General features: G+C 57.9%; 42 protein-coding genes and 1 tRNA gene. 20 read left to right on the top strand and 23 right to left on the bottom strand.

Annotated elements, in window-relative coordinates:
- Window positions 1-163: 163 nt before the first annotated feature.
- Complete coding sequence (cysK, locus tag ACVWZJ_RS10435) at window positions 164-1120, bottom strand: cysteine synthase A (protein ID WP_011433569.1); 957 nt, start codon at window positions 1118-1120, stop codon at window positions 164-166.
- A 244-nt stretch (window positions 1121-1364) separates the two neighbouring features.
- Here cysK and dxs point away from each other — a divergent pair, with 244 nt between their 5' ends.
- Entirely contained in the window at window positions 1365-3311 is a 1947-nt protein-coding gene (gene dxs, locus ACVWZJ_RS10430) for a 1-deoxy-D-xylulose-5-phosphate synthase (protein ID WP_011433570.1), read from the top strand.
- A gap of 13 nt (window positions 3312-3324) precedes the next feature.
- Here the strand turns inward: dxs and ACVWZJ_RS10425 are convergent, their stop codons facing one another.
- The 3 genes from ACVWZJ_RS10425 to fbp all read right to left on the bottom strand — a co-directional run bounded on the left by ACVWZJ_RS10425 (window position 3325) and on the right by fbp (window position 7019).
- Entirely contained in the window at window positions 3325-4236 is a 912-nt protein-coding gene (locus ACVWZJ_RS10425; RefSeq protein WP_041436622.1) for a tetratricopeptide repeat protein, read from the bottom strand.
- 193 nt (window positions 4237-4429) lie between these two features.
- Window positions 4430-5983 (bottom strand): glucose-6-phosphate dehydrogenase, encoded by a 1554-nt coding sequence (gene zwf / locus ACVWZJ_RS10420; RefSeq protein ID WP_011433572.1) that lies wholly within the window; start codon window positions 5981-5983, stop codon window positions 4430-4432.
- Window positions 5984-6020: 37 nt separating this feature from the next.
- On the bottom strand, window positions 6021-7019 hold the full coding sequence (gene fbp, locus ACVWZJ_RS10415; protein WP_011433573.1) for a class 1 fructose-bisphosphatase: 999 nt from the start codon (window positions 7017-7019) through the stop codon (window positions 6021-6023).
- 373 nt (window positions 7020-7392) lie between these two features.
- Here fbp and ilvD point away from each other — a divergent pair, with 373 nt between their 5' ends.
- Window positions 7393-9090 carry a dihydroxy-acid dehydratase gene (gene ilvD / locus ACVWZJ_RS10410; RefSeq protein WP_011433574.1) on the top strand — a complete coding sequence of 566 codons (1698 nt, stop codon included), beginning with the start codon at window positions 7393-7395 and terminating at the stop codon, window positions 9088-9090.
- Window positions 9091-9256: 166 nt separating this feature from the next.
- Here the strand turns inward: ilvD and ACVWZJ_RS10405 are convergent, their stop codons facing one another.
- From ACVWZJ_RS10405 to ACVWZJ_RS10395, 3 genes are all read right to left on the bottom strand, one after another.
- Entirely contained in the window at window positions 9257-11257 is a 2001-nt protein-coding gene (locus ACVWZJ_RS10405) for a PhoX family protein (RefSeq protein WP_238376747.1), read from the bottom strand.
- 349 nt (window positions 11258-11606) lie between these two features.
- Window positions 11607-13055, bottom strand: coding sequence for a DUF2079 domain-containing protein (locus ACVWZJ_RS10400; RefSeq protein WP_011433576.1), 1449 nt, complete (start codon window positions 13053-13055; stop codon window positions 11607-11609).
- 181 nt (window positions 13056-13236) lie between these two features.
- Window positions 13237-14388, bottom strand: coding sequence for an anhydro-N-acetylmuramic acid kinase (locus tag ACVWZJ_RS10395; protein WP_238376748.1), 1152 nt, complete (start codon window positions 14386-14388; stop codon window positions 13237-13239).
- A gap of 93 nt (window positions 14389-14481) precedes the next feature.
- Between ACVWZJ_RS10395 and ACVWZJ_RS10390 the strand changes: the two genes are divergently transcribed.
- From ACVWZJ_RS10390 to fmt, 3 genes are all read left to right on the top strand, one after another.
- Entirely contained in the window at window positions 14482-16206 is a 1725-nt protein-coding gene (locus ACVWZJ_RS10390) for a 4Fe-4S dicluster domain-containing protein (protein WP_011433578.1), read from the top strand.
- Between the two features lie 165 nt (window positions 16207-16371).
- A complete protein-coding gene (locus ACVWZJ_RS10385; RefSeq protein ID WP_011433579.1) occupies window positions 16372-17100 on the top strand; it encodes a hypothetical protein in 729 nt (242 codons plus the stop codon).
- A gap of 80 nt (window positions 17101-17180) precedes the next feature.
- On the top strand, window positions 17181-18149 hold the full coding sequence (fmt, locus tag ACVWZJ_RS10380) for a methionyl-tRNA formyltransferase (protein WP_011433580.1): 969 nt from the start codon (window positions 17181-17183) through the stop codon (window positions 18147-18149).
- Window positions 18150-18256: 107 nt separating this feature from the next.
- Here fmt and radC read toward each other — a convergent pair whose 3' ends face one another.
- Genes radC through ACVWZJ_RS10360 form a run of 4 tightly spaced genes read right to left on the bottom strand, consistent with a single transcriptional unit; the run spans window position 18257 to window position 23093 of the window.
- A complete protein-coding gene (gene radC, locus ACVWZJ_RS10375) occupies window positions 18257-18988 on the bottom strand; it encodes a RadC family protein (protein WP_041436627.1) in 732 nt (243 codons plus the stop codon).
- Window positions 18989-18995: 7 nt separating this feature from the next.
- Window positions 18996-20723, bottom strand: a complete 1728-nt coding sequence (locus tag ACVWZJ_RS10370; RefSeq protein WP_011433582.1) for an ArnT family glycosyltransferase — start codon at window positions 20721-20723, stop codon at window positions 18996-18998.
- Window positions 20716-21777 carry a CIA30 family protein gene (locus ACVWZJ_RS10365; protein ID WP_011433583.1) on the bottom strand — a complete coding sequence of 354 codons (1062 nt, stop codon included), beginning with the start codon at window positions 21775-21777 and terminating at the stop codon, window positions 20716-20718. Before ACVWZJ_RS10365 ends, ACVWZJ_RS10370 begins: the two co-directional genes overlap by 8 nt.
- A gap of 38 nt (window positions 21778-21815) precedes the next feature.
- Complete coding sequence (locus tag ACVWZJ_RS10360) at window positions 21816-23093, bottom strand: cysteine desulfurase (RefSeq protein ID WP_011433584.1); 1278 nt, start codon at window positions 23091-23093, stop codon at window positions 21816-21818.
- A gap of 184 nt (window positions 23094-23277) precedes the next feature.
- Between ACVWZJ_RS10360 and ACVWZJ_RS10355 the strand changes: the two genes are divergently transcribed.
- Both ACVWZJ_RS10355 and psb35 read left to right on the top strand, forming a co-directional pair.
- Window positions 23278-23496, top strand: coding sequence for a hypothetical protein (locus ACVWZJ_RS10355; protein ID WP_011433585.1), 219 nt, complete (start codon window positions 23278-23280; stop codon window positions 23494-23496).
- A 137-nt stretch (window positions 23497-23633) separates the two neighbouring features.
- Window positions 23634-23942, top strand: coding sequence for a photosystem II assembly protein Psb35 (gene psb35 / locus ACVWZJ_RS10350; RefSeq protein WP_414331646.1), 309 nt, complete (start codon window positions 23634-23636; stop codon window positions 23940-23942).
- Window positions 23943-24114: 172 nt separating this feature from the next.
- Here the strand turns inward: psb35 and ACVWZJ_RS10345 are convergent, their stop codons facing one another.
- A complete protein-coding gene (locus tag ACVWZJ_RS10345) occupies window positions 24115-25059 on the bottom strand; it encodes a hypothetical protein (RefSeq protein ID WP_457395985.1) in 945 nt (314 codons plus the stop codon).
- A gap of 88 nt (window positions 25060-25147) precedes the next feature.
- Window positions 25148-25822: a response regulator transcription factor gene (locus tag ACVWZJ_RS10340; RefSeq protein ID WP_011433588.1), complete on the bottom strand. Its 675-nt coding sequence runs from the start codon at window positions 25820-25822 to the stop codon at window positions 25148-25150.
- Window positions 25823-26029: 207 nt separating this feature from the next.
- Between ACVWZJ_RS10340 and ACVWZJ_RS10335 the strand changes: the two genes are divergently transcribed.
- Window positions 26030-26776, top strand: a complete 747-nt coding sequence (locus ACVWZJ_RS10335; RefSeq protein WP_457395984.1) for a rhomboid family intramembrane serine protease — start codon at window positions 26030-26032, stop codon at window positions 26774-26776.
- A gap of 65 nt (window positions 26777-26841) precedes the next feature.
- Window positions 26842-27438 carry a Uma2 family endonuclease gene (locus ACVWZJ_RS10330; protein WP_457395983.1) on the top strand — a complete coding sequence of 199 codons (597 nt, stop codon included), beginning with the start codon at window positions 26842-26844 and terminating at the stop codon, window positions 27436-27438.
- 51 nt (window positions 27439-27489) lie between these two features.
- On the opposite strand, the gene ACVWZJ_RS10325 is transcribed toward ACVWZJ_RS10330, so the two are convergent.
- Window positions 27490-29094 carry an NAD(P)H-quinone oxidoreductase subunit 4 gene (locus tag ACVWZJ_RS10325; RefSeq protein WP_414331642.1) on the bottom strand — a complete coding sequence of 535 codons (1605 nt, stop codon included), beginning with the start codon at window positions 29092-29094 and terminating at the stop codon, window positions 27490-27492.
- A 235-nt stretch (window positions 29095-29329) separates the two neighbouring features.
- On the opposite strand from ACVWZJ_RS10325, the gene ACVWZJ_RS10320 reads away from it, so the two are divergent.
- From ACVWZJ_RS10320 to ACVWZJ_RS10310, 3 genes are all read left to right on the top strand, one after another.
- Window positions 29330-30208 carry an isoaspartyl peptidase/L-asparaginase gene (locus tag ACVWZJ_RS10320; protein WP_457395982.1) on the top strand — a complete coding sequence of 293 codons (879 nt, stop codon included), beginning with the start codon at window positions 29330-29332 and terminating at the stop codon, window positions 30206-30208.
- A 127-nt stretch (window positions 30209-30335) separates the two neighbouring features.
- Window positions 30336-31370 carry an amidohydrolase family protein gene (locus ACVWZJ_RS10315; RefSeq protein ID WP_011433593.1) on the top strand — a complete coding sequence of 345 codons (1035 nt, stop codon included), beginning with the start codon at window positions 30336-30338 and terminating at the stop codon, window positions 31368-31370.
- 192 nt (window positions 31371-31562) lie between these two features.
- Complete coding sequence (locus ACVWZJ_RS10310) at window positions 31563-32366, top strand: M55 family metallopeptidase (RefSeq protein WP_011433595.1); 804 nt, start codon at window positions 31563-31565, stop codon at window positions 32364-32366.
- Here the strand turns inward: ACVWZJ_RS10310 and mnmH are convergent.
- Together mnmH and urtE are read right to left on the bottom strand one after the other, a co-directional pair.
- Entirely contained in the window at window positions 32359-33423 is a 1065-nt protein-coding gene (gene mnmH, locus ACVWZJ_RS10305) for a tRNA 2-selenouridine(34) synthase MnmH (RefSeq protein WP_457395981.1), read from the bottom strand. The genes ACVWZJ_RS10310 and mnmH overlap by 8 nt on opposite strands.
- A gap of 219 nt (window positions 33424-33642) precedes the next feature.
- Entirely contained in the window at window positions 33643-34398 is a 756-nt protein-coding gene (gene urtE, locus ACVWZJ_RS10300) for an urea ABC transporter ATP-binding subunit UrtE (RefSeq protein WP_414390224.1), read from the bottom strand.
- Between the two features lie 442 nt (window positions 34399-34840).
- Here urtE and ACVWZJ_RS10295 point away from each other — a divergent pair, with 442 nt between their 5' ends.
- Window positions 34841-36769, top strand: a complete 1929-nt coding sequence (locus ACVWZJ_RS10295) for a S9 family peptidase (RefSeq protein ID WP_457395980.1) — start codon at window positions 34841-34843, stop codon at window positions 36767-36769.
- A 177-nt stretch (window positions 36770-36946) separates the two neighbouring features.
- Window positions 36947-37651 carry a Uma2 family endonuclease gene (locus ACVWZJ_RS10290; protein WP_041436634.1) on the top strand — a complete coding sequence of 235 codons (705 nt, stop codon included), beginning with the start codon at window positions 36947-36949 and terminating at the stop codon, window positions 37649-37651.
- A 43-nt stretch (window positions 37652-37694) separates the two neighbouring features.
- Here the strand turns inward: ACVWZJ_RS10290 and ACVWZJ_RS10285 are convergent, their stop codons facing one another.
- Both ACVWZJ_RS10285 and ACVWZJ_RS10280 read right to left on the bottom strand, forming a co-directional pair.
- Window positions 37695-38171 (bottom strand): urease accessory protein UreE, encoded by a 477-nt coding sequence (locus ACVWZJ_RS10285; RefSeq protein ID WP_011433605.1) that lies wholly within the window; start codon window positions 38169-38171, stop codon window positions 37695-37697.
- Window positions 38168-38506 carry a hypothetical protein gene (locus ACVWZJ_RS10280; protein ID WP_011433606.1) on the bottom strand — a complete coding sequence of 113 codons (339 nt, stop codon included), beginning with the start codon at window positions 38504-38506 and terminating at the stop codon, window positions 38168-38170. Before ACVWZJ_RS10280 ends, ACVWZJ_RS10285 begins: the two co-directional genes overlap by 4 nt.
- Before the next feature lie 42 nt (window positions 38507-38548).
- Between ACVWZJ_RS10280 and ACVWZJ_RS10275 the strand changes: the two genes are divergently transcribed.
- The 3 genes from ACVWZJ_RS10275 (at window position 38549) to ACVWZJ_RS10265 (ending at window position 40637) form a co-directional block, all read left to right on the top strand.
- Window positions 38549-38875 carry a phasin family protein gene (locus ACVWZJ_RS10275; protein WP_011433607.1) on the top strand — a complete coding sequence of 109 codons (327 nt, stop codon included), beginning with the start codon at window positions 38549-38551 and terminating at the stop codon, window positions 38873-38875.
- Between the two features lie 107 nt (window positions 38876-38982).
- Window positions 38983-39585, top strand: coding sequence for a 3-isopropylmalate dehydratase small subunit (gene leuD, locus ACVWZJ_RS10270; protein ID WP_011433608.1), 603 nt, complete (start codon window positions 38983-38985; stop codon window positions 39583-39585).
- A complete protein-coding gene (locus ACVWZJ_RS10265) occupies window positions 39582-40637 on the top strand; it encodes an SAM-dependent methyltransferase (RefSeq protein WP_457395979.1) in 1056 nt (351 codons plus the stop codon). The genes leuD and ACVWZJ_RS10265 overlap by 4 nt, the downstream gene beginning before the upstream one ends.
- Here ACVWZJ_RS10265 and ACVWZJ_RS10260 read toward each other — a convergent pair.
- Window positions 40634-40828, bottom strand: coding sequence for a hypothetical protein (locus ACVWZJ_RS10260; protein ID WP_011433610.1), 195 nt, complete (start codon window positions 40826-40828; stop codon window positions 40634-40636). The two genes, ACVWZJ_RS10265 and ACVWZJ_RS10260, sit on opposite strands and share 4 nt — an antisense overlap.
- Before the next feature lie 139 nt (window positions 40829-40967).
- Here ACVWZJ_RS10260 and ACVWZJ_RS10255 point away from each other — a divergent pair, with 139 nt between their 5' ends.
- Entirely contained in the window at window positions 40968-41207 is a 240-nt protein-coding gene (locus ACVWZJ_RS10255; protein ID WP_011433611.1) for a hypothetical protein, read from the top strand.
- Between the two features lie 90 nt (window positions 41208-41297).
- A complete protein-coding gene (locus tag ACVWZJ_RS10250) occupies window positions 41298-41711 on the top strand; it encodes an NfeD family protein (RefSeq protein ID WP_011433612.1) in 414 nt (137 codons plus the stop codon).
- Window position 41712: 1 nt separating this feature from the next.
- Here the strand turns inward: ACVWZJ_RS10250 and ACVWZJ_RS10245 are convergent, their stop codons facing one another.
- Window positions 41713-42906, bottom strand: a complete 1194-nt coding sequence (locus ACVWZJ_RS10245) for an RNA-guided endonuclease InsQ/TnpB family protein (protein WP_011433613.1) — start codon at window positions 42904-42906, stop codon at window positions 41713-41715.
- 233 nt (window positions 42907-43139) lie between these two features.
- Between ACVWZJ_RS10245 and ACVWZJ_RS10240 the strand changes: the two genes are divergently transcribed.
- A tRNA-Pro gene (locus ACVWZJ_RS10240) sits at window positions 43140-43213 on the top strand.
- A gap of 169 nt (window positions 43214-43382) precedes the next feature.
- On the opposite strand, the gene ACVWZJ_RS10235 is transcribed toward ACVWZJ_RS10240, so the two are convergent.
- From ACVWZJ_RS10235 to ACVWZJ_RS10225, 3 genes are all read right to left on the bottom strand, one after another.
- A complete protein-coding gene (locus tag ACVWZJ_RS10235) occupies window positions 43383-43616 on the bottom strand; it encodes a hypothetical protein (RefSeq protein WP_041436636.1) in 234 nt (77 codons plus the stop codon).
- A gap of 130 nt (window positions 43617-43746) precedes the next feature.
- Window positions 43747-45372 carry a TM0106 family RecB-like putative nuclease gene (locus ACVWZJ_RS10230; RefSeq protein ID WP_457395978.1) on the bottom strand — a complete coding sequence of 542 codons (1626 nt, stop codon included), beginning with the start codon at window positions 45370-45372 and terminating at the stop codon, window positions 43747-43749.
- A gap of 76 nt (window positions 45373-45448) precedes the next feature.
- On the bottom strand, window positions 45449-45712 hold the full coding sequence (locus ACVWZJ_RS10225; RefSeq protein ID WP_457395977.1) for a hypothetical protein: 264 nt from the start codon (window positions 45710-45712) through the stop codon (window positions 45449-45451).
- Between the last annotated feature and the right edge of the window lie 117 nt (window positions 45713-45829).

Here is a 45829-nt window from a genome sequence, read left to right as displayed (position 1 = left end):
GAAGTAGGGGATTCTCATGCGGACGAAGGGACTTGAACCCTTACGCCTTGCGGCACTAGATCCTAAGTCTAGCGCGTCTGCCGTTCCGCCACGTCACTCTCACCCATGCTAGCTCGCCCTCTGGGCCAGGGCGACCTGTAGGGCAGCAGTCTCAGCATCATCGTCATCTCGAATCGGAATCCCGCTCCAAGTCGCGAAAAAGAGGTGTGCTCAGGTAGCGTTCCCCAAAACTAGGCTGGATCATTACAATCCGCTTGCCAGCGTTTTCCGGTCGCCGCCCCACCTGGATGGCTCCCGCCAAGGCAGCCCCAGTGGAAATGCCGGAGAGGATCCCTTCTTCTTTGGCCAGGCGCCGGCTGTAGACCATGCTCTCTTCATCTTCCACTGGGATCACCTCATCCAGCAGGTCGCGCCGCAGCACATCAGGCACGAATCCCGCTCCGATCCCTTCAATGCGATGAAAGCCGGGCCGTCCACCACTCAAGACGGCACTGGCCTTGGGTTCAACGGCCACCAGTCGAATGGCTGGGTTTTTCCCCTTCAAAAACTCGCCCGCCCCCGTGATGGTGCCGCCGGTACCTACCCCTGCCACCAGGATATCCACTTGACCATCGGTATCTTCCCAAATTTCCGGGCCGGTGGTTCTGGCATGGATCCGGGGGTTGGCGGGATTGGTGAACTGGCCCAACATGTAAGCGTTGGGAGTGCGGCGGACGATCTCTTCAGCCTTCCAGATGGCTTCCCCCATGCCGCCGGCGCTACTGGCCAGGTGCACCTCTGCTCCGTAGGCTTTCAACAGCAGTCGCCGCTCCAGGCTCATGCTCTCAGGCATGACGATGATGAGCCGGTAACCCTTGGCAGCAGCGGCCATGGCCAGGCCAATGCCGGTATTGCCAGAGGTGGGCTCCACCAAGATGGTCTTGCCGGGGGTGATCAAACCGGCCTGTTCGGCAGCCTCGATCATGCTGACGGCAATGCGGTCTTTCACCGAAGCGGCAGGGTTAAAGCTCTCCAATTTCACCACGATCTCGGCCAGGCACCCCTCCGATTGCGGGATCCGATTCAACCGCACTAGCGGGGTGCGACCGATGAGCTGGGTGATGTTGGCGGCGATTTTCATGGCTAACAAAAAGGAAGAAACCATCGCGGCAGTGGGCCCTAGCCCTTAACTCCGGAGCAACCGAGGGCCTTACGCGAGGCTAACCCTTGAATAAGCTCCTTGGCGTGCCCCTTTCAAGATCTCACTGCCCTTGGCCCAGCATTAAGGGGGATCCCTGCATTCCTTGAAGTTTTGAGAGGGAGGGCTACAAAACCCCTCCTGAAAATGAATTAGAGTGAGATCACACCGGAAGGACGAGTCCATTATGCACCTGAGTGACATCACTCATCCCAACCAGCTCCGAAACCTGAACCTGAGCCAGTTGCGCAGCCTAGCCCGCCAGATTCGCGACAAACATCTGCAGACGGCTGCCAATTCCCCGGTCGGCTGTCATCTGGGGCCAGGGCTGGGGGTGGTGGAGCTGACCTTGGCCCTCTACAAGACCCTCGATCTGGATCGAGACAAGGTGATCTGGGATGTGGGGCACCAGGCTTATGCCCACAAAATGCTCACCGGCAGGTACCACAATTTCCACACATTGCGCCAGAAGGGGGGGATTTCCGGCTACCTGAAGCGCAGCGAGAGCCGCTTCGATCACTTTGGGGCGGGGCACGCTTCCACCAGCATCTCGGCAGCTTTGGGCATGGCCATCGCTCGGGATCGGCGGGGAGACAACTTCAAGGTGGTGGCCATCATTGGGGATGGTGCCCTGACCGGAGGCATGGCCTACGAAGCCATCAACCACGCCGGGCACCTGCCCAAGACCAACCTAATGGTGGTGCTCAACGACAACGGCATGTCTATTTCCCCCAATGTGGGGGCGATCCCTCGCTATTTAAACCGCCTGCGCCTCAGCCCGCCGGTGCAGTTTTTGGCCGACAGCCTAGAAGAGCAACTGAAGAACCTGCCCCTACTGGGATCCAGCCTCAGCCCAGAAATTGACCGCCTCAAGGAAACGGTGAAGCTGGTTACCGCTGTGCAAAACAACAAAGCCGGCATTATCTTTGAGGAGCTGGGCTTTACCTACGTGGGGCCGGTGGACGGGCACAACCTGGCGGAGTTGTTGGATGCCTTTGAGTTGGCCCACGGCATCTCCGGCCCGGTACTGGTGCATGTAGCTACCGTCAAAGGCAAGGGCTACCCGCCTGCCGAAGCGGAACAGGTGGGGTATCATGCCCAATCCCGCTTCGACCTGGCCACCGGCAAGCCCTACCCGCCCACCAAGCCCAAGCCCCCCAGCTACAGCAAGGTCTTTGGCCATGCCCTCTGCAAGCTGGCCGAGCGGGATCCCCGCATCATCGGCATCACCGCCGCTATGGATACGGGCACTGGCCTGGATAAGCTCAAGGAAAAGCTGCCGGATCAGTTTGTGGATGTGGGGATCGCCGAGCAGCACGCTGTAACGTTGGCGGCTGGCATGGCCTGTGAGGGAATGCGGCCAGTGGTGGCCATTTATTCCACCTTCTTGCAGCGGGCCTACGACCAGATCATCCACGATGTCTGTATCCAAAAGTTGCCGGTCTTCTTTTGCTTGGATCGGGCGGGAGTTGTAGGAGCCGATGGCCCCACCCACCAAGGCATGTACGACATCGCCTATCTGCGCTGCATTCCGGAAATGGTGCTAATGGCTCCCAAAGATGAAGCGGAGCTACAGCGCATGGTGGTGACCGGGATCCAGTACACCCAGGGCCCCATCGCCATGCGTTACCCGCGCGGATCGGGTGTAGGGGTGCCTCTGGCAGAAGAGGGGTGGGAACCCCTGCCCATCGGCAAAGCCGAGGTGTTGCGCAGCGGCGGCGAGGTGCTGATCCTGGCCTATGGGTCGATGGTGCATCCCAGCCTGCAGGCGGCGGAGATCTTGAAAGAACACGGCATCTCAGCCACAGTGGTCAATGCCCGCTTCGCCAAGCCTTTGGATACCGAGCTGATCCTGCCTTTGGCCGAACAGAGCCGCTTGGTGGTGACGGTGGAAGAAGGTTGCCTCATGGGTGGGTTTGGCTCGGCAGTGGCCGAAGCCCTGCTCGACGCCGACCTGGCAGTGCCCTTGTTGCGCTTGGGGGTGCCGGATGTGTGGGTGGAGCACGCCACCCCCGAGGAATCCTTGGCAGAACTAGGCTTGAACAGTGCCGGGATTGCCGAGCGGATTCGGGCCAAGTTTCAGGCACGAGTTCTCAAGGGATCCCCTGCAGAACTTCCCACTGTCAATTCCTAAATCTATCCTGAATCTATTCTGAGAGGCCCATCCGCCGGTTGAACTGCTCGATAGCGGCTTGCTGCAGAGCTTCTGCAACAGGGCGGGTGCGCAGGAGGATCTGCACATCTCGCAGCAGGTTTTCTCGCCACAGGTTCTCCCGCAACACCTGCAGGCGGGCGTAGTTGGGATCCAAGCGCATGGCCTTTGCCCCCAGTTCCTCAGCCCGTTCGGTTTCTCCCCGAATGTAGAGGGCAGTCGCCAGGGCCAAATAGGGCTCTGCTACGGCATTGTTCATCTCTATCGTGCGTTCCCAGCGATCGATGGCGGCGTCGAGATCCCCCTGCTCATAGTCCACCAAGCCCATGTTGTTCATGGCCGGCCAGTAGGCGGGATCCAACTGCAAGGTCTTCTCATATTCCTGCCGGGCCGCATCCCACCGATCCAGCATGAGGTAGGCATTGCCCAGTTGGAAGCGAGCGTTGGGGTTATCCGGTTGCAGGGCCACAGCTCGTTCCAGGGTTTCAGCAGCGGCAAAGTAGCTGCCCTGCCGCAAATAAGCCGATCCCAGCGAGTAGAGAACAGCCCCATCTTGAGGAGACAGGGCGCGGGCCTTCTGCAACGAGGCAATCGCCTGCTCCAAGTCCCCCAGTTCTAGGTGGACGTTGCCCAAAACATAGAGCAGCTCTGAGGAGTTGGGCACCATGGCCACGGCCAGTTGCAGGCGGCGCAGCGCTTCTTCCGTTTGACCAAACTGGGCCAGCCGCAGCGAGTCGGTGGCCAGTTGTAGCGCTTGGGCCTGCATCAAGCCCCCATTGGGCAGAGGGACGTGCAGCAACACCTGGGCCTGGGCAGAGCTCCACCCTCCCATCCCCAACACAACTGCCAGGCCCACCGACAAGGCTCGCCAGGGCCGGACGGATAACCGGAACAACAGTGGCGGCATGATACCCACGCAATAAACAGGCCATGCCCATGTTAGCTGCAACAGCCGGGGATCCCTACGTCTTGGTGTTCTCTTCTGCAGCGGCCATTTGAAAGGGCTCTTGAGCTGCTCATGCTCTTCTGCCTGTTGCTGAGGGTGCCCCGGCTTACACAGAGGTGGATAGGCCATGGTTTACCAGCCGAGAGCAGCCAAATCAGAGGCGCCGCCACCGCCGCCCCGATTGGGTGAGCAGATCTTCGGCAGCCTTTGGCCCCCAAGTGCCGGCCTCATAGGTGAACAGAGGCGGTGCAGCACCGCCGCCATTGCCGCTGCCGGGCTCAGACTCCCAGGCCGATAACACCGGCGTCACCACCCGCCAGGCCGCTTCAACCTCATCGGCACGGGTAAACAGCGTTGGATCCCCCAGCAGACAATCCAGGAGCAGGCGATCGTAAGCATCCGGTGTACTCGCTCCAAAGGCAGTCCCATAGCGGAAATCCATATCCACCGAGCGGGTGCGGATCTCTGGCCCCGGCATCTTGGCCTCAAAGCGCAACGAGATGCCCTCATTGGGTTGGATACGCAGCACCAGGATATTGGGGCTCACCTCCCGAGCTGCCGATTGGAACAGGGAAAGGGGCACCTGCTTAAAGTGAATGGCCACCTCCGAAACCTTCTTGGGCAGGCGTTTCCCAGTGCGCAAGTAGAAGGGCACCCCCTTCCACCGCCAAGTATCACACTCCAGTTTCAGAGCGACGTAGGTGGGGGTTTTGGACTGGGGATTGACATTGGGCTCCTGCCGATAGCCCAGCACCGGCTTGCCGGCAATCCAGCCAGGGCCGTACTGCGCCCGCACCGCTGCGGCTGCCACATTGCGGGGATCCGCTAGGCGGGTGGCCTGCAGCACCTTGGTTTTTTCGTTACGCACCCCATCGCTGCGCAGTGAGACAGGTGGCTCCATGGCCGTCAGGCAATAGATCTGCATTAGGTGGTTTTGCACCATGTCTCGCAGGGCGCCGGCAGTGTCGTAGTAGCCGGCCCGATCCTCCACCCCCACCGTCTCCGCCACGGTGATCTGCACATGGTCGATGTAGTTGCGGTTCCAGAGAGGCTCGAAAATGGCGTTGGCAAAGCGGAAGACCAGCAGGTTTTGCACCGTCTCTTTGCCCAAGTAGTGATCAATGCGGTAGATCTGCTCTTCCTGGCAAATTCGCTGCACAAGGCGGTTGAGTTCCTGGGCCGAGGTGAGGTCGTGGCCAAAGGGCTTTTCGATCACCACCCGCGTTTTGGTCGGATCGGCCACCATGCCAGCTGCCCCCAGCTGTTGGATGGCCTGGGCATAGAAGTCCGGCGCCACCGCCAGATAGAACACTCGGTTGCCGCGGGTGCCCCGCTCTTCGTCCAGCTGGCTGAGCAGCTGCTTTAGGCGCAGATAGCTCTCAGCATCTCCGATATCGAGGCGGCAATAGAACAGGCGGCTGGCGAAGTCCTGCCAGAGGGCCTCCGGCCCCAAGTCCTGGGGGGCAAACTCCTGCACGGCAGCCCGCATCTTTTCCCGATAAACCTCGTGAGTCCAATCGCGGCGGGCCACCCCCACCAAAGTAAACTCCGGCGGCAGCCGCCGCTGCCCAAACAGCCGATAGTAGGCCGGGAGCAGCTTGCGGGCGGCCAGATCCCCAGAAGCGCCAAACTGCACCACAATGCAGGGATCCGGGGTGCGTTCTTGGTTGAGACCAACGCGAAGGGGGTTTTCTGCCAGGGTTACCATAGGCCAGCTTGGCTCAAAGAGAAGGATTGGGAAGAACCTAGGGCACCAGAGAACCCTCTAGGCAGCGCAGCACTTCTTCCACGTTCTCGCGGCTGCCGATGATAAGGGGCACCCGTTGGTGGAGAGATTGGGGGACGATGTCTAGGATGGCCTCGGTGCCAGTGGTGGCCGCCCCGCCCGCCTGCTCGGCCAGAAAAGCCAGGGGGTTGGCCTCGTACATCAGGCGCAGCTTGCCCTCCGGTTTTTTCTGGGTGCCGGGATAGAGGTAAACTCCGCCCTGCAGGAGAATGCGGTGAAAATCCGCCACCAGAGCGCCGCTGTAACGGGAGATGTAGCCATCGCGGCGGTGAACATACCGGACATAGTTCTGGATCCCTTCGCTCCACTGGCAAAAATAGCCCTCGTTGAGGCTGTAGACGGAGCCGCGTTCAGGAATGCGGATGTCGCTGCGGGAGAGGATAAATTCCCCCAAGCTGGGATCCAACGTAAAACCGTGTACCCCCTTGCCGACGGAATAGACCAATTGGGTGCTGGGGCCGTAGAGAATATATCCTGCAGCCAGTTGGCGACGGCCCGGTTGCAGCAGGTCTTGGTTGTCCGCTTCCGGGCGATCCTCAAGAGGGTGAAGGACGGAGAAGATAGAGCCGACGCTGAGGTTGGCGTCAATGTTGGAGGATCCATCCAGGGGATCGATCATCAGGGCCAGGCGGCTGAGGGAGCAGTTTTCCGGCAGGCGAGCCGGGGTTTTCATCTCTTCCGAGACCAGCCGACACACCAGGCCCGTTTGCTCCAAAGCGCGAATGAAGGCCCGGTTGGCATAGTCATCCATCTGTTGCTGTTCTTCCCCTTGGACATTGAGGCTGCCGGTAACCCCCAGCGCCCCTTCGATCAGTCCTGCCTGACTCAGCCGCCGGGCGATCATCTTGCCGGCCAGGGCAATGCGGTTCATCAGGGCGCTGAAGTCTTGGGCCTCTGCCGTAAAACTGCCAAACTGCTGTAAAACATGACGGGAGAGGGTGAGCACATCCCGCAACATCTCCCGTGAGGACTCCGTCCCGCTAACGCGGTCGGCACTGCTGGGCACTGCAGGCGAGGGGAGAGGAGAGCTGAGAACCATACGAGGCTTCGCCAACACGAAAGAAAAACACCCATACAAGGGATCCCCGACCCCTGCGTCTTGACCCGGAGTGCAAGGACTCGGTCTTGCCAGGGCGATTGGAACCTGGGATCCCTTCTATTAGGTAGGCTGGCCGATCCTCGGCGCAGGTGCAGACAACTTACAGAGTTGCTTCAGATTTGGTTTGGATCCCTCTTTCCGGGAAAGCTCATGTTCCCCCGAAGAAACGCGGTAGGATGAGTTCTACCCCTTTTCTCCTCTCCCTACTTCGTCCCGGTTTCCTCTTGCAATGATGGCCAATTCCCCTTTCCCGCTGCGCAGCCAAGTGGTTACCCAGGGAGTACAGCGCTCCCCCAACCGCGCCATGCTCAGGGCCGTAGGCTTTCGCGACGAAGACTTCGGCAAGCCCATTGTCGGCATTGCCAACGCCCACAGCACCCTCACCCCCTGCAACATGGGGATCCAAACTCTGGCGGAGCGGGCGGAGGCGGCTTTGAGAACGGCGGGCTGTATGCCCCAGGTGTTCGGCACCATCACCATTAGCGACGGCATCTCGATGGGCACGGAGGGGATGAAATACTCCCTGGTGTCGCGGGAAGTGATTGCCGATTCCATCGAGACGGTGGTCAACGGCCAGAGCATGGATGGCCTCTTGGCCATTGGCGGCTGCGACAAGAACATGCCGGGGGCGATGATCGCCATGGCCCGCCTCAATGTGCCCTCCATCTTCGTCTACGGCGGCACCATCAAGCCGGGTCACTACAATGGCCGCGACCTCACCATCGTCAGCGCCTTTGAAGCGGTGGGGGAGTTCAGTGCCGGGCGCATCTCCGAGGAAGAGCTGCTGGCGGTGGAGCGCCATGCCTGTCCCGGTGCCGGATCCTGCGGCGGCATGTACACGGCCAACACCATGTCCAGCGCGTTTGAGGCTATGGGGATGAGTCTGCCCTACTCCTCCACCATGGCTGCAGAAGACGAAGAGAAAGCCGAAAGTGCCGCCCAATCGGCCAAGGTCTTGGCAGAGGCCATCAAAGCCAACATCCGCCCCCGCGACATCATCACCCGTAAAAGCATTGAAAATGCCATCTCGGTGATCATGGCCGTAGGGGGATCCACCAACGCCGTGCTCCACTTTCTGGCCATTGCCCATGCGGCAGAAGTGCCCCTGACGCTAGATGATTTCGAGACCATTCGTGCTCGCGTGCCTGTCCTCTGCGATCTCAAGCCTTCAGGGCGGTTTGTGGCCACCGACCTGCACCGGGCCGGTGGGATCCCCCAGGTGATGAAAATGCTGCTCAACCACGGCCTGCTGCACGGGGACTGCCTCACCATCTCCGGCCAGACCATCGTCGAAGTCCTGCGGGATGTGCCGGACGAGCCTAGCCCGGATCAGGAGGTGATCCGCCCTTGGCACAGCCCCCTGTATCCCCAAGGGCATCTGGCCATCCTCAAGGGGAATCTGGCTCCCGAAGGAGCAGTAGCCAAGATTACCGGCGTCAAGAACCCGCAAATTACCGGGCCGGCGCGGGTCTTCGATTCAGAGGAGTCCTGCCTGCAGGCCATCCTCTCCGGCCAGATCCGAGCAGGGGATGTGGTGGTGATCCGCTACGAAGGCCCCAAAGGTGGCCCCGGCATGCGGGAGATGCTCTCGCCCACTTCGGCCATCATCGGCGCCGGCTTGGGGGATAGCGTTGGCCTGATCACCGATGGCCGCTTCTCCGGCGGCACCTACGGCATGGTAGTGGGCCATGTGGCTCCCGAAGCCTATGTGGGGGGCACGATTGCCCTGGTGGAGGAAGGGGATCTCATCACCATTGATGCCCCGGCTCGCCAGTTGCACTTGCATGTGAGCGAAGAAGAGCTGGCCCGCCGCCGCGCCCGCTGGTCTCCTCCTGAGCCTCGCTACAAACGGGGCACCCTAGCCAAGTACGCCAAGCTGGTCTCCAGCAGCAGCCTGGGGGCAGTGACGGATTTAAACCTGTGGGATTAATTTCCCTCACCCCCGGCTCGTCTCCCAGAGGGAGAATTGGTACTTGAGAGATAGCTCCAGATTCCTGACCCTGCAGGGATCAGCCTTGCTGGGTTAAGTGCAAGAAAGCGGCAGAGATGAAGGATCCCTGCCGCTGGGTTTTATGGGCTGACGGCCTCAGAGACAACTAGGTACCGATGATCCCGCCGTCATTTTTGGTGATCACCACCACCGCCGAGCGGGGGTAGAGATTGGGGTCGTAGTCTGGCCAGCGAGAATTGACCTTGCCGGCAGCAAAGTCGTCCTCGCTGGTGCTGGCGCCTGGGTGCTGCACGTTGATGAACATGGTGCGCTGATCGGGAGTGGTGACCACACCGGTGATCTCTTGCCCAATTGGCCCGGTCAAGAAGCGGCGAATTTCCCCTGTATCCGGATCGGCAGCCAACATTTGGTTGTTGCCAAAAGGCGCAAACTCCTCTTTGTTGAGATTGCTGTCGCTGGTGTCGGTCTGGATCCAGAGGCGACGGCTGGCATCGAACCACAGACCATCGGGAGAGTTGAAGATGTTGTCTTCATTGAGGGGCTGGCCCGATAGCTTGCGGCTATCTTCCGGCGGCCCGGCCAAGACAAAGAGATCCCACTCGAAACGGGTGGCTTGAGGCCGGTCGTTGGCTTCCTTCCAACGGATGATGTGACCCCACTTGTTTTTGGGACGGGGGTTGGCAGCGTTCACCTGGTCTTGTTCCCGACGGCTGTTGTTGGTCAGGGTGAAGTAGACCATGCGGGTTTGCGGATCCACCGCTCCCCACTCAGGCCGGTCCATTTTAGTAGCACCGACAAAATCCGCCGCCGTGCGGGTATTCACCAACACGTCTGCTTGGCTGGTGAAGCCGTTTTCCGGGGTTAGACCGTTTTTCCCAAACACCAGCGGCAGCCACTCCCCTGTGCCATCTTCGTTGAACTTGGCCACATACAAGGTGCCATTGTCCAACAGATGTCCGCCCGCCGTTTCCTTGCGGTAGGGCTCGGCAGAGACGTACTTATAGATGTACTCAAAGCGGGCATCGTCCCCCATGTAGGCCACAATCGGCTGGCCTTCCACCGGCGGCTGGAACACCACGCCTTCGTGGGCGAAGCGGCCCAGAGCGGTGCGCTTCTTGGGAGTGCTGCTGGGATCAAAGGGATCGATCTCCACCACCCAGCCAAAAGTGTTGGGCTCATTGCGGTAGTCTTGGGTGGCATCCGCAGCGGTGGGGGTGGCATTGAAGCGGATGAACTCGTCCGCCTTGTTGCTGGCCAGCTCCCAGCCGTAGCGGGAAGTCTCGGTGCTTACGCCGTAGCGCTTGTGCTCCCGGGGCAGGTTGGGCTTTTGGTCGGGGCCTTTGCTGGTGTTGCTGAAGTAGCCAGCCCAGTTCTCCTCACAGGTGAGGTAGGTATTCCAGGGAGTGACGCCGTGGGCGCAGTTGTTCAAAGTACCCCGGGTCATTGTGCCTTCAGGGCTGAACTTGGTTTTCACGAAGTCGGATCCCCGCACTGGCCCTTGGATCTCCATGAGGGTAAGACCGGTGATGCGGCGGTTGAGGCGATCCCGCACCACTTCCCAACTGCCGTCTCCCTGCTGCTTGATGTGGACAATGCTCACCCCGTGGCCATTCAGCTCTTTCAGCACCTGGTCGGGATCGCGGCTGCCGTCAGGATTGGTGGGATACAAGTCGGAATCCAGCTTTTGGCCCACAGCCGCAGCATGCATAAACCGAGGCTCGACGTACTCGTGGTTAAACACCAGCAAACCCTCGGTGGAGCTGCCCTGCCAGGGATCCTTCCCTTCGATGGGGAAGAAGTGCATGCCATCGTGGTGGCTGCCCACCTGCATTCCCTGCTCGGCACCGGTGTTTTCCAGCTTGAACTGTGGATAGGTGCCGGTGATGGGAGTACCCCAAGCCAGCAGCGGACGGGCAGTGTAGCCTTCGGGCACCACCAGTTTGTCTTCCGCGCTCACAGGAATTGCCTTGAAGCCCAGCAAAGCACTGCCACTGGCGGCTTTTGCCGATTTGGAAGCACCGTTCAGCGCAGGCAAGCCAAAAAAGGTGGCCACCGCCGCAGCAATTCCCCCCTGCAACACTTGACGCCGCTGCAAACGGCTCTCCAGGATGCTGCTGAAAGTGGGGTTGGGAGAGTGGTTACACATAGGCTCGTCTCCAGGACGAAGCTTAGGGCCATGCGAATGGATACTCACGTTGACTTCTCCTCTTGTCTTGACAAGTTTTGTTTAGAAACTTGGCGAGTCTTATAAAACAGCACCTAACCCCTGCGCTACTCTATTCGCGCATGAGGATAGGCACTACAGAGTTAGTGGCTTGAAGTTAAGAGAAGACTAAGCTCAGATTAAGCCTTGCAAGTGTAAACAATTTCTTTAGATTGAAGCAGCAGTTTCTTAATCATTTGTTGCAACGAGAAGAAGACTTGGTTTAAGTCAATTAGATCAAGTGCCAATAAAGTAGTCTGCAGTCCTTAGAATTGCGATTCTTATGCGATTCTTAGAGGTCTTTTCGTAACCTAGAGAACAAATACACCCCATCTTGGTGGTACAGAAGCTGGAATTGAGTTTCCTTCTGTAAAGCTTCAATCAGGACACGGGAGAACTCTGGAGTGCTGCGCCACCCCGGATGACGGGTGTTGAGCAACACATAATCAAAGGGATCCCACTGAGAGGGCGGGGATCCATTGAAGCGGCCCTCGTCTGTAAAGTAGATTACAGGTCGCTGGGTGAGGTGAGGGCTGATCTCGTGGGTGGTGAGGACGCCCCCTTGGGTGGTGATCTGGGCAAGAGCCTGTCGGGTTGCCTGCCAAGTGTCCAGGGAGCTGAGATAAATCGAGCCGAAAAAGGTGTATTTCCCCAAGGCCAAAAAGGCCAGCGAAGACCAGATCAGGGGCAGTTTTCCATCTTTTATAAAATGGCTCTGCAAGGGATGGTTTTTCACATTCTCGATGACGGCCAAGAACAAGAAAGGAACGATAGGCAAAGCGTATTGATGTACCAGATCCCGATAGGCGGGGTTGCTGGAGAGTATATTCAAACCCAGGGTAGGCAGGGCAGGGATCCAGGGATCCCAATGCCGCCAAGAGAGACCCCAAGCCAAAGGCACGACCAACAAAACTCCATAAAGCAGGGTGTCCAGGGAGAAGACTTTGCTCAAAACCAGCATCGGTCTCAAGATTAAACCTTGAACAATTTCCGCAACAGAATTCCCTAGATAGTCGTAATGAGAAACGGCTGCCGGCTCGCTGCCGCTGAAGTGAGGAATGACCCCAAAAGTGGCTATCCCAAACCAAGCTGATCCTGCCGCAATTGCCGTCCAGCCGCCCACTTGGCAGCGCTGTTGCCAGCGTTCTTGAATTCGTCCTTTTTCCCAAAACAACAGCCAGACTCCCAGAGCAACAACATTGAGAGATAACACCGCCTTACAGCCAAGAATGCCGCTCAAACAGAGAAGGAACCCCCTCAATTTTCCAGAGCGAATGCAGAGCACAGCCGCCAAGAAAAGGGGAACGGCCAAAACCTCTGGATGAAAATCAAAAAGGTTGGCGTTAAAAATGGCCGGATAGAGAAGATAGGCTGTGGCAATCACCATCACTTGGCTGGGATCGACCTTGGCCTGAAGTGCAAGGTGATAAATAGCCAATGCTCCCAAGGTTAACGCCAGGGATTGGAGCCCAAACAGCCAATAGACCGAGGGGACAATGCGGTACAAAAAGCTGATGGGATAGAGAATAAAGGCTGCGTGGTCTCCCAAGATGTGGATCCCTCGAATGGTCGAAAACGGGACCTCTCCCCGACTGATTAGATAGATGGATTGGTCGAAGATGCCAAGATCATATCCTCCAGACTGAAACAGGTGATGCCGGACAACACTACAGCCAAAGAGAATGAAGAAATTAAAAATCATGATTGCCAGCAGAAGTGGAGGCAGAGGACGATCCTTCATAAGAACTAGGGCTTTTGATTTATAGATTTTGGCAAGGTAACTTTATCGCTTTTCTCAGCCTTGCGTGACATCCTAGCGAGATCTGGATTCGGCAGAGGCTCCGCCGCAATTCTGGACATTTCTCTTTCCTCGGGAGTAAGAGGAATGGCTCAAGCTTGTTGGAGATAACGATACAGATGAGTTAGGACTGGTTACGACAAGAGGGTGTGATTTGGCCCAAGATGGCAGCATGTCTTGCCCCAGTTGCTTCCGGTAAATTGTTGGTCTTACCTTGCCAGGTTTTATAGGCCAATACCGCGAAGGCAAGGGCCTCTTTGGCCTTAGAAGGGATCCCCACTTGGTCGGAAGTCAACAGGGTTGTGGTCGGCAGTTGTTCCTGCAGCAGTCGCATAAGGACAGGGTTTTGGGTGCCGCCACCGCTGAGGATAACTTGATCTGGGGTCGCGGGCAAAAAGTCCCTATAGGCTTGGGCAATGGAGCAGGCTGTGAACCCCGTGAGGGTGGCAATACAGTCGTGAGCGGATATAAATTGGGTCCAAATTTGCTCCAAATAAAGGGATCCAAAATACTCCCGACCAGTGGTTTTGGGCGGTGCCTTTTGAAAATAGGGATCCCGCATCCATTCTGTAATTTTTTCCCAGTGGATCTGGCCTTGGGCAGCCCATTTTCCGTCGCGATCAAAGGCTTGATGTCCCTGACTGGCCCGCATCACCGCCAAATCAATCAAAACATTGCCGGGGCCGGTGTCGAAAGCCAAGGGGGATCCCCCACTGTAGAGGCTGGGGAGATAGGTGAGGTTGGCAATGCCGCCGATGTTTTGGGCCACACGATGAAGGTGGGGATGCCTCAACAGCAGCCAATCCACAAAAGCTACCAAAGGTGCGCCTTGACCTCCTGCCGCCATGTCCCGCGCCCGAAAATTGCTCACCACCGGGATCCCGGTCAGCTCGGCAATAACTGCAGCTTCACCGATTTGCAAAGTCGAAGCTTCTGGCCCACTGGGGTTATGCCAAAGGGTTTGACCATGGCTGCCGATGAGATCGATCTGTTGGGGGGTAAGATGGGCCGCCTGGATCCCTTGCAAGGCCGCTGCCGCAAAAGCTCGACCCAAGCGAAAGTTCAAGGTGCAGATGTGATCTACCGTGCCGGTTTTGGGATCCGCAGCCCGCAAAATCTCCGCCCGCAGCGTTGGGGAATAGGGGATCGTCTGGAAATGCATTAACTCCCACTGTAGGGAATCGTCGCCCTCGATGCGGACGATGGCTACATCGATCCCGTCTACCGAAGTGCCCGACATTAGGCCGACGACGATCATCTTGCTGGGGGCTCGCACCAGAGGCTTGAGAAGGTCTAAAGTTTTGCCCTCTTTCTCCCCTCCCCTTTTTAGGATACAGGCAGGGTATCCAGAGCTACCGTGTGGGGGACTATGAGTGAAGCCATCCGCTACGACCTTCTTTTGGTGGGGGGAAGCTCCTCCAACTTGATCTTGGCCCACCGCCTTTTGGATCTGGCCAAGCTCTCTGGGCTGAAAATCTCTATTGCCATTTTGGAAAAAGCCCGCCAATTCGGCGGTCACATCGTCAGTGGCGCCATCTGCAACCTCCAAGTGATCGCCAAGCTCTTCCCCGATTTTGAAAGCCAAGGATTTCCCCACGAAGGCCGGGTGGAAGCCAATCACTTGAGCGTGTTGGGATCCCAACAGCGCTGGGATCTGCCGGAAGCGGTGATCCCGCCGGGATTTCGCAAGCAGGGACAGTTCATTCTCACCCTCAGCCACGTCATCCGTTGGCTGGCCGAAACCCTGCAGGAAAAAGCCAAAGGGATCCCAAATGTTACCCTCGATGTGTTCCCCGGCTTTGCCGCCCATGAAATCCTCTACGAGGGGGAGCGGGTGATCGGGGTACGGGCAAGCGATTCTGGCCAAGTGTACGAAGATTGCATCTTTGCCGAACTCACCTGCTTTGGCGACAAAGGCTTCATTTCCAAAGATCTCATCGAGAAGTTTCAACTGCGCCCCAACCCGCAATTGTGGTCGGTGGGGGTCAAAGAGGTGTGGCAGATCCCCCAGTCCCTGCAGGGGCAGGTGTGGCATACCTTGGGCTACCCGGTTTTGGATGGTAGCTTCAGCGGCGGCTTCGTCTATGGCCTTAAGGAAAACCGCCTGGCTTTGGGTCTGATCATCGGCCTCGACAGCAAAAACCCCAACCTCAACCCCCAGCAACGTCTGCAGGAGTTCAAGGCTCACCCCTGGATCCAGTCCCTAATTGCTGGCGGCAGGTTGCTCAAGTACGGGGCTGCCGTGATTCCCGAAGGGGGCTACCACAGCCTGCCCACCCGGTTTGGCGTTGAGGGAGCCCTGCTGTTGGGGGATGCGCTGGGGGTGTTGGATGTGGGCAGCTTGGCCGGGGTGGATAATGCCATGGAAACCGGCTATCTGGCGGCGGGCCTCATTCACGATGGCTTCTTGAAAGGGGATCTGCGCATCCAAGCCGACTATCAAAAGGCGGTGATGGAAAGTGCAGTGGGGCAAAACCTCTACCGCAGTCGCTATTTCCGCGAGGCTTTTTTGGAAAACTCCCGCCTGCTGGAAGAATACTTACCTCAGGTGTGCCGCAGCGTCGATGCCGGCCACCCCTGGCTGGGATCCCTGCGCTGGGGCCTGCAGGATCCCGTTCGCCGCGGACGAGAAACTCTGCGCGCCTACACCCTGCTCACCGGGCGGGTCAGCCCCAGCGAGCCACCCCCGCGCAGCTATGTGGCCCCCCACGCTGCCATTCAAGCGGATTTTGTGGCCCCCACAACCTTGGCTCCCCAGGAATTGGCCTCTCGACCGGGCTATTTCTCGCGGCCCGATGCGGTTTTTTTCGCGGATCCCCGCTACCCCGAGGGTAACCGTCACATCCTGGAGTTCGACGCCGAAACCTGCCGCCGGTGCATCGCCACCTACGACAAGCTGAATCGCCCCACCCCCTGCGTTGCCGACTGCACAGCAGAGGTACACCACATCCGCGACCAAAATGGCATCCGCTCCCATGCCATGTCTTTGGAAAACTGCATCCAGTGCCGCACCTGCGAGATCATCTGTCCCCACTTAAACTTGCGGGTCAACCCCAGCTACGAGGGATCCGGGCCGGATTTCTATGGGCTGTAGCCGTTGCTGAGGTTAACTCAGTTCGCTGCAGCTCGCCTGATCCTGGGGATCTAGCAATTATCCAAAGCAGAATGGATCTGGCCATCTTGGCCGGCGATCCCAGGGATCCAAGCAACCTTGGAAATTGGCTAGGTTGGGTTAGGGCTTGTTGGAGATCTTTTGTCGGTGAGCGATTCTTTGGATGTCCAGGCTCCTCTGCCCGCCATTTTGGCCGATCTGCAAAAAGCCCTGGGATCCCTGGGGTTGGGTTATCTCCAGGTACAAGCGCGGCTTTCCGGCCACCGCCTGTTGCTGCGCCTAGAGGGGGATCCCTTGCCTGAGCCGGATGCTTTGCTGGGGAGCCTCTCGCCGGCCTTGGAGCAAATGGCGCTGACCCACAGGCAGCGTCAGGTGGAGCTGTTTGGCTTTCTGGCCAATGAAGGGATCCCGGAATGGCACTGCGAGTGGCGCTACCAGCCCCAGCCCAACCCCAACAGCCCTCTGTATCGCGCTCAGCGGGGGGATGAGGTGGCCATCCAGCAGGTGTTCAATTACCTGTTGCGTCCGGAAGGGATCCAAGCACGGGTTCATTTCCATCCCAAACTGGGCCTCCTGCAGGTGAACTTGCAGGCGGCAGAAGCCCCGGATCCGGATTGGGCTAGGGATTTTCTGCGGCGAGCCTTGACCCGTCTGGAATGGACTTTCTTGCAAAGGCTGCGGCTTTCCGGGCAAAAACTGGGCTCCTTTTTCCCGGCCTGGAGCCAGGAGTTCGATCTCAAACAGCCCGCCTTTTGGCAGTCCCCGCAGGTGCCCTTGACCGGGCGATCCCCCATCTCAGAGAGAGAAATCTCTCCGCTGGATAAGCCGCCACCCCCTTCTCCTGCCTCCCAGACTGAATCTCCGGGTGTCAGTTGACGGAGGAGATAGTAAGTAGCCGAGCGTTTGCAGCCGCTGGCTGAGCGTATTCTGAAGGACAGTGCTCGTTGGGGTTGGCCATGCGGGTTGTTTTTTTCGGCACGCCAGAGTTTGCCCTGCCTTCGCTGCAGATCCTGTTGCAGCCGCAGTCCCCCTTTGAAGTGGTGGGATTGGTCTGCCAGCCGGATCGGCCCCAGGGACGGGGACAAAAGGTGCTTCCCCCCCCTACCAAGGTTCTCGCCCAGGCCCACGGGATCCCGGTGTGGCAGCCTGTCCGCCTGCGGCGGGATCCCCAAGTGCTGGCGGCTCTGGAGGCGCTGGCTGCCGATGTGTTTGTGGTGGTGGCCTACGGCCAGATCTTGCCCCTGACGGTGTTGCAGATGCCCAAGCTGGGCTGTGTGAATGTGCATGGATCCCTCCTGCCCGCCTATCGTGGCGCTGCCCCCATCCAGTGGGCTATTGCCAACGGCGAAACCGAGACCGGCGTAACCACGATGCTCATGGATGAGGGAATGGATACGGGGGCCATCCTGCTCCAGGCCAAGCTACCCATTGGGCCAGAGCAAACCAGCCTAGAATTGGCACCCCAACTGGCTCAACTGGGGGCAGAACTCTTGGTGGAAACGCTCTTGAAATTGGAGAAAGGGGAACTCACCCCTATTCCTCAGGATGGATCCCGGGCAACCTACGCCCCTCTGCTCAAAAAACAAGACTTTCACCTCGACTGGCAGCGCCCTGCCCAGGCCTTGCACAACCAAATCCGCGCCTTTTCCCCCAACTGTTTCACCGGTATAGAGGGACAGCGGATAAAGATTGTCCGCTCCGCCTCTCCCCAACTGCACTCGCCACCCCCTGAAATCCCCCAGGGCAGTCCCGGAGAAGTGGTGGGGTTGGCCAGAGGAGAAGGGATCTACGTAGCCACAGGAGAGGGATCCCTGTTGATCCGGCGGGCGCAACTGCCTGGCAAAAAAGAACAGTCCGCTTGGGACCTGGTCAATGGCGGCCAGCTCAAGGTGGGGATGCGCTTTGAGCCGCTGCCCAATTCTTGAGAGCCCACACACAGGGATCCCTTGGGCGTGGTCAACCCAAAGACGGCGAACCTGTCCGTTGCCTTGATTCTACTCTCTCTCTCTGGGAGAAAGGCTGGGGGTGAAGACTACTCCGGCTGGGGAAACTCCTGCCAAAGGTTGGTGCGCTGGCGCAAGCTGAGGAACTGTCCGCCGCCGAGGATAAGGTGATCCAAGACCGGGATCTGCAGCAGTTGCCCCGCTTGCAAGAGTTGCCGGGTAAGGGCAAGGTCTTCTGGGCTGGGATCCAAGCTCCCGGAAGGGTGGTTGTGGGCGACGAGGATGCGACTGGCCCCCTGTTTGATGGCGCTGCGGAAAGTCTCCCGCGGATGAGACAGGGTTTCGGTGGCGGTGCCCCGGGTTACAATCTGCTGGCTGAGCAGACGGTGCTTGACATCCAAGTGCAAGACGGCAAAGTGCTCTTGAGATTCCCACATCAAGTCACCACTCAGAGCCATAGCCGCTTGTTCTGGCGACTCAATGGCTGTCCGGTCTGGCGGACGACTCAAAAACACCCGTCGTCCCAGCTCGATGGCGGCCAACACTGTGGCTGCCTTGGCCGGGCCAATGCCTTCAATTTGCAGCAGCTCCCCTGCCTCCACCTGGCGCAGTTGGGCCAAGGGATCTCCTTGGGCTTCCAATTTTTTCAGGAGCAACTGGGCGAGGCCGACTGCCGAGAGCTTGCCTGGCCCCTGGCCAGTGTTGAGCAAGATGGCCAGCAGCTCGGCGTGGGAGAGGTGCCTTGCCCCTTGGCTGAGCAGCCGCTCGCGGGGACGATCTTGGGCAGGAATATCGCTGATGCGCAGCACGTACTGGCTCATCTGGGGCCTAGGGAGGAGAAGAGGTTTTTTTCAACAGCCAAAAGGGACTGCGGCGCTCGACGACCCGCCAAGATCCCAGAATGGCTGCCTGTTCGCCCTCGGGAGCTGTAAGTTCAGCTACAAAGGGATCCCAGGTAACCAGGTAGTCGGGCGCCTGCCCCTGGGCTTGCCAGTCGGCCAGCTCTTCTGGGCTGGCGGCGTAGGGAACCTGCAGCGGGCCATAAAAATAGGGTACAAAAGAGCGAAAGCCGTACAGGCCCACCGTTCCAGAGAGAGCCGGCTGGGCGTTGTTTTCGGAAGTGGCAAACTGCCGGAAAAAGTGGACGGCTCCTCCCTGGGTGTGTTGCAGCAGGCGGGGGAAGACCCAGCACCAGGCCAGTTGGGCGCTCAGTCCCGTGGCCAAGAGCAAAACTGTCCAGCCCCAAGCCCGCCGCCGTCCTCGACTCCAAAGGAGAATTCCCAGCAGCAGGATCGCGGCGGGGACGTAGGTCAACACCGGCCACTCCACCTCAGCCTGCAGGTATCCCAGCACCAAGCTGCTGGAAAAGTCGTCAGGGATGCCGGCAAAGACCCATGCTTGGACTAGCCCAGCGGGGTCCTGGGATCCCAGCCAGGGCAGCAACAGCCACAGGGCCAGCCAAAACAAGCCACTGAGCAGGATCCAGGCACTTTCCCAAAAACTGGGCCCTCTTTTCTCAGCAACCAGGCGCTGCAAGCGCAGGGCAGCAAAGTAGGCCCCAATGGGGTACAGCAGCGAGGTGTAGTGAACCAGCTTGGTTTGCACCAGCAGCGAAAACAGGGCCAGCACCACCCCAAAAGCCACCAACAGCAGAGATTCTGCCCGCCGAGTCAAATCCACCGAGCCCACGCTCCTGGGGATGGGCTGCAGGATCTCGGCCAAAGCCAGAGCGCCCCAGGGAAAGCACCCCAGGGCAAAGGCCAACAGATGAAAATAAACCGGGCCGGGATGCCCATCTGAGCTGGTGAGGATGCGCCATTGGTAGCGCCCAAACTCTTCCACCCATTCTGGCCCCCGTTGCACCCCCTCCAACGCCAGCCAAGTGAGGGGAACAGTCACAGCTAGGCTGAGGAAAACCAGGCTCTCCCCCCATCGAAGGGGAGGATCCCGTTGCCAGAGCTTGTAGAGGATCCAGATAGCCAGGGGCAACACCAGCCCCACCGGCCCTTTGGCCAACACTGCCAAGCCCAGGGCCAGCGCCCCCACCGCTCTCCACCTGCGTCCAGAGTACCCGGCCCGCCAGGCCTCCTCGGCGGCCCAAAGGGATCCCAGACCCACCCCCATGCCCAGGTTGAGTAGCGGGTCGATGAGACCAGTTTTGTAAAAAAACAAGGGCAGGTAGCCTGTCAGCAGTAGGATCCCCCACAGGCAGCCAAACCCCACCCCACGCAGATGGGATCCCCACCCCACCAGCAGCGCCACCGTGATCCCGCCAGCAAAAGCATTGGGCAAGCGCGCTGCCCCTTCGTTCATCCCTAAAACAGCCATGGACAGGGCCTGCAGCCAAAAAAAGAGAGGGGGCTTCTCGAAAAAAGGCTCCCCGTTGATGGCCAACGAGAAAGGATCCCCGCTGGCCAGCATCTGCCGCGCCAAGCTGGCGTAGATCAGCTCATCCCAGTCGAACAGGTAGGGGATCCCCTGACCTACCCACAGCCACAGGCCGGCCAAAAGCCCCATCCCCAGGGATCCCTTGAGGCGGCCCAGAAAGCTAGGCATGGAAAGCTTCTGAAGACACCACCCGGCCCACGCTCTGAGGCGAGCGCAGGAGGCGGAGCAACTGGGCTGCCAGAGCGGATCCCTCTGTCTCTACCGGAATCTCCACCCCACACCAACGGCTGGAGCTACCCTGCAGGGCAGCTATCCACTCCGGGGCAAGGGATCCCCGCGCCACCCCGATCAATTGCGGCAGAGGCTCCCGACGATACAGCCCAATCCAGCGCACGGCCAGCTGAAAGGGCCCAGGCCGGAAGCGGGGGTTTGGGCTGCCATCGGCCTCGAACTTGCTTAGCATCAGTTGCAGCGAGTAGATCTGGCGACTATTGAGAGGGGGAGCAGAAACCCGGCGGGCGCGGAACGTGGCAACCATCTCCGCAAAGGGGATCTGAACGGTCTGCTCTTCTCCCGGCGCAGTGTCGAACGCATAGCCGTAGGCGGGGCTGTCCCAGCCGCCTTGATCCCGCAGTAAGACCTTATACCGCTGCCCATCCCCTCGCAGGCGCAGCTCCAGACCGGCAAACCCCGACAAGTCCAGCGGCGGCTGCCAATTGCGGGTGCGCGTGGAAACAAACCCCCCAAAGTTGGCCGTGGAAACTTGCCCTGTAAACAGAAGCTGCCCCTCCCCCCACTGCAACTGGCTTTGGCTCACCCCTCCCATGACCACATCGTCCAAAATGCCCCAAAACCGGTTCAGATCTGGGTTGGGCCGGCGAAAGTCGAACAGCATCCGCTCCGTTTGCCCACTGCTGCGCAATTGCTCCAGATAAGCCTTGGCCGTTGGTGGATCCCCCAAACCTAGGATCACGGTTGCTGTCGCCCAATCTGGCGTATGGCTCACCTCCACGCCCTGCTGCCGCAGGGCCTCCGCCAACCCGTCAGGCAAACCTTCCCCCACCACCCCTATCTGGATAGCGACCGGCTCGGAAAGAGAAGGTGGCACAAAATCATCCTCCACGGCCTGGAACCCATTTTGAACCCGACGCCACACCTCCGCCAAAGGCAGGGCCTCATAGTAGGTGAGCGTGTTCCAGAACCGCCCCAGATCCCAAGGCATGAGTCTACCTCATCTCTTCAGAGGTCTATCCCGGATCCCTAGCTTAGGGCAGCGCCGAAGAACTCCACCGCTTCTGCCAACACGTCTAAAAAGCGATCCACCTCCGCCAACGTGTTGTACAGGTAAACACTGGCTCGGGCAGTGGATTGTACTCCCAAATAGCGATGGAGGGGTTGAGTGCAGTGGTGCCCCGCTCGAACGGCAATGCCTTGCTCATCCAGCAAAGTAGACAGGTCATGGGGATGGACAGCCTCCACCGAAAAGCTAACCAGCCCTGCCCGTCGCGCCGGATCCTTGGGGCCATAAACCGTAATACCCGCTATGTGCTGGATCCCGTCCAACAGGTGGGTAATCAACCTTTGTTCATGGGCATGAACCCGCTCCAGACCGATCTGGCTCAAGTAATCTACGGCTGCCCCTAACCCCACCGCCTGGGCAATCGCCGGCGTACCGGCTTCAAATTTGTGGGGGATATCCGCATAGGTGGCGTGATCCCAGTACACATCGGCGATCATCTCTCCCCCACCCAAAAAAGGGGGCATCGCTCGCAGCAGCTCCCGCCTGCCGTAGAGGACGCCAATCCCCGTTGGGCCACACATCTTGTGCCCCGAAAAGGCCAACCAATCGCAATCCAGCGCCTGGACATCCACAGGCATGTGGGGCACACTCTGGCAAGCATCCAGCAAAACCTTGGCTCCGTAACGATGGGCCAGTTCAGTCATCTCCTGAACGGGGTTGATGGATCCCAGCATGTTGGAGACCTGGGTTACCGCCACCAAGCGGGTGCGGTCGCTGAGCAAAGATTGGTAGTGCTCCAGATCCAACTCTCCCTCTGGCGTGATCTGGATGAACTTGAGGTGGGCTCCCGTCTTCTGGGCCACCCATTGCCACGGGATCAGGTTGCTGTGGTGCTCCATCACCGAGAGGACGATCTCATCCCCCCGCTCCAGATGGCTCAAGCCCCAACTATAGGCCACCAGATTGATGGCTTCGCTGGCATTGCGGGTGTAGATGATCTCCTGAGGAGAAGGCGCGTTCACAAACCGAGCGATCTTTTCCCGCGCCCCCTCATAGGCATCTGTGGCTTCGTTGCTCAGCGTATGCACCCCACGATGCACGTTGGCGTTGCAGTGTCGATAGTAATGATCCATCGCCTGCATAACCGCCAGTGGCTTTTGAGAAGTGGCGGCATTGTCAAAGTAGATTAGCGGGTGGCCGTTGACCTGGCGCTGCAAAATCGGAAAATCTGACCGCACCTGGGCAGCCAGATCGAAAGAATGGTCAAGCTTGAGAGAAGAAAGGGGGGATACCGCCATGGTCTGCGCAAAAAGCCTGCTTCCCTCAGTATGACATCGCTTCCGGCCAGCCTTCGGCAAACCCATCCGCCCAAACCGTTGCAACGGCCAGGGATCCCTTCCGCCCTGACCTGAAAGCGAAGCTTGTCACAAAATGTAACTTTGTGTTAAGTTTGGTTACAGCAACCAATACGAGGTATTAGTAATGCAATCGTCTCCCAGAATCCCTTCTCGTCTGGACTCCGCTTCTGTTGCCCAGTACTACGACACCACCAACGACTGGATCCCAGGCTGGACAGAGCAAGCGGAGCGTTGGAATGGACGCTTGGCCATGTTGGGCTTGGTGATCAGCATTGCTACAGAAGCGGTGCTGGGCCACAGTGTTTTTGCCAGCACTCTCGCCCAGTGGCTAGGTCTGCAATAACCTGCAATAATTTGTCGAAGAACTTTTCGGTAGAGCCACATCGGGCATCTCAGAGAGTTTCTCTTCGGCTTTGAGATGTTACAGCTCTACCCTTTTTGGGAGCTTTTTCACCCTTCAATCCCTATCTCGACAGTCCGATGATGCTTGACAATCCCTTCCTCCCCTACATTGCCGTCATGGTGGCCGGGCTGGTGGCCGCTGTTGTGATTGGCTCGATGGCTTTCTTCAACTCCAAGCGCCCTGCTGGCTGGGAAGGCGCCGGTCGCCCGCGGTACGTGCCGCAGTACGGTCAAGACGGCGATACCCCGCCGGAGTGGGAGATTGGCTGGACGGAGAAGGCCGAGCGATGGAACGGACGGCTGGCCATGCTGGGGTTTGCCATCAGTGTTGTGGTAGAGGCCATTGTGGGCCACAGTGTGTTTGCCTCTGCACTGGGGATCCACTGATCCAAGTTGAAAGCTGTCCGGCGCCCAGTCGTCTCGAGGAAATAAAGGCGGAAGCTATGGAAGCCTGCTTTTTCCTCATGCGTGCTCTTTGTCTTTGCCGTGCAGTACTACCTCGCTTATCTCCTGGAAAGGCTGTACCCAAAGATCGGTGCCTCCTCCATTCGGTTGGTGTCTAGCCATCTGTTGCCTGTCTAATATGATTCTCAAAGGTGAGACGTGCTGGAAGCTCAGAAAGGTTCATAGGGATACCCACAAGCTTGAGTGTCTTGAAAAATAGATGGAAGTTATCTACCTTGTCACAGCGGAAGTAACAATCAGAGCTCTTTGTTGACCTAGACCCTGAGATAAACTCCAGGCGGAATACGTAACCATCCTCACTATCAATGCACAGCTTAATCTCTTTGATAGCCTGGATCCTAAATAACAATCGCTCTGAAGAACCGAAATCCTTGACTCTAACGTACTCCCTACTTATGGCAACGCATCCAAATGAAACCTCTTGTCCACGCTCAATTGCTTCTCTCATGCCTTTCCAGCGCGTGGAGCAAATGTAGCTGGCTACATACCTCATCAAAGGCAAAGACGGGGAAGATATAGATACGACAGGACTTCCTTGGCAATTGATGTAGTAGCTGTAGTATGGGTAGCATTCTGATTTGACAAAACCGACACTCTTCTTACTGAAGCCCACGTTCACTGAGACAATTTCGTTATACCTATAGGCAAGTCTGTTCTGCTTTCCTAGGATGTCACGATAGATGTCATGATAAATGAAGCCATTGCTCAAAATAACAACCCTAGATTTATAGGGTTGATTTGAGTACCAATAGTACCAAAGAAGCATCGATAAACCACCCAACAATCCAGAAAAAGCCATAGCAATAGGAGGTATGCCACTGGCCAAAGTGCTAGGGATCCATGTCCCTAAGGCAGAAAGTATTGCCGATAGAACTGCGAAGATAGGAAGTCCAATAAGTAGCAATGTAGATAAAGATACCGACACAACACGCATCAGCAAAGTAAAAGGGCTCCATTTCTCGATTGGCGTTTCTTCTGTTGTTACGAGGTATCCCAGTGACTTATCCCGTACCAGCTTTGTCTCGGCCTCTAATAACATCACTTATCCCCCCTCACTTCTTGGATAAGCTCCATTGGCAATCTATGCCAAAGTAGTGTTTAGAGACAAACTCATAATCTATTCTGTTTCACCACTGGATAATCTTTTTCTGAACGGCTGTCATACACATGGCAACGCGAGCATTGATCTCATCCTCAGAGCCGAAAATATCCAACTTTTCTTTGAGCCTCTGGATACAGTTTTGTACGGTCTTCTTGCTGGTGTGAATGCGATCTGCGATGGCCTGATCGGTGAGGGCTTCTTTGCAGAGCAAATTCAAGACCTCAATTTCTCGTTCCGTCAGCTTCGTAAGACCGCGCAACTCCCGCGGCATGCGCAATTCTCCATTGAGGGCACTTTTGGCCCCCTCCAAAAACACGGTGCGCCGTTCCATTTTGTTGACCGCGGCAAACCCACCCTGGTGTTTGCTGATCAGGCCCACCAATGGAGTGAGCAGCAGCGGCTCGCTGGAATAGGCCATCACATTCAAGGTGGGGTAGTTCTCAAAGATATGGCGCAGGAACTCTAGGCCAGGCTCGGCAGACTGCTCTCCGCTGGTTTGACCATAGAGCAGATCGGCTACAACCAAGTCTGGTTGTTCCCGCTGCAGGCGCAGGATGGCGTCCATGGGATTGGTGACCGTAATACATTGAGCATCGGCTGCAATGCGTTGCAGCCACTCACAGTTGTTTTGAGCCACCTCTGGATGATCTTCGACGATCAAAAACTTGAGCGGGGCAGTGGGGCTTTCAACCTCGGACATCAATCCACTCCTCTAAATCCTTATCTTGTAGTCCATTCTCTGCCGAGCGAGCTTGGCCGAGATGCGTTCGTCGGCAAGGGATCCGTCTGCAAGCATAGCTCCCAGCCGACTACCCCAGTGTAGCCTCAGGTAGGGGTTTAGAGGTGAACCTGGGGGGGCAGAAAAGAACAGGCTAGGCTAGAGGGTGACGTCGACTGGATCTTAACTGTGGTACCCCTGCAAGATCGCAACCCAACCACCCGCACAGCCTATGTCACTTATGCCTTGGTGATCGTTAATATTCTAGTCTTTCTGTACCAGCTAACCCTGTCGCCACAAGAGCTGGCAGCTTTTTTCCGGGAGTGGGCAGTGGTACCGATAGAGTTGACGGCCAGTTTTCGAGGGGAGATCACCTCTTCGTCGCGTCCGGAATGGATAACCCTATTCACCTCACAATTTCTGCATGGGGGCTTTCTCCACATTGGCGGGAACATGCTCTTTTTGTGGGTTTTCGGCAACAACGTTGAGGATCGCTTGGGCCATGTGCGTTACCTCATCTTTTACCTGGCTTGCGGAGCTTTGGCTGCATTAACGCAGTGGTTTTTCGACATGGGATCCCCCATTCCTTCACTGGGGGCAAGCGGCGCTATTGCCGGCGTATTGGGAGCCTATATTTTGCGTTTTCCACGGGCCGAGATTCTGACCCTGGTGCCCTTGGGTATTTTCATCACAACCCTCTACGTTCCGGCTTGGGTGTTCCTAGGCTTTTGGTTCATCCAGCAAGCCTTCTACGGCATTGCCAGCCTACAGACGCCTACCAACATCGGTATGCAGGGTGGGGGGATTGCCTATTGGGCCCATGCGGGCGGTTTTGTGTTTGGGGCCATTTTGGGGCCGCTGATGGGGTTGTTTTCCGGCAAAAGCCCTTATGACCGCCAAATGACTTGGCAACAACGTGACAGGGATCTGTTTTGATTTGATCAGCTTTGATACTTTCTCAGTCTATTGTTAATCGGATAGCAGCGTGATGGGAGAAAGCCATGGTCAGTCTATCTGCCAAGCCTCTAACGCTGGAGGACTTTCTCCAGCAGCCAGAAACTGAGCCCGCCAGCGAGTTCATCGAGGGAGAAATTATCCAGAAGCCCATGCCACAGGGAAAACATAGCCGTCTCCAACTAAAACTGGGTAGCTTCATTAACGAGATGTTGGAGCCTTCTCAACTGGGAATGGCATTTCCAGAGCTGCGCTGCACCTTCGCCGGATACGCGATTGTGCCCGATATTTCTGTGATCCCCTGGGATCGGATCCCTGTGGATGAAGATGGCACCATTCAAAATCTCATCCCCTTTTGCCCGGATTGGATGATCGAGATTCTCTCTCCCGATCAAAATCCAATGAAGCTGGTCAAAAAAATCTTGATCGGCCTGGATCACGGCTGCCAAATGGGGTGGATCGTGGCTCCCGAAGAAAGGGTTGTTTTCGCCTACCCTGCCGGGCAGCAGCCGACAGTACATGAGGATCCCCAAGAGGTGATCCCCGCTCCCGCCTTCGCCTCAGGGATCCAACTGACAATTGCAACTTTGTTTGGCTGGATGCAAGTTCAAGCTGGCGAGAGCCACAAGTCCAATGCGGGATAGAAAAAGAGTGGATCTCCTTCCATCCCTCAATTCTCAATTCAAATTCAACATTCAGTTGTTGTAGAGGGCAGGGGCTTGGGCAACCGTCTCACCAGTTTGGGGCAGTTCCTGCCGCAGCAGCGCCACCAAGGCGTTGGTGGATTGGTCGTAGAGGCTGGTCACCAGCTTGGGATAGAGGCCAATGCCGATGATTGGGATCAACAGGCAGGCGATGATGAACACCTCGCGTGGCTCAGCATCTACCAATTCTTCGTGTTCGGTGAGCTCTTTGTTCTCTGGGCCAAAGAAAATCTGCCGCAACATCGACAGCAGGTAGATGGGGGTCAGGATCACCCCAACTGCTGCCAGGAAAACCACCACCAACCGGAAGGGGAGAGAGTAGGCATCGGTGGTGGCCATGCCGATAAACACCATGATCTCGGCCACAAAGCCGCTCATGCCGGGTAGGGCTAGCGAAGCCAGGGAGCAGGCGGTGAACATGGAGAAGATCTTGGGCATCTTCAGGCCAACGCCGCCCATTTCCTCCAGCTCCAGCGTATGGGTGCGGTCGTAGGTGGCCCCCACCAAAAAGAACAGGCTGGCCCCGATCAGCCCGTGGGAGATCATCTGCAGCATGGCGCCGCTCATGCCGATCTCCGTCAGGGATCCGATACCGATGAGCACGAAGCCCATGTGGCTGATGGAAGAGTAGGCGATCTTCCGTTTCAGGTTGCGCTGGGCAAAAGAGGTGAGGGCGGCAAAGATGATGTTCACCACCCCCAACACGATCAGCACTGGCGCAAAGTAAAGATGAGCATCCGGCAGCATACCCGCATTCATGCGCATCAGGGCATAGCCCCCCATCTTGAGCAGGATCCCGGCCAGCAACATGTGAACCGGCGCGGTGGCTTCTCCGTGGGCATCGGGCAGCCAAGTGTGCAAGGGGAAAATGGGCAGCTTCACCCCATAGGCAATGAGGAAGGCCCCATACATCAGCAGTTGGAAGGTGAGTGGATAGGTCTTGTGGGCCAGATCCGTCATGTCAAAGCTGATGGGATCCCCGTAGAAGGCCATGGCCAGACCTGCCACCAAGATAAACAGGGAGCTGAGGGCCGTGTAGAGGATGAACTTGGTGGCCGCATAGAGGCGGTTTGCCCCACCCCAAATGGAGAGGAGCAAGTACACCGGGATCAGCTCCAATTCCCACATCAGGAAGAAAAGCAACATATCCTGCACGGCAAACACCCCGATCTGCCCGCCGTACATGGCCAGCATCAAAAAGTAGAAGAGGCGAGGTTTGAGGGTGACCGGCCAAGCGGCCAAGATGGCTAGGGTAGTGATAAACGCCGTGAGCAGGATCAGGGGCATGGAGAGGCCATCAGCCCCCACCGACCAACTCAAGCCCACTTGGGGTACCCAGGTGTAGCGCTCCAGCAGTTGCAAACCTGTCTGGCCGGGATCGTAGCCGACATAGAAGCCGGCCAGCAGAATCAGCAGATCCGTGACCGCAATGAACAAAGCAAACCAGCGGATCCGCTCGGCCAACTTTTGTGCGTAGGCGCGGGTACTGGGATCCCCAGCCGGTGCTGGGATCAGGGGAATAAATAGGGCGGCCAACACAGGGTAAGCGATGACCGTGGTCAGCCAAGGAAACTCGTGCAAGCTGGGCAGCGCCATGGATGTAACCTCGCTTGTGCCATACCATCAGGGGGATCCCTGCCGGCTGCAATCCGACAGCCCTTTACCAGAATCGCCCTTGAGTATCTATGCTTAGCAAATCTACAGGATTATCTTAAGGCTCCCTCTCCCTTTGCGTTGGGATCCCTGGGATGGAGCAGATGCATGGGTGGATGTTGTACCCGAAAATCAAAATATAGTCTTCCACTGTCCTCCCAAGGTAACCGATCTCATCATGCCTCAGCCCAAACTGATCATCCACGGCGGAGCCGGCAGCGCCCTGGAAGGGGAAAGCAGCCTGGAAAAAGTGAGGGGATCCCTGCGGCAGGTGGTGGAGAGCACCTACGAGCTGCTATTGGCCGGGCAGAGTGCCGAGGCGGCGGTGATGCATGCCTGCCAGTTGCTGGAGGATGATCCGCTCTACAATGCCGGGACGGGGTCGGTCTTGCAGTCGGATGGGCAAATCCGCATGAGCGCCGCTCTCATGAACGGGGCCACCCAGTCCTTTAGCGGGGTGATCAACGTCAGCCGGGTTCAGCATCCCATCCTCATGGCCCAGGCTCTGCAATCAAGCCCGGATCGCGTGGTGGCCGAACAAGGGGCAGCGGAGCTGGCGCGGGAACTGAAGTTGCCGGTCTATGATCCGGCCACTCTCAAGCGGGTTCAAGAGTGGGTGCAGTTGCGCCAAACCCATCCCCCAACTAGGGTTCTCACTGCTCTGGCCATGGGCACGGTGGGGGCGGTGGCGCTGGATCAACAGGGGCAAATCTGTGCCGGCACCTCCACCGGCGGGCGGGGGTTTGAACGGGTGGGGCGAGTAAGCGATTCGGCCACTCCGGCGGGAACCTATGCCAGTGCGGCGGCGGGGGTCAGTTGTACTGGTGTCGGGGAAGATATTTTGGATGAGAGCTTGGCGGCGCGGATTGTGATTCGAGTGGAAGATGGCCTCAGCCTGAAGGCTGCCATGGCCAAGTCTTTTCAAGAGGCCCGCCAACGTCGCCGCTCCTTTGGGGCCATTGCTCTATCGCGCTCGGGCGAGATTGCTTGGGATACCACCACCGACCTACTGCTGGCCGCCTATCACGATGGGCAGGGGATCGGCTTGACGATCTAAACTTCTAGCCGGGCTTGCGGGATTAGACCTGGACAAGCCTGAGGCGGTTGGATAAGAGTAGGATAAGAGTAGAAATAGTACTTAAACAAACCAAGTCTGCCCCCTGGCGGGCCACTGTAGAGCGTTTATGGCACTTCACGCGGAGTTGCACCGTCATTTGGGCGGTTCGGTTGTCCCCCGAATTCTGTGGCGCTATTTTCACCGCCAGGGATCCCCTGTGGCAGAGCGCTTTCCCACCTATGCCGAGTTCGAGGAGTTCTACACCCGCCCGCGCAACACCCTCGAAGATTACCTGGAGCTGCACACGCTGGTGGAACAGGTGCAAACCCTGGAAACCCTGCCCTATTTTATCTACCGCCTGCTGCGGGGAGCCTACGTCTTTGAGGATCTGGCCTACCTGGAGATTCGCTACACTCCCTACCTACGCACGGATCCCAGCCTGGATGAGGCGGAGCGCCTCAAGCAGATGCGCCAGGTAATCGAGACGGTGGGGCAGGCCAGCCAGCAGCGGGAGTATCCCATCGTCACCACCCAGATCGTCTGTTTGCATTCACGCCTGCCCAGCCACATCAACCGGGCCATGGTGGAAGCTGCCGCTGAGTCGGAGTATGTGTGTGCCATCGACCTGGCCGGGGGAGACAAGCCCTACGGCGAACGGATGGACGAGTGGATTGAGCTGTTCAAGTATGCGCTGGCCCGCGGCCTGAAAACCACTGCCCACCTGTACGAAACTTTGGATGGCTGCTACCCACAGTTGCTGCCCTATGTCTCGCGGATCGGCCACGGCATTCAGATCCCCCTCCACTATCCAGAATTGCTGCCGGAGCTGGCGCGGCGAGGCCAATGCCTAGAAGTTTGTCCCACCACCTATCTAAAAACGGGAACCCTGCCCAGTTTGGAGCCCCTCAAGATTGTCTTTGACCGCTGCTTTGAGGCGGGGGTAGATATCGCCATCTGCACCGACAACGCCGGCTTGCACAATGTGCGGCTGCCGTTTGAGTACGAAAACCTGCTAACCCACGACATTATCGATTTCGAGCAGCTCAAACACTGCCAGGAAGCAGCCTTTCGTCACGCTTTTGCCTGGCCCTACAAGGGGCGTCCGGCCTCATTGTTGTCGGAGTTACAGCAGGGGGTATCTGCTTCTTTGGTGGCTCTCTGACCGCCTCAGCAGGATGGAGTCTTTATTCTTCATCCGAGCTTCTTGAGAATAGGGAAGGGATCCGTAACGGAGACAGGGGCAGCTTTCGCAAGGGAAATAACCGCTTGGATCCCTTGTGCAGAGCGATGTTGAGCGGCATCTGAGGGTGGATAGAGCCCGACAGAATCCAATGCTGAGTCTACTGAGCCAAGCATGAAGGTCTATATCAGCGCCGATATCGAGGGGATCGCCGGCATCAGCCATTGGGATGAGGCCACCATCGGCCAGCCGGGTTACGAGGCATTCCGAGAGCAGATGACCCGAGCAGTGATCGCGGCTTGTGAGGGATCCCTGGCTGCCGGAGCCACGCAGATCACGGTCAAAGATGCCCATGACTCCGGGCGAAACCTCATCCCCGAACGGTTGCCGGAGCCGGTGCAACTCATCCGCGGCTGGAGCGGCCACCCCTACTGTATGGTGCAAGAGTTGGATCGCAGTTACGATGCCCTGCTCCTAATCGGCTATCATGCCCGCGCCGGATCTGCTGCCAACCCCCTCGCCCACACCTACACCACCGAAGTTAGCCAAATCCGGCTGAACGGCCAGGCCATCGCCGAGTTTCACCTGGTCAGCCTCACGGCTGCCTATGAGGGAGTCCCAGTTGTGTTTGTAGCCGGAGATGCGGAGGTGTGTGCTGAAGCAAAAGCTTATGACGCCCAAATCGAGACGGTGGTCACCCACAAAGGAATGGGCCAGTCGGTCATTGCGCCACATCCGCAGCAAGTTTTGCGGGCCATCCGCCAAGGTGTAGAGGGATCCCTGAGGCGGCTGCCGGCCTACCGGCCTCGCCCACTGCCGGATCACTTTCAATTGGAAGTGGACTACAAGGATCCCGCTCGCGCCTACCGCAAGTCTTTTTATCCCGGCTGCCGGTGGATTGCCGATTCCACGGTTCGGCTGGAAGTTTCCGAGTGGTTTGAGGTGTTGCGGGCTTTGGAGTTTATTGTGCTCACCTAGCCAGGGATCCAAGCGGCATCTGGATGAGGCGAGCAGCAGCTTCCCTGAGGCTGGTCTCGGAAAGGTCAGACAGCTCAATCCGGGCCCGAAGGCGATTGAAGTTTTGCTGCAGCCCGTGCCGATAGGTGGGGTCATAGTGCTGCTCCAGCAACTCCTGCACAAACTGCGGCCAGTCTTGGGCGTCGATCAGCTCAAACCAACGCTGCAGGCGGGCCTGGCCAAGACGGGACTTCAGAGGCAGCAATTTCCCCTTTAGCGCTTGGGGGTGAGCAATCCAGTGGGGATAGTGGGCGATCAGCCCCTTCACCCGCTCCTCTAGAGGCAACTGCACTTCGACACAGTCGGCTTGGGTAAGGGCTTGCCAAAGGGCAGGCGGCAGATGGAGCTGGCCCACTTTGGCACTCTCAGCCTCCACCCAGACTGGCTTGGCGGGATCCCACTGGAGAAAAACCTGCACCAGTTGACTTTCAAAGCTCTTCTGACCGGGCTGTGGCACCCCCCACTCGGCCCCCAGGAGGGATCCCCGGTGACAGGCCAGCTTTTCCAGATCGAGGACTTGGGATCCCTGTTGGCGCAGATGGTGAAGCAACTGGGTTTTGCCGCTCCCTGTTGGTCCGCAGAGCACTCGGTAGGTAAATTCCTGGGGCAAGATCTGCAGCTGTCGGCGCACCCAGGCCCGGTAGGTTTTGTAGCCACCTTGCAAAACCGTAACCTGCCAGCCCACCTGGGACAACACCAATGCCAAGCTGGCAGAGCGCTGCCCTCCCCGCCAGCAGTAGATTAGGGGCCGGTAATCGCGATCTTTATCGGCAAAATGGGTTTGCAAGTGGCGACTGATGTTCTGGGCCACCAAGCTTGCCCCTCGTTTGCGGGCTGCGAAGGGATCCACCTGCTTGTAGAGCGTGCCCACCTCCGCCCGTTCTGTATCGTAGAGTACAGGCAAGTTGATGGCTCCCGGCCAATGATCCTCTGCGAACTCTGCCGGAGAGCGCACATCGATAATTTCGCTGTAGGTGTGCAGCCAGGGCTCTGCAGTGAAGTGAATCGGAGGAGACACAAACCTGTGGATGGAAATGGCAAGCTAGCGCAATCTTGAACAGTTTCTAGCTTAGCCAACGCTGCTGCTCAAGGAAGCCCAGGGCTAACCCTAGCCTATCCCCTCGCAGGTGGACTTCTCGCTTTTCCAGAAGTTTAGGCAAGGTCTCTGGAACATGCAGGATGCCATTTGCCGCTCTCAAAAAAGTTATAGAGGTTTTCAGGCTCTCCAGGTGCCACCTCAGATAGAAAGGTGAGCTCGGACTTTTTCTTCGTCCATTTGGTCAGTCGGCCCCTCCATGATAAGGGATCCATTTTCCATAAGATAAAAGTAATCGGCCAGACTTTGGGCAAACTCAAAATACTGCTCCACCAGCAACACCGAAACGCCCCGCTCCTTTTGAATGCGGCTGATGGCTTCTTCGATCTCGATAATGATAGAGGGCTGGATCCCTTCTGTGGGCTCATCCAGGAGCAAAAGTTTGGGCTCCGCCACCAAAGCTCTGGCGATGGCCAGTTGCTGCTGCTGCCCACCGCTCAAATCCCCACCCAGCCGTTTAAGAAAAGAACGCAGAATTGGGAATAGGTCATAGACAAACTCAGGTATGATCCGTTCTCTGTCCGGTGCCGCTTCTAGCCCCACCAGCAGGTTTTCCTCAACCGTTAGGCGGGGAAATATCTCTCGACCTTGGGGTACATAGCCAATACCGGCGCGGGCTCGCCAATTGGGAGGGTAATGGTTGATAGGACGGCCCTCAAAAGCAATTTTGCCTGTGCAGTCTTTCAGAAGTCCCATCAGGGCTTTAAGCGTGGTGGTTTTGCCCATACCATTGCGGCCCAGAAGGCAAACCGCTTGGCCGGGAAAGATCTTAAAAGAGAGATCCTTCACAATTAAACTCTGACCATAGTAAACCCTCAAGTTGGAGACCTCCAGGAGAGGCCCGGATCCATCTCGGGATAAGTTTTGTGTTGCGGTCGCGTTTGCCAGAGCGCCCATTTTCAGCACTTGACGACGATTAAAGACGATTAAAAGATTGAGCCATCGGTGATCTCCGAAACGAAGTGAGTGCAAAGGGTGTTAAGAAGTCCAGTTGTTGCAGCAGCCCGGCCAACAGAGGGAAGCACCTAGCTCATCACCTCGCCCATGTGTTGAACCTGCCCAACTGCGCTCAGCTGAGGCTTTCACCGAATGCCTTCCCAACGTCAACAGGGGAAAGGCTAATCCTGCAGTCGAGAAAGCGTTGTGCATCCCTGTTGCCTTAACGTGTTCCATCAAACCCATTCAGCCCGGAGAGAATTGTATCGCGGGATACCTTTTCCCAGAATCCGAGCCTGTTCTCGGCTCCCTTTCCCCACAGGCTGTAGGCAAAGGCAGGGATCCCTTGCTGCCGGCATAATAGGGGTTCTGGGGTCGAGAATTAGTTGAGAGTTAACAGCTTATGGTGCAACAGGCTGGCTATGGATCTTGGCGATCCCCGATTACCGCTGACCTGGTGGTGACGGGATCCCTGCGCTTGGGACAGATGGTTTGGGATCAGGGGGATCTCTACTGGACGGAGGGCCGCCCGCAAGAAAAAGGGCGCAATGTGTTGATGCGGCGCTCTGCCGACGGGATCCTGGTGGAGCTGACACCGGCACCTTTCAATGTGCGGACACGAGTGCATGAGTATGGGGGTGGAGCTTATTGGGTGTCGGCAGGGGTAGTGTATTTTTGCAACTTCGCTGACCAACGGCTCTACCGCCTGCTGCCGGGTTCAGATCCCCAGCCCCTGACGGAAGCAGGCCCCTATCGCTACGCCGACGGGGTGGTGGATCGGGCGCGTGGACGCATCCTCTGTGTGCGGGAAGATCACAGCCGCCAGGGAGAGCCGGAAAACAGCCTTGTCTCGATTGACTTAGCAAGTGGATCCCAGCAGATTTTGGCTTCTGGGCACGACTTCTACGCCAGCCCGCGCCTCAGTCCAGACGGCCAGACCTTGGTATGGCTGACCTGGGATCACCCCCAAATGCCCTGGGACGGCACAGAGCTGTGGCGGTCTGAGGTGAACCCTGACGGCAGCTTGGGAGAACCTCAAAAGCTGGCCGGTGGCCCTGCCGAGTCGATCTTCCAGCCCCAGTGGTCACCGCAAGGGGATCTCTACTTTGTTTCCGATTGCAGCGGCTGGTGGAACCTCTATCGCTGGGATCCCCAGGGCCCCATTCCCCTCTGCCCTATGGAAGCGGAGTTTGGAGAGCCGCAGTGGGTGTTTGGCCTGAGCACCTACGGCTTCTGTGGCGATGGGCGCATCCTGGCCTGTTATGAACAAGACGGGCTGTCTCATCTGGCTTATCTGGATCCCCATTCAGGACAGTTGGCAGGGATCCCCTTGCCCTACACCCAGATCAGCGGTTTGCAGGTGAGTGGGGAAAAAGCCGCTTTCCTGGCCGGATCCCCGACGGAAGCCACTGCCTTGGTCTGCCTAGACTTACCCTCCAGCCAAGTGGAGGTGGTGGCCCGTTCCAGCAGCGTGGCGGTGGATCCCGACTATCTGTCGATCCCAGAGCCTATTGTTTTTCCCACCGGTGGCGGCAAGGCAGTGGCCTATGCTTTCTTCTATCCCCCCAAGAACCGCGACTTTGTTGCTCCCACTGGCGAAAAGCCACCCCTATTGGTGAAAAGCCACGGCGGGCCCACCGGAGCGACGGCAGCCGTGCTCAACCTGGGGATCCAATACTGGACCAGTCGGGGGATTGCCGTTTTGGATGTGAACTACCGGGGCAGCAGCGGCTACGGACGGGCCTATCGGGATGCTCTCAAAGGCCGGTGGGGCCTGGTAGATGTGGAAGATTGCATCGCCGGATCCCAATTTTTGGCAGAACAGGGCAAGGTGGATGGGGAACGGCTGCTCATTCAAGGGGGCAGCGCTGGCGGCTATACCACGTTGGCGGCCTTGACCTTCCACGCCGTCTTCCGAGCAGGTGCCAGCTACTACGGGGTGAGCGATCTAGAAGCCCTGGCCCAGGAGACCCACAAGTTCGAGTCTCGCTACTTGGACAGCCTCATTGGCCCCTACCCAGAGCGGCGGGATCTCTACCGGGAGCGTTCCCCCATTCATCACCTGGAGGGCCTCAATTGTCCGGTTATCTTCTTCCAAGGGTTGGAAGACGCCATCGTGCCCCCCAATCAGGCGGAGAGGATGGTGGCAGCCCTACGGGCCAAAGGGATCCCAGTGGCCTATGTGCCCTTCGAGGGAGAGCAACACGGCTTTCGCCAGGCGGCCAACATCAAACGGGCTTTGGAGGCAGAGCTTTACTTTTATGCCCAGGTGCTGGGGTTTCCGCTGGCAGAACCTCTTGAGCCGGTTCGGATCGAGAACTTGGACATCTGATGATGACTGCTCAATGGGTCGAATAGAAAGGGATCCCGTCCCATCTATGGCCCATTGTTGCTCCACAACGCTGTCGCGACAGAGCAGCCCCTCTATGATGGACTTACCAGCCAACCCGGATGGAGTCATCGATATTGCTCCGCAACACTGTCGCGACTGCTGGTAAGAGAGCTGGTCATGAGCGTCAGTAGCCCTTCCTTCCGTGAACTGCCCATCTTAGAAAGCGGCGATCGTCTCACCCGCGATGAGTTTGAACGGCGCTATCAAGCCATGCCTCAGCTCAAAAAAGCCGAGCTGATTGAGGGAATTGTTTACGTGGCATCTCCCCTCAGATATCGCCGACATGGCAGACCACACAGCCACATCATGGCCTGGCTGGGAGTTTATGAAGCAGCAACGCCGGGGGTTGAGTCGGCGGGCAATCCAACCGTTCGCCTGGACTTGGACAATGAGCCGCAGCCAGATGCCATATTGCGGATGCACGAATCTTGTGGGGGACAGTCCCGCATTAGCGAGGATGACTACATTGAGGGTGCACCGGAGCTGATTGTGGAGATTGCCGCCAGCACAGCTTCCTACGACCTGCATGATAAGCTGCGGGCCTACCGGCGCAACGGCGTGCGGGAATATCTGGTCTGGCTAACCCAAGAGCAAGCCTTTCGCTGGTATGTCTTCCAGAATGGAGAGTACGTGCAGCAACAGCCCAATGAGTTGGGCGTTTTGTACAGTCGGGTGTTTCCGGGGTTGTGGTTAGCCGTGGACGCGCTGCTGACGGGCAACATGCAGCAGGTGTTGGGTGTGCTGCAAAGGGGAATTGAGTCGGAGGAACACCGAGAGTTTGCAGCGCGGTTGGCAACCCGAGAAGCAGAGGCTGGAGCCTAGGCCATGAGTCGGAGGGACGGGTTTGCGCTCAGAAAGGCCCAGGTTAATGGCTGTGGGCCAACAGGTTGGGCTCGAAGACAGCCATCTCCAACCGAAACGGGATCCCCATGTGGGCCAGCCAGTCCTGCAGCGGATCATCGGCCAGCGCCAGGATCTGCCCTTGGGGGGAAACGTGGGCCGGGCGGTGCCAATTGCCCAGTTGATGAATCACCTGGCCCATCTGGATGGGGTTTTCAGGTTGAATCAAGAGCACCGGTTCGGGTTGGGCTTTGACCCGAATGTGTCGCTGCGCATCCGCATAGAGCAGATCCCCATCGTGAAGATGGGTGCCCCGAGGCAGCATCAACTGGATCTCGGTACCCCAGTCGCTCACCAGCCGTTGCCGGGATCGCTGGCGGTCGTGCCAAGTGAGGGCAACCACTTCCAAGTGGCCGGGGATCCCCTCTGGCGGCTCGTCCAGCAGTTGCGTCACCGTAATGGCCGCGGGATCCTCTCCCGCAGCATGGGCATCTTCGCTCATGTTAGGGACTCCAGATATTGGCTGAGGTCTTCTTGAAGGCGAGAGAACTCCACTTCGGTGGAAAGGCGCAGCACCTTGGTTTTCAGAGTCACCAGCACCTTGGCTGCGTGGGGGCCAGCCCAGATGTTGGGGTTGCAGAACATCTCCAAGCTGAAATCTTCAGTAGGGTAACGAAACTCAACCGGCTCCTGAGGCTGCTGTCGGGAACGGATCTTGAGTCGCTCCAAGAGGATTTGCAGAGCCTTGTGCCATTGTTGTGCCGCCTCAGGCGAAAGGGAGAAACTGGCCGAGCCGGTTGCGAAGTTGAGGGCAAACTGAGGAAAATGGGTAGTCATGGAGGCCCGTACCGTTCGCGAAGCGTCCTTTGGAGGGCAGCATTGGACAACAACAGTATCTTACGTCAGCTCTTGCTAATGGGCGTGGGCACAACCACTCTGCTGGCAGAACAGTTGAGAAAGGCTGCCGACGACTTGGTGCAGAAGGGGCAGCTCAACCCAGAAGAGGCATCCAATGTCATCAACAACCTGCTCAACCAGGTGAAGGCCGAGCAGAGTAACTTTGAATCCTACGTTCAGCGGCAGGTGCGCAACGTCCTGCAGGATCTGGGCGTGCCCCGCCAATCGGAAATGGACGAGCTGCGCGGGCGGCTGGATCGGCTGGAGCGGCAGGTGCGCAATTTGGAAAATCAGGTTTACCGCCGGTAGCCGAGCCAAGCCTTCCCCTTTTGCCGGCTTTCCTTTGCCGTTGGGCAGGGTTTTGCCGAACGTTGCGATACCCTGAAGTCCTCTCTGGGAGAATTCATCAAGTTCCCATGTCAAGCGAAGTTTTGACCGTCACAGGCCGAGGGATCCCCCTGCTGGGCAACGACATCGACACCGATCGGATTATCCCGGCCCGCTTTTTGAAGTGCGTCACTTTTGACGGCTTGGGCCAGCACGTGTTTGCCGACGACCGCGCCCAGGATCCCGGCCAACACCCCTTCGATCAGCCTCAGTACCAGGGATCCCAGATCCTTGTGGTCAATGCCAATTTTGGCTGTGGCTCCAGCCGGGAGCATGCCCCCCAAGCGCTGGCCAAATGGGGGATCCGCGCCCTCATTGGCGAAAGCTTTGCCGAGATCTTCTTCGGCAACTGCTTGGCCCTAGGGATCCCTTGTGTTACGGCACCCCCGGCTGTGATTCAAGCCCTGCAGAAGGCGGTGGCGGAAAATCCCCAGCTCCAGTTGACACTGGATCTGCCCAGCAAACAGGTGTGCTGGGGGGAGAACGCCGCTGCTGTGGAGATCCCCCAGGGAGCCTGGCAAATGCTGGTGCAGGGCACCTGGGACGCCACAGGACAACTGCTGGCCGCCCAAGCCCAGATTCAGCAAGTAGCCGCTTCTTTACCCTACGTGCGTTGGCAGCGAGCCCGTTGAGCAATCCTCTCCCCCCTGATACCCATACATGGCTGGGCAGTGCCGACCCGGATTTTATGGATTTGGCGATCCGGGAGATAGAAGCTGCGGATCCAGAGGCTGCCGTGCAGCGGCTAAAGGAAGCACCTGGCTTGGTGTGGGTATGCAGCCAACGCTCATTTGCCGACCTGGCTGGGGCTTGGCAAGCTGACCCGCCCATTTTTTTGCGCCACATCTGCCCCATTCACCAAGAACGGCGGCTGGCCGAGGGATCCTTAGTTGAATTGCGCCTTGATGGGGAAATGTTGGCAGCCATTGACCCCGCCCTCAGCTTTTCGGTTCAGACGCGCCTGTTTGGAGAGCCGGCTCTCAAGCCCTTCCAGGTCAATGAAACCCTGGCCGAACAGGTGATGGCAGCGGTGGGATCCCCCCTGCAGGTCAAAGACCCCCAGCAGGTAATCTCGGTGGTGATCCTGGCTCAACCGATGGGCATTCGCGCTTGGCTGGGCCTATCCTTGGCTGCCCAGAACCTCTCCAACTGGGCCGGTGGGATCCATCGCTTTCGGCAGGATCCAGAGCAGATCAGCCGCTCCGAGTTTAAGCTGCTGGAGGCCATCCAGGTGTTTCAGATTCCCTTGGTGCCAGGGGGACAGGCTCTGGATCTGGGGGCAGCGCCGGGGGGATGGTCGCGCATTTTGCGTCTATATGGCCAGCAGGTCACGGCAGTGGATCCGGCGGACTTGCACGAGCGCCTCAGCCAAGATCCGGGGATCTGCCACCATCGCCTCAGCGCCCAAGCCTACTTGGCCCGTGGCCCAGGCCGGTTTCACCTGATCCTCAACGACATGCGGATGGATGGCCCGGCTTCTGCCCGCCTGATGGTGGCTTTTGCCCCCCATCTGCAGCCACAGGGGAGAGCTGTGATGACCCTGAAGTTACCTCGCCAACACCGCCTGCGGGTGCTGCGGCAAAGTTTGGAGATCTTGGGTAGTGCCTTCCCCTTGGTGAGGGCCCGCCACCTGTTTCACAACCGCAGCGAAGTCACCCTCTACTTGGGGATCCCTGCCCCTTAATCTGCCGTTTCCACCACCTGAATCTCCCGACGGAGCACCATTTCGCGAATGGACTCCAGCAAGCCTATCTCTTCGGGGGAGATTTTGCCGTCCGACCGGATGGCGTTGACGATTTGATCCACCTCTGTGCGGGTGAGCTTTTTGTCTTCCAGCGCTCGATCCACCAGCGCTTGCAATTGCGAAAACTCCATAAGGCTCCTCTTGCTTGAACAGGTCTTGTCGCCTCATCTCCTCATCCAAGCTACCCGCCCTGACCCAAATCTCCTGCAAGCGCAAGATTCTCTTCAGGTATCCTAAAGAAAACGTGAAACCCACCGAGAGGAAGACATCATGGCTGGCCCGGATCCCAGGAGCACTGCGCACGATTGCGCCACCCTCTGTCGAGATGGCTGTGTCTTGGGAGAGGACTGCCCCCACCGAGAGGCGGCTCGCCAAGCCGTGGCCTTTGTCATGAGCACCGACTGGGAGACCTTGATGCGGATCGCCGAATCCAAGAACCTACCCAAAAGCTCCCCTCAGGAAGAGATGGATCCCCTGCAGTTTTTGGAGAATTACCGCTTGGGCGGGTAAGCCCCAACCAGTCTCCCTAAGGACAAGGGATCCCTGCTGAGGATCCAGGGGTTTTGAGCCATACTGAGTTAGGTGGGATCCCTGGATTCTATGGTTTGGCCTTGGATCATCATCGGGTTAGTCCTCATTTCTGCCGAATTGTTTTTGCCAGAATTGGTTGCCAGCTCGGTGGGGCTGGCGGCGCTCTTGGCGGGGCTTTTGGCTTATTTGGGGCTGCCGATCTGGGTACAATTTGCCAGCTGGATTGGGGCATCGGTGGTGTTGATTATCCTCAGCCGCCGTCTGGTGCCCCATGGATCGGTTCAGGTAGAGGAATCTCGCGAGGCGCGGGCAATCACCCCCATTCCCCCAGGCGAACGGGGGCGGGTTTCTTATCTGGGTTCCACCTGGAACGCCAAGTGCAGCATTCCCAACCTAGAAATCCAAGCCGGACAGGAGCTCTACGTGGTGGAGCGACAGGGGAATACCCTCATTGTCATGCCGGCCAAGATGCTCAAGTCGTAAACTACCCGACCCTGACTGCTTCGCAGTACAGGGCGGGCTTTTGGTAGCCCTGCAGTTGGCAAGCCAACCACGAACCTCTAGGCTGGTTTACAGCAGCCCCCAAAAGCGCAATCACCTTCGCACCGTTAAAATCCGCATCCCCTTCCCAACCGCAGTGCCCGCATTTGAACTGCTTACCCTTGCGATAGGATTGAGCGGAGTCGGGATGAATATGCAGGCACTTGTGGCAGATCTGCGAGGTATAGGCCGCAGGGACAGCTACCACTTTGACACCCGCCCTCACAGCCTTGTATTCGATAAACCGCCGCAGCTGGTAGAACGCCCAGCTATTGCTACGCCGCCGCTCCTCACGACTGCGGGGGTGTTGATTGGTGCGTTCTCGAATGCCGCTTAAGTCCTCAATTGCAATGCAGGCAGAAAGAGATTTTGCTGTTTTAACGATGCTCTTAGCGATACTGTGGTTCACCCAAGCTTGAAAGCGCCTCTCCTTGCCAGACAGCCGTTGCAACAGTTCTCTGCATCTGCGCCGCGAACTGCGTGTGCCCTTACTGGCTTTGCGTTGGAGTGCCGCCCTCAGCTTGGAGTAGTGGTCTCGTACCTTGTTTAACTGCTGTCCATTCCAGTTCTTCCCCTCTGAGGTATGAGCGATATCTATCCTTCCCAAATCCACCCCGATCACCTTGTCGGTATCTTGTTGCTTGGGTGGTTTTTTCTCTACGCAAATCTGGATGTAGTAGGAGCCATCTTTGCGCTGGACTAGGGTGGCCGATTTGGGGTTAGAGCCAGCCAGCATTCCCCTCTGGTAGTTGCCAATGGCTAGCTCAAAGCGTTCTCTTCCATCAACCGTGGCAAGCGACACTGTCCAGTCTTTCTCGCGAAACGAGAAGATACGTGCATCGTAGGTAACGAACCTACGCTTGAACTCTTTAACTGGACGGTTGCGCTGTCTCGCCACTTTGCGAGCGCCTGCCACCCGTCTGCAGACCTGCTGGGCCAGATTACTGGACAAGCCAAACCGAGCGCGAATCTGGTAATAGCAAAGGGATTGGAGTTTGACTGCGTTGACTACTTTTTCTGGTGTGTTTTGGTTGACCCAGTTCAACGCCTGCACAAAGGCATCCATTGTCGCATCCAACTTTGCGGCCTGCGACTGGGACACCTTGAGCTTGCAAGCTACAGTCAGGGCTTGGGTCATGCGCCGATTGTACTTCATCAAGGAAGGCCGCATTCCTCTCGGCACTGACCCTGGATAGTGGTGAGTGGGTAGTGACTAGCCACTAGTCACTAGCCACTAATGTAGAGTGCGGGGCTCCTGCGGGCTCTAGCTGAAGCGGACAGATTCTTTTGTTCCCCTGTTGATCTGAGCGAGGGATCCCTGCTTAGGGGTGCATCGGAGGCGGGGATCTGGCATAATCACAAAAGTTAAGCCGGGATGTAGCGCAGCTTGGTAGCGCATCTGCTTTGGGAGCAGAGGGCCGCAGGTTCAAATCCTGTCATCCCGATCCTGACTGCGACGGGAATTGAGCCGTTTACGCTATTGACCGAGAGTTTCCCACCTATCCAGAGCCCCGCAGCCAAAACCCGCATCTATCGGCAGGGGTGCAGTCTTTGTCTTGAAGGCGCAAGAAGCAAACTCTTCGATTCTTCGATGCCATGAAAGAAATGGGCGGATCAGGCAGCCAAGCGGGATCCCTCGTAGCCAGGCCAAGGAGAAGCAAGCACAAAAAAGGCAGGGTTAACTTGCCCCTGCCGAGAAGATCGAGAGTTGAGAGCTTGCTCTCGTTGTCGTAATCGTTGCATCAAGGCGCGGTTCCGTTTGTCCAGTTGGCGCTTGCGTGCCGATCCCCCACGACCGCGACGGTTTCTGCCCTGATGGCGAGGAGATTCATGAGATTTCAACAGCATGGGATTCCCCTGATAAACTAAACAGTCCTGCCTGATTCTAAACGAAACCTCAGCAACTGGCCACAAGACTGGCGGCGCAAGCTGCGGCATTTGCGGCTGGGGATAGGCCGTCTTTGTCAATTTATTCGCATCATTCGGCATGGAGGACTCCTTGGGACAGCCAGTCTTTTAGGCGGTGGGTAGCCCGGCAGTCATCCTCGTTGTAGATAATCGAGTGCTCCAAATATCTGCGCTCCCGAGTTTCCAGCCATTGGCTATACCAATAAATGGACTGGGCGCCATTGGCATCAGGCAGACGCCACTGAAACCCCAACCAGCGGGCGATGTTTTTCAGGGAATAGCTCTCGATCGGCAGCACCACCGAGCGTTGCACCCAGGCCTGTAAATCCACAAAGCGCTGCAACAACTGCCGCAGCTGTCGGGGATCCGTGCGGTATTGCTCCCCCAGCCGTCGGCAGGTCTGCACTTCAAAGCCGTGAAAGTGGTAGATGGGAGCGTCAGGATAGCGTTGTGCCAGTTGCAAGAATTGCTCCCAAGCTTGCCTTTCTTCCCGCGGCTCGGCGGCCAGGCAACTGTGATAGCTCGCAACCTTTTTCCCCTCGGCTTGCTCCACCACCAGCAGCCCCAGCAGATAGGCGACGTTGTGGCGGGGATCCGCCTCGATATCGAAGTACAGCTCTACGGGTGTGGTGGGCAGGGTTTCCGGGGGGGATTGAATCCAGAGAGGCTGCCGGCTGAGGGTGGCACGGGCTTGAAGCTGCAGTTGCAGGGCCACGCCGGATCCCAACTTGGGAATGGCTTGCAACCTATCCAACTGAGCGTTGGCCAGGGCTTCAATCGAGTGGATCCCCGCCTCTTGCAAAAGGGGATAGCGGGATCCCGTTACGCCCGGCAGCAGGCTGAGGGGTTGAGCGGCGGCGTTCAACTGGCGACAATGCTCCCGCCAGTGGCAAAGATGGCAGCGGCTGCGGGCCATGAACACCTGCGGTGGTTCCGGCTGGTTGAGGGAGTGCAGGTACTCCTGCAGCAATTGCCGCACCTGTGCTCGTCGGCGGCTCAGGTGGACGGGGTGCCACTTCCCATCTTTCAGGATCAAAATGCCCCGCTTGGGAACGTTTCCCTGCAGGGATCCGAGCAACTCTGCCTGCAAAGCCAGCAACAATTCGTATTCCGGTTTGGGGCGTTTGCCGATACGAATATGAACCGGCAGGTAAGAGGATCGGGCGGCGTGGCGACTTCTGCCAACGAGAGCGGGATCCCGAATCAGCAGATCCAGGGAGCTGCTCACCCAAACTGAACGTCCCTCTGGAACAGCTTCAGGCGGCAACGCAAGAGCGGGCACCATCTCGCAGTCTTCTGGGGCAGGGATGGGATCCCTTGGAGAGGAGGAGTGAGGGACAGGTTCAGAAGCAAGCTGCAACAGCTCTGCCTCAGCAGTACAGTTGAGATCTTCCTGCGGTTGCCAAAACAGCTCTGCGGCAATCCGTCCGCCGTAGATCCGCTCCGCCCCGTCGGCCATGGCTGCCAAGAGAGCTTCATTGCCCGGCGCGATTCGTTCTCCGGGGAATTGCTCAAACACAGCGGCTGCCAGGGTTTGGCGATCCCGCCGCCATTGCTCCAGCAGGTTGTCCGGCGGCAGCTTGGCCTCTTGAGGGCCAAAGCGATCCAGGTAAGGCAAGCGTCGGCAACGAAAGAAAGCAAGCAGCTCCTCAGCCTCAACAGAACCCTGTCCTGCTGCTGCAACCTGGCACTCCAACGGTGGACAACCTCAGCTCTGCTGCCATTGTGGCACGCCCCCAGGCTGCCTTTGGGATCCCTCAAGACTTGGGATCCTAAGTGGGCAGGAGATGGGCAATAATGCGCTCAATCGTCTCAGATTGGCGACGAGCTGTATCGGCTTGCTGTTGACATATCGTCTTTAACTCTCCCAGCCAGGTGTTGTGCTCCTGGGATATCAGCACCTGTTGTTGAACAATGGCTTTCAGATGGGTCAGGTCATCCTTGACGAAGCTGACGGTCTCGGCCAGGGTCAACACAGCCCCAACCAGGCGATCCAGCCGGAAGTCAATTTGGTCGAATCGGTCTTTGCTCTGCATTTTCCTTACATTGGTTAGTAGAGGTTACAGCCTTTTAATTTAAAATAGGGTACAGGTATTCAAGAGGAAGGAGAGAAAGGAATGCCGACTCATTCTTTGGATTTGCGGCAAAGAGTT

It is taken from the genome of Thermostichus sp. OS-CIW-29 (genome assembly GCF_054058195.1).
This window is presented reverse-complemented; position numbering and strand designations above follow the sequence as displayed.

Bases quoted from the DNA above. Each gene is read 5' to 3' on its own strand.
- cysK (WP_011433569.1), bottom strand. From the start codon at position 1,120: ATGAAAATCGCCGCCAACATCACCCAGCTCATCGGTCGCACCCCGCTA.
- ACVWZJ_RS10320 (WP_457395982.1), top strand. From the start codon at position 29,330: ATGCCTCAGCCCAAACTGATCATCCACGGCGGAGCCGGCAGCGCCCTG.
- ACVWZJ_RS10360 (WP_011433584.1), bottom strand. From the start codon at position 23,093: ATGGCGGTATCCCCCCTTTCTTCTCTCAAGCTTGACCATTCTTTCGAT.
- ACVWZJ_RS10330 (WP_457395983.1), top strand. From the start codon at position 26,842: ATGGTCAGTCTATCTGCCAAGCCTCTAACGCTGGAGGACTTTCTCCAG.
- ACVWZJ_RS10370 (WP_011433582.1), bottom strand. From the start codon at position 20,723: ATGCCTAGCTTTCTGGGCCGCCTCAAGGGATCCCTGGGGATGGGGCTT.
- ACVWZJ_RS10340 (WP_011433588.1), bottom strand. From the start codon at position 25,822: ATGTCCGAGGTTGAAAGCCCCACTGCCCCGCTCAAGTTTTTGATCGTC.
- ACVWZJ_RS10255 (WP_011433611.1), top strand. From the start codon at position 40,968: ATGGCTGGCCCGGATCCCAGGAGCACTGCGCACGATTGCGCCACCCTC.
- radC (WP_041436627.1), bottom strand. From the start codon at position 18,988: ATGAGCCAGTACGTGCTGCGCATCAGCGATATTCCTGCCCAAGATCGT.
- ACVWZJ_RS10355 (WP_011433585.1), top strand. From the start codon at position 23,278: ATGCAATCGTCTCCCAGAATCCCTTCTCGTCTGGACTCCGCTTCTGTT.
- ilvD (WP_011433574.1), top strand. From the start codon at position 7,393: ATGGCCAATTCCCCTTTCCCGCTGCGCAGCCAAGTGGTTACCCAGGGA.
- ACVWZJ_RS10315 (WP_011433593.1), top strand. From the start codon at position 30,336: ATGGCACTTCACGCGGAGTTGCACCGTCATTTGGGCGGTTCGGTTGTC.
- ACVWZJ_RS10225 (WP_457395977.1), bottom strand. From the start codon at position 45,712: ATGCAGAGCAAAGACCGATTCGACCAAATTGACTTCCGGCTGGATCGC.
- ACVWZJ_RS10365 (WP_011433583.1), bottom strand. From the start codon at position 21,777: ATGCCTTGGGATCTGGGGCGGTTCTGGAACACGCTCACCTACTATGAG.
- ACVWZJ_RS10260 (WP_011433610.1), bottom strand. From the start codon at position 40,828: ATGGAGTTTTCGCAATTGCAAGCGCTGGTGGATCGAGCGCTGGAAGAC.
- ACVWZJ_RS10405 (WP_238376747.1), bottom strand. From the start codon at position 11,257: ATGTGTAACCACTCTCCCAACCCCACTTTCAGCAGCATCCTGGAGAGC.
- dxs (WP_011433570.1), top strand. From the start codon at position 1,365: ATGCACCTGAGTGACATCACTCATCCCAACCAGCTCCGAAACCTGAAC.
- zwf (WP_011433572.1), bottom strand. From the start codon at position 5,983: ATGGTAACCCTGGCAGAAAACCCCCTTCGCGTTGGTCTCAACCAAGAA.
- ACVWZJ_RS10280 (WP_011433606.1), bottom strand. From the start codon at position 38,506: ATGACTACCCATTTTCCTCAGTTTGCCCTCAACTTCGCAACCGGCTCG.
- ACVWZJ_RS10250 (WP_011433612.1), top strand. From the start codon at position 41,298: ATGGTTTGGCCTTGGATCATCATCGGGTTAGTCCTCATTTCTGCCGAA.
- ACVWZJ_RS10310 (WP_011433595.1), top strand. From the start codon at position 31,563: ATGAAGGTCTATATCAGCGCCGATATCGAGGGGATCGCCGGCATCAGC.
- ACVWZJ_RS10290 (WP_041436634.1), top strand. From the start codon at position 36,947: ATGAGCGTCAGTAGCCCTTCCTTCCGTGAACTGCCCATCTTAGAAAGC.
- urtE (WP_414390224.1), bottom strand. From the start codon at position 34,398: ATGGGCGCTCTGGCAAACGCGACCGCAACACAAAACTTATCCCGAGAT.
- ACVWZJ_RS10345 (WP_457395985.1), bottom strand. From the start codon at position 25,059: ATGTTATTAGAGGCCGAGACAAAGCTGGTACGGGATAAGTCACTGGGA.
- leuD (WP_011433608.1), top strand. From the start codon at position 38,983: ATGTCAAGCGAAGTTTTGACCGTCACAGGCCGAGGGATCCCCCTGCTG.
- ACVWZJ_RS10325 (WP_414331642.1), bottom strand. From the start codon at position 29,094: ATGGCGCTGCCCAGCTTGCACGAGTTTCCTTGGCTGACCACGGTCATC.
- ACVWZJ_RS10390 (WP_011433578.1), top strand. From the start codon at position 14,482: ATGAGTGAAGCCATCCGCTACGACCTTCTTTTGGTGGGGGGAAGCTCC.
- ACVWZJ_RS10295 (WP_457395980.1), top strand. From the start codon at position 34,841: ATGGTGCAACAGGCTGGCTATGGATCTTGGCGATCCCCGATTACCGCT.
- fmt (WP_011433580.1), top strand. From the start codon at position 17,181: ATGCGGGTTGTTTTTTTCGGCACGCCAGAGTTTGCCCTGCCTTCGCTG.
- ACVWZJ_RS10285 (WP_011433605.1), bottom strand. From the start codon at position 38,171: ATGAGCGAAGATGCCCATGCTGCGGGAGAGGATCCCGCGGCCATTACG.
- ACVWZJ_RS10400 (WP_011433576.1), bottom strand. From the start codon at position 13,055: ATGAAGGATCGTCCTCTGCCTCCACTTCTGCTGGCAATCATGATTTTT.
- ACVWZJ_RS10245 (WP_011433613.1), bottom strand. From the start codon at position 42,906: ATGACCCAAGCCCTGACTGTAGCTTGCAAGCTCAAGGTGTCCCAGTCG.
- psb35 (WP_414331646.1), top strand. From the start codon at position 23,634: ATGATGCTTGACAATCCCTTCCTCCCCTACATTGCCGTCATGGTGGCC.
- ACVWZJ_RS10425 (WP_041436622.1), bottom strand. From the start codon at position 4,236: ATGCCGCCACTGTTGTTCCGGTTATCCGTCCGGCCCTGGCGAGCCTTG.
- fbp (WP_011433573.1), bottom strand. From the start codon at position 7,019: ATGTTGCGGGATGTGCTCACCCTCTCCCGTCATGTTTTACAGCAGTTT.
- ACVWZJ_RS10235 (WP_041436636.1), bottom strand. From the start codon at position 43,616: ATGCTGTTGAAATCTCATGAATCTCCTCGCCATCAGGGCAGAAACCGT.